This window comes from Cellulomonas olei (assembly GCF_039548315.1).
Lineage (GTDB): Bacteria > Actinomycetota > Actinomycetes > Actinomycetales > Cellulomonadaceae > Cellulomonas.
Window position 1 is genome coordinate 1 of sequence record NZ_JBCLVN010000049.1, and the last position, 53,674, is coordinate 53,674.

The 53,674-nt window shown below is 76.0% G+C and carries 52 protein-coding genes and 1 tRNA gene; 20 read left to right on the plus strand and 33 right to left on the minus strand.

The window, feature by feature from the left end; all coding sequences use genetic code 11:
- From AAHH18_RS14250 to AAHH18_RS14300, 11 genes are all read right to left on the minus strand, one after another.
- A partial coding sequence (locus AAHH18_RS14250) for a hypothetical protein (protein ID WP_343302067.1) occupies positions 1-192 on the minus strand: 192 nt, incomplete at its 3' end.
- Complete coding sequence (gene fliG / locus AAHH18_RS14255; protein ID WP_343302068.1) at positions 182-1,186, minus strand: flagellar motor switch protein FliG; 1,005 nt, start codon at positions 1,184-1,186, stop codon at positions 182-184. The genes fliG and AAHH18_RS14250, both read right to left, overlap by 11 nt.
- Positions 1,186-2,781: a flagellar basal-body MS-ring/collar protein FliF gene (gene fliF, locus AAHH18_RS14260; RefSeq protein ID WP_343302069.1), complete on the minus strand. Its 1,596-nt coding sequence runs from the start codon at positions 2,779-2,781 to the stop codon at positions 1,186-1,188. Before fliF ends, fliG begins: the two co-directional genes overlap by 1 nt.
- Positions 2,781-3,116 carry a flagellar hook-basal body complex protein FliE gene (locus AAHH18_RS14265; protein ID WP_459349144.1) on the minus strand — a complete coding sequence of 112 codons (336 nt, stop codon included), beginning with the start codon at positions 3,114-3,116 and terminating at the stop codon, positions 2,781-2,783. Before AAHH18_RS14265 ends, fliF begins: the two co-directional genes overlap by 1 nt.
- Positions 3,117-3,118: 2 nt before the next feature.
- Positions 3,119-3,523 (minus strand): flagellar basal body rod protein FlgC, encoded by a 405-nt coding sequence (locus tag AAHH18_RS14270; RefSeq protein WP_283321525.1) that lies wholly within the window; start codon positions 3,521-3,523, stop codon positions 3,119-3,121.
- Positions 3,523-3,864, minus strand: coding sequence for a flagellar basal body rod protein FlgB (locus AAHH18_RS14275; RefSeq protein ID WP_343302093.1), 342 nt, complete (start codon positions 3,862-3,864; stop codon positions 3,523-3,525). Before AAHH18_RS14275 ends, AAHH18_RS14270 begins: the two co-directional genes overlap by 1 nt.
- 242 nt (positions 3,865-4,106) lie before the next feature.
- A complete protein-coding gene (locus AAHH18_RS14280; protein ID WP_283321526.1) occupies positions 4,107-4,514 on the minus strand; it encodes a hypothetical protein in 408 nt (135 codons plus the stop codon).
- A gap of 19 nt (positions 4,515-4,533) precedes the next feature.
- The gene (locus AAHH18_RS14285) at positions 4,534-4,986 is read right to left on the minus strand and encodes a flagellar export chaperone FliS (RefSeq protein WP_343302070.1); all 453 of its coding nucleotides are present in this window, start codon (positions 4,984-4,986) and stop codon (positions 4,534-4,536) included.
- 28 nt (positions 4,987-5,014) lie between these two features.
- A complete protein-coding gene (fliD, locus tag AAHH18_RS14290) occupies positions 5,015-6,373 on the minus strand; it encodes a flagellar filament capping protein FliD (RefSeq protein ID WP_283321529.1) in 1,359 nt (452 codons plus the stop codon).
- A gap of 129 nt (positions 6,374-6,502) precedes the next feature.
- Positions 6,503-7,696: a flagellin N-terminal helical domain-containing protein gene (locus AAHH18_RS14295; RefSeq protein WP_343302071.1), complete on the minus strand. Its 1,194-nt coding sequence runs from the start codon at positions 7,694-7,696 to the stop codon at positions 6,503-6,505.
- A 243-nt stretch (positions 7,697-7,939) separates the two neighbouring features.
- Positions 7,940-8,812 (minus strand): sigma-70 family RNA polymerase sigma factor, encoded by an 873-nt coding sequence (locus AAHH18_RS14300; RefSeq protein ID WP_343302072.1) that lies wholly within the window; start codon positions 8,810-8,812, stop codon positions 7,940-7,942.
- A gap of 368 nt (positions 8,813-9,180) precedes the next feature.
- On the opposite strand from AAHH18_RS14300, the gene flgN reads away from it, so the two are divergent.
- Genes flgN through AAHH18_RS14330 form a run of 6 tightly spaced genes read left to right on the plus strand, consistent with a single transcriptional unit; the run spans position 9,181 to position 14,022 of the window.
- Complete coding sequence (flgN, locus tag AAHH18_RS14305) at positions 9,181-9,666, plus strand: flagellar export chaperone FlgN (RefSeq protein ID WP_283321532.1); 486 nt, start codon at positions 9,181-9,183, stop codon at positions 9,664-9,666.
- A 46-nt stretch (positions 9,667-9,712) separates the two neighbouring features.
- Positions 9,713-11,131 (plus strand): flagellar hook-associated protein FlgK, encoded by a 1,419-nt coding sequence (gene flgK / locus AAHH18_RS14310; protein ID WP_283321533.1) that lies wholly within the window; start codon positions 9,713-9,715, stop codon positions 11,129-11,131.
- A complete protein-coding gene (gene flgL, locus AAHH18_RS14315; protein WP_283321534.1) occupies positions 11,128-12,030 on the plus strand; it encodes a flagellar hook-associated protein FlgL in 903 nt (300 codons plus the stop codon). The genes flgK and flgL overlap by 4 nt, the downstream gene beginning before the upstream one ends.
- Positions 12,027-12,452, plus strand: coding sequence for a flagellar assembly protein FliW (locus AAHH18_RS14320; RefSeq protein ID WP_283321535.1), 426 nt, complete (start codon positions 12,027-12,029; stop codon positions 12,450-12,452). The genes flgL and AAHH18_RS14320 overlap by 4 nt, the downstream gene beginning before the upstream one ends.
- A 24-nt stretch (positions 12,453-12,476) precedes the next feature.
- On the plus strand, positions 12,477-13,721 hold the full coding sequence (locus tag AAHH18_RS14325; RefSeq protein ID WP_343302073.1) for an EAL and HDOD domain-containing protein: 1,245 nt from the start codon (positions 12,477-12,479) through the stop codon (positions 13,719-13,721).
- A 58-nt stretch (positions 13,722-13,779) separates the two neighbouring features.
- Positions 13,780-14,022 (plus strand): DUF2530 domain-containing protein, encoded by a 243-nt coding sequence (locus AAHH18_RS14330; RefSeq protein WP_283321537.1) that lies wholly within the window; start codon positions 13,780-13,782, stop codon positions 14,020-14,022.
- Between the two features lie 31 nt (positions 14,023-14,053).
- Here AAHH18_RS14330 and AAHH18_RS14335 read toward each other — a convergent pair whose 3' ends face one another.
- From AAHH18_RS14335 to AAHH18_RS14365, 7 genes are all read right to left on the minus strand, one after another.
- Positions 14,054-15,286 carry an MFS transporter gene (locus AAHH18_RS14335; RefSeq protein ID WP_343302074.1) on the minus strand — a complete coding sequence of 411 codons (1,233 nt, stop codon included), beginning with the start codon at positions 15,284-15,286 and terminating at the stop codon, positions 14,054-14,056.
- Complete coding sequence (locus AAHH18_RS14340) at positions 15,283-18,732, minus strand: ATP-binding protein (RefSeq protein WP_343302075.1); 3,450 nt, start codon at positions 18,730-18,732, stop codon at positions 15,283-15,285. The genes AAHH18_RS14335 and AAHH18_RS14340 overlap by 4 nt, the downstream gene beginning before the upstream one ends.
- Entirely contained in the window at positions 18,729-19,613 is an 885-nt protein-coding gene (locus AAHH18_RS14345) for a DUF3027 domain-containing protein (protein WP_343302076.1), read from the minus strand. Before AAHH18_RS14345 ends, AAHH18_RS14340 begins: the two co-directional genes overlap by 4 nt.
- Position 19,614: 1 nt before the next feature.
- On the minus strand, positions 19,615-19,998 hold the full coding sequence (locus AAHH18_RS14350) for a cold-shock protein (protein WP_222171326.1): 384 nt from the start codon (positions 19,996-19,998) through the stop codon (positions 19,615-19,617).
- A gap of 128 nt (positions 19,999-20,126) precedes the next feature.
- Positions 20,127-21,410, minus strand: coding sequence for an EAL and HDOD domain-containing protein (locus AAHH18_RS14355; RefSeq protein ID WP_283321541.1), 1,284 nt, complete (start codon positions 21,408-21,410; stop codon positions 20,127-20,129).
- A 124-nt stretch (positions 21,411-21,534) separates the two neighbouring features.
- Positions 21,535-22,749, minus strand: a complete 1,215-nt coding sequence (locus AAHH18_RS14360; protein WP_283321542.1) for a M20 metallopeptidase family protein — start codon at positions 22,747-22,749, stop codon at positions 21,535-21,537.
- Positions 22,749-24,023, minus strand: coding sequence for an MFS transporter (locus tag AAHH18_RS14365; RefSeq protein ID WP_283321543.1), 1,275 nt, complete (start codon positions 24,021-24,023; stop codon positions 22,749-22,751). The genes AAHH18_RS14360 and AAHH18_RS14365 overlap by 1 nt, the downstream gene beginning before the upstream one ends.
- 131 nt (positions 24,024-24,154) lie before the next feature.
- Here AAHH18_RS14365 and AAHH18_RS14370 point away from each other — a divergent pair, with 131 nt between their 5' ends.
- The 4 genes from AAHH18_RS14370 (at position 24,155) to AAHH18_RS14385 (ending at position 31,568) form a co-directional block, all read left to right on the plus strand.
- On the plus strand, positions 24,155-26,542 hold the full coding sequence (locus tag AAHH18_RS14370) for a helicase-associated domain-containing protein (RefSeq protein WP_343302077.1): 2,388 nt from the start codon (positions 24,155-24,157) through the stop codon (positions 26,540-26,542).
- Complete coding sequence (locus tag AAHH18_RS14375) at positions 26,539-28,221, plus strand: DNA repair helicase XPB (protein ID WP_283321545.1); 1,683 nt, start codon at positions 26,539-26,541, stop codon at positions 28,219-28,221. The genes AAHH18_RS14370 and AAHH18_RS14375 overlap by 4 nt, the downstream gene beginning before the upstream one ends.
- A 459-nt stretch (positions 28,222-28,680) precedes the next feature.
- Positions 28,681-30,762 carry a TPM domain-containing protein gene (locus AAHH18_RS14380; RefSeq protein WP_343302078.1) on the plus strand — a complete coding sequence of 694 codons (2,082 nt, stop codon included), beginning with the start codon at positions 28,681-28,683 and terminating at the stop codon, positions 30,760-30,762.
- A gap of 41 nt (positions 30,763-30,803) precedes the next feature.
- On the plus strand, positions 30,804-31,568 hold the full coding sequence (locus AAHH18_RS14385) for a PspA/IM30 family protein (RefSeq protein WP_283321547.1): 765 nt from the start codon (positions 30,804-30,806) through the stop codon (positions 31,566-31,568).
- A 74-nt stretch (positions 31,569-31,642) separates the two neighbouring features.
- Here AAHH18_RS14385 and AAHH18_RS14390 read toward each other — a convergent pair whose 3' ends face one another.
- On the minus strand, positions 31,643-32,374 hold the full coding sequence (locus AAHH18_RS14390) for a type 1 glutamine amidotransferase (RefSeq protein ID WP_343302079.1): 732 nt from the start codon (positions 32,372-32,374) through the stop codon (positions 31,643-31,645).
- 79 nt (positions 32,375-32,453) lie between these two features.
- On the opposite strand from AAHH18_RS14390, the gene AAHH18_RS14395 reads away from it, so the two are divergent.
- The 4 genes from AAHH18_RS14395 to AAHH18_RS14410 all read left to right on the plus strand — a co-directional run bounded on the left by AAHH18_RS14395 (position 32,454) and on the right by AAHH18_RS14410 (position 36,035).
- Positions 32,454-33,188, plus strand: a complete 735-nt coding sequence (locus AAHH18_RS14395; RefSeq protein ID WP_283321549.1) for a response regulator transcription factor — start codon at positions 32,454-32,456, stop codon at positions 33,186-33,188.
- Positions 33,185-34,861: a sensor histidine kinase gene (locus AAHH18_RS14400; protein WP_343302080.1), complete on the plus strand. Its 1,677-nt coding sequence runs from the start codon at positions 33,185-33,187 to the stop codon at positions 34,859-34,861. The genes AAHH18_RS14395 and AAHH18_RS14400 overlap by 4 nt, the downstream gene beginning before the upstream one ends.
- Before the next feature lie 83 nt (positions 34,862-34,944).
- Positions 34,945-35,763 carry an HD domain-containing protein gene (locus AAHH18_RS14405; RefSeq protein ID WP_343302081.1) on the plus strand — a complete coding sequence of 273 codons (819 nt, stop codon included), beginning with the start codon at positions 34,945-34,947 and terminating at the stop codon, positions 35,761-35,763.
- A complete protein-coding gene (locus AAHH18_RS14410; protein WP_343302082.1) occupies positions 35,760-36,035 on the plus strand; it encodes a DUF4031 domain-containing protein in 276 nt (91 codons plus the stop codon). Before AAHH18_RS14405 ends, AAHH18_RS14410 begins: the two co-directional genes overlap by 4 nt.
- A gap of 274 nt (positions 36,036-36,309) precedes the next feature.
- Here the strand turns inward: AAHH18_RS14410 and groL are convergent, their stop codons facing one another.
- The gene (gene groL, locus AAHH18_RS14415) at positions 36,310-37,935 is read right to left on the minus strand and encodes a chaperonin GroEL (protein ID WP_283321553.1); all 1,626 of its coding nucleotides are present in this window, start codon (positions 37,933-37,935) and stop codon (positions 36,310-36,312) included.
- A 238-nt stretch (positions 37,936-38,173) separates the two neighbouring features.
- Here groL and AAHH18_RS14420 point away from each other — a divergent pair, with 238 nt between their 5' ends.
- Positions 38,174-39,466, plus strand: coding sequence for a glycoside hydrolase family 15 protein (locus AAHH18_RS14420; protein WP_343302083.1), 1,293 nt, complete (start codon positions 38,174-38,176; stop codon positions 39,464-39,466).
- A 25-nt stretch (positions 39,467-39,491) separates the two neighbouring features.
- Here the strand turns inward: AAHH18_RS14420 and AAHH18_RS14425 are convergent, their stop codons facing one another.
- From AAHH18_RS14425 to AAHH18_RS14435, 3 genes are all read right to left on the minus strand, one after another.
- Complete coding sequence (locus tag AAHH18_RS14425) at positions 39,492-39,695, minus strand: cold-shock protein (RefSeq protein ID WP_222171312.1); 204 nt, start codon at positions 39,693-39,695, stop codon at positions 39,492-39,494.
- 127 nt (positions 39,696-39,822) lie between these two features.
- On the minus strand, positions 39,823-40,440 hold the full coding sequence (locus tag AAHH18_RS14430) for a LytR C-terminal domain-containing protein (protein WP_343302084.1): 618 nt from the start codon (positions 40,438-40,440) through the stop codon (positions 39,823-39,825).
- A gap of 53 nt (positions 40,441-40,493) precedes the next feature.
- Entirely contained in the window at positions 40,494-40,823 is a 330-nt protein-coding gene (locus AAHH18_RS14435; protein ID WP_283321556.1) for a DUF3263 domain-containing protein, read from the minus strand.
- Positions 40,824-40,935: 112 nt separating this feature from the next.
- On the opposite strand from AAHH18_RS14435, the gene AAHH18_RS14440 reads away from it, so the two are divergent.
- Together AAHH18_RS14440 and AAHH18_RS14445 are read left to right on the plus strand one after the other, a co-directional pair.
- Positions 40,936-41,616, plus strand: coding sequence for a uracil-DNA glycosylase (locus AAHH18_RS14440; RefSeq protein WP_283321557.1), 681 nt, complete (start codon positions 40,936-40,938; stop codon positions 41,614-41,616).
- A gap of 73 nt (positions 41,617-41,689) precedes the next feature.
- Complete coding sequence (locus tag AAHH18_RS14445) at positions 41,690-42,556, plus strand: SGNH/GDSL hydrolase family protein (protein WP_459349143.1); 867 nt, start codon at positions 41,690-41,692, stop codon at positions 42,554-42,556.
- A 10-nt stretch (positions 42,557-42,566) separates the two neighbouring features.
- On the opposite strand, the gene AAHH18_RS14450 is transcribed toward AAHH18_RS14445, so the two are convergent.
- The 5 genes from AAHH18_RS14450 to AAHH18_RS14470 all read right to left on the minus strand — a co-directional run bounded on the left by AAHH18_RS14450 (position 42,567) and on the right by AAHH18_RS14470 (position 46,716).
- Positions 42,567-42,980: a hypothetical protein gene (locus AAHH18_RS14450; RefSeq protein WP_343302085.1), complete on the minus strand. Its 414-nt coding sequence runs from the start codon at positions 42,978-42,980 to the stop codon at positions 42,567-42,569.
- A 118-nt stretch (positions 42,981-43,098) separates the two neighbouring features.
- The gene (locus AAHH18_RS14455; RefSeq protein ID WP_343302086.1) at positions 43,099-44,196 is read right to left on the minus strand and encodes a hypothetical protein; all 1,098 of its coding nucleotides are present in this window, start codon (positions 44,194-44,196) and stop codon (positions 43,099-43,101) included.
- The gene (locus AAHH18_RS14460; RefSeq protein ID WP_343302087.1) at positions 44,193-44,849 is read right to left on the minus strand and encodes a signal peptidase I; all 657 of its coding nucleotides are present in this window, start codon (positions 44,847-44,849) and stop codon (positions 44,193-44,195) included. The genes AAHH18_RS14455 and AAHH18_RS14460 overlap by 4 nt, the downstream gene beginning before the upstream one ends.
- Positions 44,850-44,862: 13 nt before the next feature.
- Positions 44,863-45,315: a hypothetical protein gene (locus tag AAHH18_RS14465; protein ID WP_283321561.1), complete on the minus strand. Its 453-nt coding sequence runs from the start codon at positions 45,313-45,315 to the stop codon at positions 44,863-44,865.
- A gap of 252 nt (positions 45,316-45,567) precedes the next feature.
- A complete protein-coding gene (locus tag AAHH18_RS14470; RefSeq protein WP_343302088.1) occupies positions 45,568-46,716 on the minus strand; it encodes a sensor histidine kinase in 1,149 nt (382 codons plus the stop codon).
- 75 nt (positions 46,717-46,791) lie between these two features.
- Here AAHH18_RS14470 and AAHH18_RS14475 point away from each other — a divergent pair, with 75 nt between their 5' ends.
- Entirely contained in the window at positions 46,792-47,463 is a 672-nt protein-coding gene (locus AAHH18_RS14475) for a response regulator transcription factor (RefSeq protein WP_283321563.1), read from the plus strand.
- A 202-nt stretch (positions 47,464-47,665) separates the two neighbouring features.
- Here AAHH18_RS14475 and AAHH18_RS14480 read toward each other — a convergent pair whose 3' ends face one another.
- Together AAHH18_RS14480 and AAHH18_RS14485 are read right to left on the minus strand one after the other, a co-directional pair.
- Complete coding sequence (locus AAHH18_RS14480; protein ID WP_343302089.1) at positions 47,666-48,202, minus strand: RBBP9/YdeN family alpha/beta hydrolase; 537 nt, start codon at positions 48,200-48,202, stop codon at positions 47,666-47,668.
- Positions 48,203-48,207: 5 nt separating this feature from the next.
- A complete protein-coding gene (locus AAHH18_RS14485) occupies positions 48,208-49,155 on the minus strand; it encodes a LysR family transcriptional regulator (protein WP_283321565.1) in 948 nt (315 codons plus the stop codon).
- A gap of 97 nt (positions 49,156-49,252) precedes the next feature.
- Between AAHH18_RS14485 and AAHH18_RS14490 the strand changes: the two genes are divergently transcribed.
- Together AAHH18_RS14490 and AAHH18_RS14495 are read left to right on the plus strand one after the other, a co-directional pair.
- Positions 49,253-50,110 carry an aldo/keto reductase gene (locus AAHH18_RS14490; RefSeq protein WP_343302090.1) on the plus strand — a complete coding sequence of 286 codons (858 nt, stop codon included), beginning with the start codon at positions 49,253-49,255 and terminating at the stop codon, positions 50,108-50,110.
- Between the two features lie 31 nt (positions 50,111-50,141).
- Positions 50,142-51,077 (plus strand): aldo/keto reductase, encoded by a 936-nt coding sequence (locus AAHH18_RS14495; protein ID WP_283321567.1) that lies wholly within the window; start codon positions 50,142-50,144, stop codon positions 51,075-51,077.
- Positions 51,078-51,185: 108 nt separating this feature from the next.
- On the opposite strand, the gene AAHH18_RS14500 is transcribed toward AAHH18_RS14495, so the two are convergent.
- The 3 genes from AAHH18_RS14500 to AAHH18_RS14510 form a co-directional block, all read right to left on the minus strand.
- Positions 51,186-52,037, minus strand: a complete 852-nt coding sequence (locus AAHH18_RS14500; RefSeq protein WP_343302091.1) for a class I SAM-dependent methyltransferase — start codon at positions 52,035-52,037, stop codon at positions 51,186-51,188.
- Positions 52,038-52,111: 74 nt separating this feature from the next.
- A tRNA-Thr gene (locus tag AAHH18_RS14505) sits at positions 52,112-52,185 on the minus strand.
- Between the two features lie 43 nt (positions 52,186-52,228).
- Positions 52,229-53,512 carry an MFS transporter gene (locus AAHH18_RS14510; protein WP_343302092.1) on the minus strand — a complete coding sequence of 428 codons (1,284 nt, stop codon included), beginning with the start codon at positions 53,510-53,512 and terminating at the stop codon, positions 52,229-52,231.
- Between the last annotated feature and the right edge of the window lie 162 nt (positions 53,513-53,674).

The window sequence follows — 53,674 nt, forward strand, 5'->3', positions numbered from 1 at the left end:
GGCGCGGCGGGCGTCGGCCTCGGCGCGCTCGCGCTGCACGCGGGCGGCCTCGACCTCGGCGGCGCGGGCGGCCTCGCGGGCGCCCGCGGCGTAGCCGGCCGCGTACCCCGCGGCGTAGCCCTCCGCGCGGGACGACGGCTCGGCGACGGCGGCGCCGCCGAACACCTGGGTGAACCGGTGCTCAGGAGACATACTCGTCCTCCCCCTCGCGCCGGATCACGATCTGGCCGGACTCCTCGAGGCGGCGGATCACCTGGACGATGCCGGCGCGGGCCTCCTCGACCTGCGAGAGGCGGACCGGGCCGAGCAGCTCGATCTCCTCCTCGAGGTTCTCCCGGGCGCGCTCGGACAGGTTGCGCAGCGTCTTGTCGCGCACCTCGGGCGTCGCGCCCTTGAGGGCCACGGACAGCTCGTTGGTCTCGACCTGGCGCAGGACGAGCTGCATCGCGCGGTCCTCGAGCAGCACGATGTCGCCGAACACGAACATCCGGCTGCGCACCTCGTCGGCCAGGGCCTCGTCGCGGCTCTGCAGGCCCTCGAGGATGAGCTTCTCGGTGGTCGGGTCGGCCCGGTTGATGATCTCGACCAGCGGCTGCACGCCGCCGACGGCGGACAGCTCGTTGGGCGTCAGGACCGTCGAGGCCTTGCGCTGCATCGACTCGGCGATCACCTGCACGACGTCCGGCGAGGCCCGCTCCATGAGCGCGATGCGGTGCGCGACCTCGGACTGCTGCTCCGGGGGCAGGCCAGCCATGATCGCGGAGGCGTGCTCGGGGCGCAGGTGCGCGAGCACGAGCGCCACGGCCTGCGGGTGCTCGCCGTTCAGCAGGGACAGCACCTGCCGGGCGTCGGCGTTCTGGAGGAACTCGAACGGCTGCCCCGCCATGGAGGTCTGCAGCCGCTCGATGACGCCGGCCGCCTGGTCGCGCCCGAGGGCGCCCTCGAGGAGCTGGGTCGCCAGCCCGAGGCCGCCGTTGACGCCGGGGCCGATCATCGACGCGGAGTAGAACTCCTCGACCACCTCGTCGGCCATCGTCTGGTCGACGCGCTCCAGCCGCATGATCTCGGCCGTGAGCTCCTCGATCTCGGCGACGTCGAGCTGCGCCATCACCCGGGCGGCGCGCTCGCGGCCGAGCTGCAGCAGCAGCATGGCGGCCTTCTGCGTGCCGGTGAGCGTCGTGGCCATCAGCGCCGTCCGGCCGGGGTCAGCCAGCCGCGCAGGAGGTCCGCGACCTCGTCGGGCTGCTCGTCCGCGAGCGCCGCGATCTCGGCGCGCTTGACTGCGAGCGACGCGGCGACGGGGTCCACCTCGGCGGGGCCGGGCAGCGCCGGCGGGATGTCCGCCGGGGCCTCGAGCTCGGCGGCCTCAGACGGCCCGTCGACGAGCGGCAGCTCGCCGATGTCGAGCGCCTCGCGCCGGCTGCGCCGCGACCGGCGGGCCAGCACGATCGCGATCACGACCACCAGCAGCAGCAGCGCGCCGGCGACGACGGCCTGCCGGAGCAGGCTCGCCCGCTGGTCGGCGGCGGCCTGCGCGTCGGCCGCGGCGAGCGCGTCGGCGGCGGCGTCCGCGCTCGTCGTGTCGAAGGCCATGGCCTGGACCGCGATGGTGTCGCCCCGCTCGGTGTCGATGCCGGCGGCGGCGGTCAGCGTCGCCGTGAGCTGGTTGAGGTCGATCCCGGCGGCGGCCGTCTGGTCCACCAGGACGGCGAGCGACTGGCGCTGGACCGTGCCGGGGGCGACGCTCGTCACCTCGGTGACCTTGTTGACGGCGTTGCTGACGTCCTCGGTGGTCTTGGAGTACTCGCCGGTGCTGTCGGAGCCGTTCGGCACCGCGATGTTGTCGGGGCCGAGCACGCCCGTGGCGTTGCCGGACCCGGCGCCGGTGTAGGTCTCCTCGGTGGTGGACGACACCAGCGGCGGGACGTCCTCCGCGATGGAGAACTCCTCCGACGTGCGCTGCGTCTGGTCCTGGTTCAGCTCGGCCGTGACGGTCACGGCCGACTTGCCGGCGCCGACCACCTGGTCGAGCAGCGCCTGCACCGCTCCGGTGACGCGCTGCTCGTAGGCCGACGTCGCCTCGTCGCCGGAGCCGGCGGTGATGCCCGTGCCGACCTCGGAGAGCACCTTGCCCGTGGAGTCGACGACCGCGACGTCCGTGGCCTTCATGCCCTCGATGCCGGCGGACACCAGGTGCACGATCGCCTCGACCTGGTCGGTGGTCAGCTCGGTGCCGGTGCGGGTGCGCACGAACACCGACGCCGTCGGGTCCTGCTTCTCGGAGACGAACACGGTCTCCTGCGGGAGCGCGAGCTTGACGGAGGCCGCCTCGACGCCGGACATCGCGCCGATGGTCTTGGCGAGCTCGCCCTCCAGCGCGCGCTGGTAGGTGGTCTGCTGCTGGAACTCGCTGGACGTCATGGACATGCCGTCGAGCAGCGAGTAGCCGTCGCCCTCCGCGTTGGCCGGCAGCCCGGCGGCGGCGAGCTTGAGCCGCATCGCGTACAGCTTGTCCTGCGGGACCATGACGGTGCTGCCGCCGTCGGTGAGCTCGTAGGACACGCCCTCCGCGGAGAGCTGGTCGACCACGGCCGAGGCGTCGGTGGCGGACAGGCCGGAGAACAGCGGCGCGAGCGTCGGCTTGCTGGCCCACGAGTACACGGCGAACCCGCCGAGCAGGATCGCGGCGACCGCGATGACCGCGAACGTCTTCTGGGGCAGCGAGAACTGCTTGACGGCCCCGCTCATGCGGCCGAACAGGGACTTCACCTGGGCGGGCATCAGGCCTGCATCCTCATGATCTCGGTGAACGCGTCGACGGCCTTGTTGCGCACGGCGGCGGTGAGCTCGAGCGCGAGCTTCGCCTCGGACGACGCCACCGTGTAGTCGTGGACGTCGTCGAGGTCGCCGGTGACGGCCTGGACCGCGAGCGCCTGGCTGGTGGACTGGAGCTGCTGGACCTGGTCGACCGCGCCGAGGGCGGCGGCGAACCCGCCGTCGAGCCCGGCGGCGCCGGTGGCGGACGCCCCCGGCGTGGCGGAGGCGCCCGACAGGTCGGACAGCGCCGACAGGTAGGTGGTGGGGCTGACGCCGGAGACGCCGCCGACGGGCTGGATGCTCACGAGGTCCGTCCGATCTGCAGCGCGGCCTCGTAGGACGCCCGCGCGCGGTCCACGACCGCCGCGTTCGCCTGGTAGCCGCGCTGCGCCATGATGAGCTGGGTCATCTGGCTGGCCATGTCGACGTCGGGGTAGCGCACGTACCCGTCCTCGTCGGCCAGCGGGTTGGTGGGCTCGTACACGACGCGGCCCTCGGCGGACCCCAGCGCGATGCCGGAGACCTGCGCACCGCCGCCGTTCTCCGTGGGGATCTCGCTCGCCACGACGTACTTGGCCTGGTACGCGGCCTCCGTGGTGGAGGTCGCGTTGTTCATGTTCGCGAGGTTGTCGCTGACCGCGTCGATCCACTTGCGGTAGACGGTCATGCCGGTGCTGGCGACCCCGATCGCCCCGAAGGTCGTCATCAGGAGGTCCGCATCGCGGCGCGCACGCTGGAGAACGTGCCGTCGACGGCCTGGGTCGCGAGCTGGTAGCGCAGGTTCGTGTCGACGTTGAGCAGCGTCTCCTCGTCGAGGTTGACGTTGTTGCCGTCGGTGCGGGTGGGCTCGAGCGACCGGGCGACGGTGGCGGAGGCCGCCCCGGAACCGCCCTCGACCGCGCGGGCCAGGGCGTCCTCGAACTGGACCTTCTTGGCCTGGTAGCCGGGCGTCTGGATGTTCGCCACGTTCTCGGCGATCGCGCGCTGGCGCAGGGCCAGCCCGTCCAGCGCGCTGTTCAGCGCGACGTAGCTCACGGAGTCGAACATGCCCATGGCAGGGTCACCCTCACCGAGGTTGGTCCTGATCGGCCTGTCCGTGGCCTGCTGCGCGAGCGATCCCTGCTCACTGCCCCCATCGGCGGCGACGGGACCGCGCTGAGGCTCCGGAGCGGACTTCTTGCCACGTCACCCGCGCGAGGGAGCCGATACGCGCGGTCTGTCCGCTTCGCCCGCTCCCGTCCCCAGCCGCGCGGGGTGCGAGGGGGTGCCGGGGGTCGCCCGACCGGCGGTCAGGCCTCGGCGTCGAGGTAGACCGGGACCGCGGCGGGGCGGGTGCGCATCGACTCCGCGAGGCGCAGGCTGCGGCGGTGCTCGCCGAGCTGCTCGGCGGTGCGGCGCACCAGGTCGCGCTGCCGCTCCACCAGGGCGGCGGCACGGGGGGCGAGGTCCAGCGGCAGGGGGCCGAGCCCGCGGGGCGTGCGCCACGGCTCCGTCACCGCGACGTCCAGCCCGGCGGCGACCTCGGGCGACCGGGCGGCGCGCAGCAGCGCCTCGGCCCGGTCCGCGACCGACTCCATCTCGGCCAGCGCGCGCGCCCAGGCCGCCTCCCGCTCGTCCTGCCCGCGGTGGCCGCCACCGGCGCCCGTGCCGGGGTCGGCGTACCCGTCGACGGCGGAGCCCTCGGTCAGCGCCGTCACGGCACCGACCGCGGGCGCCTCAGCCGACACCGAGCACCCCGGAGCCGGCCGGGCCGCCGGGGGCGGTGTCGAACGGGGACGCCGGCCGCGGGGCGGGCACGTCCTGCGCGACCACCGCGGCGGCCTCCCGCCACGTCTCGGCGAGCGGCGCGACGACGCCGCGGCAGGCCGCGACCCGGTCGGCGTCGCCCGAGGTGGCGGCGCCGATCAGCTCCGACAGCAGGAACGTGTACACCGAGAGCAGGCGCTCCGCGCCGTCCCACGCGTCGACGTCGAGGTTCGCCATCAGCTCCGCGACGATCTCCTGCGCGTGGCCGAGCTGGGACGTGCCGCCGACGCGGTCGCCCGCGCGGAACCGCTCCTCGGCGCGGTCCATGTCGAGCAGCAGCCGGTCGTAGAGCATGGTGAGGAGCTTCGCGGGGCCCGCGGTGGCGACCGCGTCGGCGAGGTACCGGGTCCGGACGTCGTACACGACGGCCCTCCGTTCGGGATCGGGCGGCTCAGCTCGCCGAGTTGTTCGCGTTGAGCTGCGCGAGCTGCTGGGTCAGGAAGTTCGAGGTCGACTGCATCTGCGACATGGCGACCTCCATGGCGGCGTAGGTCTTGACCAGCGCGGCGCGGCGCGTGGCCAGCCGGTCGTCCCAGCTCGCGATCCGGTCGGTGAGGTCCTTGACCTCGTCCTCGCGGACCTTGATGGAGGTCGTCAGCGTGCCGTCCGTCGCGTCGGAGGCGTCCTTCGCGGCCGTCTCGAGCGAGGCGGCGATCTTCTGGACGACGTCCTGCACCGCCGTGGGGTCGGCGGTGTACGCCGCGGCGAACTTCTCCGCGTCGAAGCTGAACGTGCCGTCCTTGCCGAGCACGATGCCGGTGCTGGCCACGTCGGTGCCGTCGGCCGCGGTCGAACCCGCGGCGAGCAGCTGCTGCTGCAGGAGCCGGATGGTGGTGTCGCCGGACAGCAGGCCGGCGGTGATGATCGAGCTGCCGTCGGCGGCGGTGCCGGTGCCCGAGGTGGTGCGGCTGGTGATCTCGCTGAGCACCAGGTTGAGGTTGGTCACGAGGTTCTGCGCCAGCGTGCTCATCGCCTTGGCGTCCCGGGCCACCGTGAGCGTGACCGGCTCCTCGGTGGTGGCCGAGACGGTGACGTCGACGCCGGTGAGCAGCCCCTCGAACGTGTTGCTCGCGGAGGTGACCGTCGTCGCGCCGGCGGTGTCGGGCCAGAGCGTGATGGACGCGTCCGACGCCGCGCGCAGCTGCTGCGACGTGAGGGTCTGGCCCGCCGCCGGGTTCCCGACGGCGACGGTGAACCCGTTGGCGGTGCCCGTCTCGGTGCCCGTGAGCTGCAGCTTGTAGACGGGGGCGGCCGCGGTGCCCACGTTGACCGCGGTCGCGGTGACGCCGGTGCCCTCCGCGTTGAAGGCGGCGACGACGTCCCCGATGTTCGAGCTCAGGGCCGTGATGGTCGTGGTCTCGCCGCCGCGCGTCAGCGTGAACGACGGCTGCAGGTCCGTGTACTGCGCGGGCAGCGTGTAGAGCGTGGACTGCGAGGCCGCGACCGCGTCGACGGTGAACGCGAGCGACGACGGCTGCGCACCGGTCGAGGTGACGGCGGTGACGGCGGTCGACGAGGAGGTCGCCTTCGCCGCCTGCCAGGACTCGGTCTTCGCGGCGGCGCCGGCGGCCGTGCCGAGCGAGGACACCTTGGTGTTCAGCGACTGCAGCGCGGAGACCACCGACTGCAGGCCGGACTTCTTGCTCGCCAGCAGCTTCTGCTGGTTCGCCTCGACCGCCATGAGCTTGTCGATGATCGCGGTGGTGTCCAGGCCGGAGATCAGGCCGTCGATCCCGATGCTGCTCGCCATCGTCTGCAGTCCCTCGCTGTGCTGGTCGGCGGTCGTGGTGATGCGGCCAGGCGGTGGGCGGACGGTCGTCCACCCACCGCCTGGCCGGTCGTGCGGTGCCACCCGTCACGGGGACGGGCGGCGGTCAGGTCACTGCAGGAGCTGGAGCACGCTCTGCGGCAGCGACTTGGCCTGGGCGAGCATCGCGGTGCCGGCCTGCGACAGGATCGACGCCCGCGTGTACGACACCATCTCCGAGGCCATGTCCGTGTCACGGATCCGGCTGTCCGACGCGGAGAGGTTCTCCACCGCGACGTTCAGGTTGTTGATGGTGTGGTCGAAGCGGTTCTGGACCGCACCGAGCTGCGAGCGGACCTTCGACACGGACTGGATGGCCGCGTCGATGGCGTCGATCGCCGAGGTCGCACCCGCGTTGGACGCGACGTTCGCGAAGGTGGCGGTGTCGGCACCGGCGGCGCCGTCCACGTCCGCGACCAGGTCACCGGTGACGACGGCCGCACCCGCGGCGGTCTTCTCCGGGCCCTGGACCGTGACGTCGCCGTAGGCGCCGAACTTCACCGACAGGCCGGAGCCCGACAGCGCGGAGTCGACGGCGGACTGCAGCGCGTTGCGGTTGGCCTCCGCCTGGCTGGCGTTGGCGGTACCGCCACCGGCCCAGGTGATCGACGCGGCGTCGACCGTGTAGGTCTTGCCGCCGAAGGCGAACGACAGGTCGGCGGCCGGGGCCGCACCCGCGTAGTCCACCGTGCCCGGGCCGAAGGTCCAGGTCGAGCCACCGGAGGTGACGTCGATGTTGTCGACGCCGAGGCCGGCCGCGCTCATGGACTTCGCGGTCAGGTCGACCGTGATCGAGTCGGCGCTCGAGGTGTTGGCGCCGACCTGGAACACGCCCTCGTAGGAGCCGTTCAGCAGCGTCTTGCCGTTGAACTGCGTGGTGTCCGAGATGCGGGTGAGCTCCTTCTTGAGCTCGCCGATCTCGTCCTGGATGTTGCCCTTGGCGGTGGAGGACAGACCACCGTCGTTGGACGCCTGGACGGACAGGGTCCGCATGCGCTGCAGGATCGAGTGCGTCTCGGTGAGCGCACCTTCAGCGGTCTGGACGACCGAGATGCCGTCCTGGGCGTTGCGCACGGCCTGGGTGGTGCCGCCGATCTGGGCGCGCAGACCCTCGGAGATCGCCAGACCAGCAGCGTCGTCCGCAGCCCGGTTGATGCGCAGGCCGCTCGAGAGCTTCTCGAGGGACTTGCTCAGGTCGTTCTGGGTGCTGGACAGGTTGCGGTACGCGTTCAGCGCCGCGATGTTGGTGTTGACGGAGAGACCCATGGTTCTCTTCCTCCTTGATTCGGGTCGAAGTGGCCCATCCGTGGGCTCACCCCTGACCTTCGACCGCCGGCGGGGCGGCCTGAGGGATTCGCGCCGGTTCACCCGTCCGGGTGGGCACCCGTCAGCCGCCGTCCCGCACCCGTCCGCCGCAGCCCCGCGCGCGTGCGCCGGGGACGACGCAGGGCGCCGGCCGCGGGTGTGCGGCCGGCGCCCTGCGCCGTGCGTGAGCTGCTCCGGTGCGCGTCAGACCGCCGCGATCCGGCGGGCGTCGTCCTCGTACGGCGTGGGGACGGCCCGCACGACGTCCGCCTGGTGGCTGGCGGCGGTCATCGCGGCGCGGGACGCCACGGCGGCGAAGTACGTCCGGCGGCGGCGCTCCGCCACGCCGTCGGGGCGCTCGGCCGCGGGCACCAGGTCGGGGTCGAGGCTCGCGTTGAGGCCGTCCCGCATGAGCGCGAGGCCCTCGGTGCGCAGCTGGCTGATGCGGGACTGCGTGACGCCGAGCTCGTCGGCCAGCTCCGCGACGGACCGGTCCTGCAGGAACAGGCCCTCGATCACGGTGCGCAGCCGGTCGGGCAGCGTCTCGACCGCGGCGCGCAGGTAGCGCAGCCGCTCCCCGGTCAGCACGTTCTCCTCCGGGCCGGGCGCCTCGTCGCGGACGAGCTCGGCCACCGGGTGCACGGTCGCGTCGATGGACAGCACGCGCCGCTCGGCGTCCTGCCGGGCCTGGTCGACCGCGGCGAGGTCGGTGCCGAGCGCCGACGCGAGCTCCTCGCGCGAGGGCGTGCGGCCGAGCGCGGCGGTGAGCCGGTCGCTCGCGGCGGACAGCTCGCGGGCACGGTGCCGGGCGCCGCGCGACGCCCAGTCCATCGAGCGCAGCTCGTCGATGAGGGCGCCGCGGATGCGCAGCGCGGCGTACCGGGCGAACGGCACCCCGGTCTCCGGGTCGTACGCGCGGGCGGCGAGCACGAGGGCGAGGTGGCCGGCGGACACGAGGTCCTCGCGGCTGACCGTGGCGGGGACCCGGGCCAGGACCTCGCTGACGTGGTAGCCGACGATCGGCATGTGCGCGACGACGAGGTCGTCGGCGGCGGGGGCGGCTGCGGAGCTGTTCACGGACCGGTTCTCGGCCCCGCTGAATCCGGGCTTGAGCGATTCCCAGAAAGTTCCTGGGTATCCGATTTATCCGACTTGGGCGGCCATTTCGGACGTTCCGGACCGACAAACCGGACATGGACCCCCATAGCTCCGCGACGTTGGTCCCAGGTGTGACACAGATCACATCGAACGCACCCTCTGCGGCGCCGACAACCTGTATGGCGCACGTTCCGCACGCGCTGACCTGGGGCCTCACGCGGGCCGGCACACGCCTGTCCGATTTCGCTCAGGTCCTCACCCGCCGTCCCGATAGGAGGGAGGTGCCGCCCGGCGACCGCCGCGGCGACCGGCGACGCACCACCACACGGAAAGGGGGGCTCACGGCCATGGCCCTGAGCGAGCTGTCCGACGTCCTGTGGACCGAGCGCCGACTGCTCGAGCTGCTGCTGTTCAAGCTCGAGGAGGAGCAGCTGGTGCTGACCAGCGGCCGCACCCGCTGGCTCGCGCACGCCACCCGCGAGGTCGAGACCGTCCTCGACGAGATCCGCGACGCCGAGCTCGGCCGGTCCGTCGAGGCCGACGCGGTCGCGATCGAGCTGGGCCTGGAGCCCGGCAGCACCCTGCAGACGCTCGCCCAGCACGCGCCGGCGCCGTGGGACGACCTGCTGCAGGCGCACCGCGACGCCTTCGTCCAGCTCACCACCGAGATCGCCCAGCTCGCCGACGGCAACCGCGAGCTGCTGGCCCTGTCGCACCGGGCCACGCAGGAGACCCTGATGTCCCTGCAGGAGTCGGTGCAGACCTACGACCCGACGGGCCACACGACCGCCGGGGCCGACCGCAGCGCGCAGCTGCTGGACCGCTCGTTCTGACGCGGCCGCGCCCGACGACCCCGACGAACCCGAGGAAGAGGACCCGTTGAGCACCTTCTCCGGACTGGGCACCGCCCTCAGCTCCCTGATCGCGCAGCGCCAGGCGCTCGAGGTGTCGGGCCAGAACGTGGCCAACGCCAACACGGTCGGCTACACGCGGCAGCGCGCCGCGATGAGCTCGCTGCCCGCCGCGACCGTGCCGTCGATGTTCTCCACGACGGACGGCGTCGGCATCGGCACCGCGGTGACCGGCATCGAGCGGCTCGGCGACGTGTTCCTCGACGCCCGCGTGCGCAACGAGACCTCCGGCTCGTCGCGGCTGTCCGCCGTGGCGACCGAGTACAAGACGCTCGAGACCACCATCGGCGAGCCGTCCGCGACCGGGTTCTCGAAGGACCTCACGGCGTTCTGGACCTCCTGGTCGGACGTCGCCAACTCCTCCGGGACCGTCGCCAACCGCTCCGTGCTGCTCGAGCGCGGCAAGGCCGTCGCCGACCGGATCGGCACGATGTACCGCGACATCGACACCCAGTGGCAGCAGGCGCTGACGACCACCACGTCGCTCGTCACGCAGGTGAACACCACCGCCGCGAACGTCGCCGACCTCAACACCCGCATCCTCGCGATCAGCAACGCGGGCGGGTCGGCCAACGAGCTGATGGACCAGCGCGACCTGCTCGTCACGCAGCTGTCGTCCCTCGTCGGCGCGTCCACCCGCGCCAACGCGGACGGCACGCTCGACGTCATGGTCGCCGGCAACGCCCTGGTCTCCGGGGGCAGCGCCAACGCGCTCGAGGTCGCCCCCACCAGCCCCGTGTCGTTCCAGGGCGCCGTCGACGGCGACGCGGTCACGATCCGGTGGGCGAAGACCGGCCACGCCGCGGGCATCGACGGCGGCACCGTCGCCGGCCTGCTCACCGTCCTGGCCCCCGCGGGCAGCGGCGGCGTCCTCACCGGGGCGGCCGCGCAGCTCGACGGGCTCGCCACGCAGATCGCCGAGCAGGTCAACGCGATCCACGACGACGGCTACACCGTCGACGGGCGCACCGGCATCGACTTCTTCACCTACGACCCCGGCAACCCGGCCAAGAGCCTCGCGGTCGCGATCACGGACCCCGACGACATCGCGGTGTCCGCCAGCGCCGCGGAGGCGTTCGACGGCACCGTCGGGGAGAAGATCGCCGGGCTCGCGAAGACCGCCGGCGGGCCCGACTCGCTGTGGTCCGCGTTCGTCGTCGACCTCGGCGTGAAGTCCGCGAGCGCGTCCTCCCGCGCCACCGTCGCCGAGGCCGCGCGCGCCACCGCCGCGTCCGCCCAGCTCGCGCAGACCTCCGTCGACACCGACGAGGAGACCGTCAACATGCTCGCGTTCCAGCGGGCGTACGAGGGGGCAGCCCGCGTGCTGACCGCGGTGGACGAGATGCTCGACACGCTGATCAACCGGACGGGGGTGGTGGGCCGATGAGCACCATCGGGCGCGTCACGCACTTCACGGTGCGGGCCTCGACGCTGGGCAACCTGCAGACCAACCTGCAGAAGATGTCCGACCTGCAGGCGCAGATGTCGTCGGGCACGAAGATCACCGTCGCCTCCGACGACCCCGCCGGCACCGCCGACGTGCTGCGCATCCAGGGCGACCAGCGGCTGCTCGACCAGTACAGCCGGAACGCCGCCGACGGCGAGGCCTGGCTGCTCACGGTCGACAGCGCGCTCACCACGTCGCTCTCCTCGCTCCGCAAGGCCCGCAACCTCACGGTCCAGGGCGGCAGCGGAGCGCTCGGCACCACCTCCCGGGCGGCGCTCGCCCAGGAGATCGAGGGCATCCGGGAGTCGCTGCTGGCCCAGGCGAACACCACCTACCTGGGGCGGTCCGTCTTCGCGGGCACCGTCTCCGGGGAGGCGTTCAGCGACGCCGCCGGCGGCTACACGTTCAACGGCGTCGCGACCGCGCGCGTCGAGCGCACCGTCGCGAGCGACACCACGGTGCGCGTCGACAGCACCGGCTCGGCCGTCTTCGGCGAGGGCACCGACTCGGTGTTCGCGGTGCTCGACCGCATCACGGCGGCGCTCAACGACACGACCACGGACTTCGACCCCTCGGCGTTCCTCGACGAGATCGACGGGCACCTCGACAACATGCTCACGGAGCTGTCGTCGAACGGTGCGCGCCAGAACCAGGTCGACTCCGCGCAGGACCTCATCTCCGCCAACCAGATCACCGCCAAGACGCGCCTCGGAGCCATCCAGGACGTCGACCTCGCGCAGATCATCCTCGACATCCAGTCGCAGGAGGTCGCGTACCAGGGCGCCCTGGGCGCCGCCGCCAAGGTGCTTCAGCCGACCCTCCTGGACTTCCTGCGATGACCGCTGACCTCGTCGACGCCGCGCGTCGCACCCACCTGCCCGAGCACCTCCACCTGCAGGCCCCCATGCCGGGGCTCGCGGGCTACGAGGACTTCACGCTCACCCCGCTGGACGACGCCGGCGTGCTCTACGCGCTGCGCTCGGAGCCCGAGGGCGCCCGCCCGGTGCGGCTCTTCGTCGTCGACCCGGCCGTGTTCTTCCCGGAGTACGCGCCCGTCCTCGACGCGGACGTGCTCACGGCCCTCGGCACCGACCGCGCCCACGCGGTGCGCCTCGTCGTGGTCCGCCCCGCGGAGGGCGGCGAGCCGCCGACCGCGAACCTCCTCGCCCCCCTGGTCCTGGACCCCGTGAGCGGGACGGCCGTGCAGACCGTCCTCACCGAGGACTGGCCGCTGCGCGCGCCGCTCGCCCCGGCCGCCTGACCTCCCCTCCCGCAGGAGCCCGCCATGACCTCCCCCCTCGGTGACGACGTCGCGCCGGCGGGTCCGCGCGCCGCCGGGCCCATCGGCGGCGGCGAGACCACCGTGCTGCGCCAGCCGGTCGTCCACCCCGACCGGAGCGTCTTCGGCTACGCCGTGCACGTGCGCGTCGGCGGACCGTCCGGCGTCCCGCTGCCGGAGGACGTCACCGAGCCCGCCGTCGAGACCGCGTACCGGCGCCTGGACCTCACGGGCCTCGCCGACGACCGGCCCGTGCTGCTGCGCGCCACCACCGGGCTCCTGTCCGGCTCGGTGGCCGTCTGGTACGACGCCGCGCGCCTCGTCCTGGAGGTCACGCCCGCCCTGACGCGGCACCCCGAGGCCGACGCGCTGGTCGCCGCCACGACCGCCCGCGGCTCGCGCGTCGCCCTGGCCGACTACGACGGCTCCCTGCCCCAGGACCGCCTGCTCCCGCGGGCGTCGCTGGTCAAGGTCGACCTGCGCCGGGGACCCGACCAGCTGGCCGACCTCGTCTCCCGCGCGCACGCCGCCGGCGCCACCGTGGTCGGCGAGCACGCGGACGACGCCGAGCGGGTCGCGCTGGCAATGTCCCTCGGCGCCGACCTGCTGCAGGGCCCGATGTTCCAGCGCGACACCCCGCCGGTGCGCCGGACGTTCTCCGCCGGCGAGCTGCAGTGCCTGGAACTCGTGCGCGTCCTCGGGCAGGACCCCGTCGACCAGCACGCCGTCGTGCGGACCGTCGCCGCCGACCCCGAGCTGTCCATGCGGGTTCTCCACCTGGTCAACTCCTCGGCGTTCGGCCTGCGCCGGGAGATCGACTCCGTGCAGCAGGCCGTCGTGCTCGTCGGGCCGCGGCAGCTGCACGCCCTGGCCATCGCGTCCCTCATCCAGGCGCGGCCGACGTCCGTGGCGTCGCTGTGGTCCGTCCTGACGCGCGCCACGGCGTGCCACGCGCTCGCCGGCGACGACGCCGGGTACACCGTCGGGCTGCTGTCCGCCGTGGCGGCGCAGCAGTCCCTGGACCTCGGCGAGCTCGTCGAGCGCACCGGCGTCTCCGGCGCCCTCGCGGGCGCGCTGCTGCGGCACGAGGGCCGGCTCGGGAAGGTCCTGGCCGCGGTCCTGGCGCACGAGGAGAACGACACCGAGGGCGTGCTGGCCACCGGGCTCGAGCCGTGGGACGTCGCCCACGCCTACCTGGCGGCGGTCCCCCAGGCGCTCGGCACGGCCACGGCGCTGGCGTTCGGCGACTGACCACGCGGTCCCGGGCGGCACGGGCAGGGCGCCGTCCCGCACGGCCTAGGGTGGTCCCGTGCCGTCGTTCATCCGCCTCGCCCTGCGCCCCGAGCAGCGCAAGCCCGCACCCGACCCCGTGCCCGTCAGCCTGCGGCCGGTGTTCCTCGTCGGGATCGCGGTCTGGCTGACGGCGCTGGTGGTCGCGCTGGTGCTGTGGCTCACCGGGGCCGCCGGGCCGCTCGGCGTGTGGACGTGCGCGGTCGGCGCGGTGCTGGGGGTCCTGGGGCTCGGCTGGAGCCGCCGCCGGCCCGGGCGCTGACGGCCTCGCCGGCACAGCCCTGACGGCACCGTCAGGCGTCGTCCGTGCGGGCGGCCTCGCGCGCGGCCCGGGCCTCCGCCGCTCGCGCGCGCGTCCGGCCGGTCGCGTGCTCCGACCACCGGGGCACGAACGCCGCGAGCGCGGCCGCCGACAGCACGCCCGCGGCCCCCATCGTCACGATGCCCGCGGCGAGGCTGCCGGCCGCCGCCACCGCGGAGACGACCAGCGGGCCGGCCGCCGCGCCGGAGTCCTGGAACACCCGCCACACCCCGAGGAACTGCGCCCGGGCGTCCGGTGGTGCGACGTCCGCGCCGAGCGTCATGAGGATGCCCGAGCCGATGCCGTTCCCGAACCCCATGACCATCGCCACCACGGTGAGCCCCGCGAGGGAGTCCGTCAGCGGCAGCGCCGCGATCGCACCGCCCAGCACCAGCATCGACGGCACCGCCACCCACAGCCGGCCGCGGCGGTCCATCACCCTGCCCGCCGGGTAGAACAGCAGCATGTCGACCGCGCCGGAGATCCCGAACACCAGGCTGGTGGTCGCGGGCGACAGGCCCAGGTGCTCCGACCACAGCGGCAGCACGACCTGACGCGTGGAGCGCACGGCGCCGACCAGGACGACCGCCACGCCGAGCGTCGCCAGCAGCCGCGCGTGCCGCCGCACCAGCGTGGCGGTCGACACGGTGGCGCGGGGGCGCGGGGCGCCGTGCGGGTCGTCCGGGTCGCCCGCGAGGCCGACGACGAGCGCCGCCGCCACGCTCGTGACGACGGCGAGCCAGAACACGGACCGCAGGCCGCCGAGGTGCAGCACCCCGGCGCCGAGGAACGGCCCGAGGAACACGCCGATCCGCGCGACCCCGCCCAGCGTCGACAGCGCGCGAGCCCGGTTCACGACCGGCACGGCCTCCGTGAGGTACGCCTGCCGGGCCAGGTGGAACACCGCGGAGGCGGCCCCCATCACCAGCACCCCCGCGCCGAGCACCGGGAGCGTGGGCGCGAGCGCGCACGTCACCAGCGCGACGCAGGCGACCCCCGCGGCCACGATCATCGCGCGGCGGTCGCCCACGCGGGCGGCGAGCGCCCCGGCCGGGACGTCCCCGAGGATCTGGCCGACGCCGACGAGCGCGACGACCAGCGCGGCGCGGTCGAGGCCCGCACCGAGCTCCGCGGCGACCAGGGCGACCACCGGGGTGACGGCGCCGAGCCCCGTCTCGTAGAGCAGGGCGGGCAGGTACGCGGAGGTCAGGAGGGAGCGGGTCATCGCCCCGTCATCATGCCGCGACCGTCGCCCGCCTGCTCCACGGCGAGCTCGGCCGCCCGCTCCGGCTCGAGCAGCACCAGCTCGACGGCGTGCCGCAGGGACCACGCCCCGGCGGCCTGGGCGAGCCCGCGCGCCAGGCCCGCGAGGTGCGTCGCGTGCACGACCGCCTCCGGGCCCTCCCCCTCGACCCACCAGTCGACCGGCACGCCGTCCACCCGCAGCGACTCGTGCTCCACCCAGGTGGGCGGGGCGCCCGGCAGCAGCGTCCGCACGGCGGGCGGCGTGGTGCTCAGCGCGCCGGCGTCGTCGCCGTCCTCCTGCGCGACCGCGCCGTCGGCGAGCTCGTCCGCGGTCGGCACCCCCAGCGCCTCCGCGAGGTCGTCCGGGTCGACCGGCCCCGCCGGCGGCACCATCGCGGCCACGTCGGTGCGCTGCCACCACATCGGCTCGGGCGCCACCGCGACGTCCTCGGCGTGCACCAGGGCCACCCGGTCCGGGGCGACGAGCGCGGGGAGCACGTCCAGCCCGGGCCGCGCGGCGTCGTCGTCCGCCCACGCCCGGGCGCGTCCCGCCCACGCCGCCCAGACAGCCCCGGCCAGCGCGAGGTCGACGGGGGCACCCACCGGAGCCGCCGCCCGCAGCAGCCGGTTCCAGTCGGGGGCCGGCACGTCGGCCACCCGCCCGACGCCGCCCAGCGCGGCGAGCACCGCGTCGTCCAGCCCGGCGACCTCCTCCGGGGCCGGCGGCAGCAGCCGCGTGGCGGCCGGCTCGGCACCCGCGACGGCGAACGGCCCGCCCGGCACGAGGCCCGACCGGTGCCGCAGCCACCACGCCGTGTACGACGGGGCGGTCCCCGTGCCCTCCTCCGGGCGCACCGGGTCGAGCAGCGCCCGGCGCAGCGGCCCGGGCTCCGCGAACCGGGCGAGCACCCGCGGCCACGCCCCGGGGTCGACGGCGTCGAGGTCCGCCACCGCGACGACCTCCGGCAGCGACTCCCCCTCCCCGAGCAGCCGGGCGACCTCGGCCAGGTAGTCGTCCCACCCGTCGAGCCCGTCCGCGACGAGCCCGGAGTCGTCGTCGAGGTCGGGCCCGGACGTGGCGACGTCGGCGAGCCGCAGCACCACCAGGTCGGCGCGCACCCCCACCGCGACGAGCGCCGCGGGACCCCAGCGCTCCACCGCCGCCGGGTCGACCGGCGCCAGCACCCGGTCGTCCAGCAGCGCCGCGGCGGGGGACCCCGGGAGCAGCAGCCCGTGCGCCGGCGCCGGTTCCCCGTCGGCGTCGCGCAGCGTGAGCAGGCCCAGCACCGCGCGCCCCGCCGGCACCGGCGCGCCGGGGTCGAGACCGGCGTCCGTGCCCTCGGCGAGCGCGGCGCGCACCAGCGTCAGCACCGCCTCGGTGACCTGCCCGGCGAGCTCGAGGTCGTCCTCGTCGGCCTGGTCCAGCACGGCCTGCCGCACGCCCGGGTGCGCCAGCAGCGCCGCCGGGTCGGCGGGGGCCGCCCCGAGCCGCTCCAGCACGGGGTGCGCGGCCTCGGGGTGCACGAGCCGGACGCCCCAGCGGCCGAGGACGCCGAGCGCGTCCGCCACCGCGCCCGCCCCGCCGTTCGCGTCGTGCGCGCCGTGCGCGCCGTGCGCGTCGTGCGCGTCGTGCGAGCCGAGCGGCTCGTGGTCGTCCGGGCCCTCGACGGGCAGCAGCAGGCCCCGCGCGCCGCGCACCACGCGCCCGTCCGCGAGCGGCACCGGCAGCCCGGCGAGCGCCTCCCGCACCAGGGGGTCCCCCACCGCGGCGTCCAGGGCGCCGTACAGCGCACGCCAGCGCGCCGGCGGCAGGTTCGCCGCGGCCGGCAGCTCGTCCACGACGTCGGCAGCCTCCCGCACCTCGACGCCCAGTGACCGCGCAGCCGGCAGGGCGCCCTCGGGCAGCACCACCATCCCGCCGAACCACGGCGCCAGCGCCCGCGTCAGCTCCGCCGCGGCCGGCCCCGCGAGCGCGACGGCCCGCCCCGGCTCGACCAGCTCCGCGGTGGCGCCGCTGCCGCCCGCGCCGTCCGCCGAGAGGCCAGGACCCGGGGCGTCGCCGCCGGCACCACGCCCGCCTGCCGGCCTCTCGGGGGCGGCCGCCGGCAGGAGCGGGGTGCGGGACAGGGCGTCGAGCAGCCGCGGGCGCAGGGCCGCATCGACCTCACCCGCCGGCAGACCGAGCGGGACCAGCCGCAGGGCGTCCCCGCCGTCGGACGCCACGTCGGACGCCAGCAGCGCGTACAGGTCGCCCGCGACGTCGAGCAGCGCGTCCGTCGCCCGGCCGCGCGCCGCACGCCGGCGGGTCGGGTCCAGCGGCAGCGTCGCGACGAGCAGGGCCGGCAGGTCGAGGGGGTCGTCGGTCGGCGTCGGCGCGTGCAGCACGGCCGGGGCACGCCCGGCCCCCGGCGCCGGCGCCCGCCCGTCCCGCGGCAGCGCCCACGTGACGCGCCACCCGCGGCGGCCGCGCTCCTCCACGGGCCGGTCGGCGACGAGGGCCGGGTCGAGCTCACCCTCCGCCGTGCGCCGCCGCCACCGCCGGTCCAGGTCGGCCACGCGCCGCCGCGTCCCGGCCAGGTCGTCCTCGACGACGACCTCCGTGAGCGCCGGCAGGGCGAGCAGCAGCGTGTCGCCGACCTCGGCCAGCATCCGCCGCACGGCGTCGACGGCCTCCTCGTCGCGCAGCGCCAGGACGACCGCCGTGTCGTACCCGCCGGGCGGGCGGCCCGCGTGCTCCCGGGGCAGCCGCAGCGCGGGCAGCGAGCCTTCGCGCCGGGCCACCTCCTCGGCCAGCCGGGGCTCGCCGGCCGCGGCGAGCGCGAGGTCCCGGCGTGTCTCCGCGAGCGAGAACCGCACCGCCCCGGAGGTGGAGAGCACCGCGAGCTCGTCGGACACCGCGCGCACCGCGGCGAACCCCACGCCGAAGCGCCCGACCAGCCCGCCCCCCGTCGCCGGCCCGCCCCAGTCGCGCGACGAGGACGCGCGCATCGACGCGAGCGACGCCACGCCCGCCGCGTCCAGCGGCGCGCCCGTGTTCGCCGCGACGAGGACCGCCGCGCCCCCGCCCGGCACCGCGTCCCCAGCGGGCACCGCGCCCCGGGCCGGCGCCGCGTCCCCACCAGGCACCGCGTCCCCGTCGGGCCCGGACCCCTCGCCGGGTCCGCGACCGTCCCCGTCCCCGTCCTGCGCGGACGGGGCGTCGGCGTCCGCCGCGGTCAGCCGCAGCAGCAGCCGCCCGGGCACACCGGCGCGGACGGCGGCGTCGGCCGCGTTCTGCGCCAGCTCCACCACCACGCGGTCGCGGTAGTAGCCGCGGGCGTGGTCCTCCTCGGTGTTCGCGTCCTCGCGCAGCCGCGCCGGGTCCGTGCGCCACGTCCTGAGCACCCGCTCGCGCAGCGCGCGCGTGCCGAGGACGTCGGCGGTCACGGCCCCGGCTGCGTGGCGGGGGCCTCGTCGGCCCCGGCGTCCGGGGTGGTCCCGGTGGCGTCGTCCCCGGTCGCGGCCGTGTCGTCGGCCCCGGGCGCGACCCCGTCGGCGGTCGTCCCCGCCCCGGCGTCCCCGGTGCCCGAGGTCGGCTCCAGCACGAGGTCACGGGTCACGGGCACGTCCGGCCACTCCGAGGGCCGCGGCTCGACGTCGGTCTCCGAGTGGGCGCCGCAGCCGTGCTCGAGCGCGACGACCTTGCCGTCGTCGGGCGACCACTCGTTGACGCAGACGCCGAACACCGTGCCGAGCGGACCCTGCAGCGGCACCAGGAACCCGCACGTCATGCAGGGCTCGGCGGACGCGACGGACCCGGCGGTCGCCGGGCCCTGCCGGCCGCGGTACCAGCGCTCGGCGGCCTCCGCGATGCCGACGGGCGACAGCACCCGGTTGCGGGCCAGCGCGAGCTCGCCGATCGCGACCTCGTCCACCTCCGGGTCGCCGGTCGGCGTGAAGCCGGGCTCCAGGCGGGGGTCGTCGGCGCGGAACGGCAGCACGTCGCCGGGGCCGATGTCACCGGGGCGCAGGCGCTCCTCCCACGGCACCCACGCCGGCGCCAGGACGGCGTCGTCGCCGGGCAGCAGGACCGCCTCGCACACGGTGGCCTTGCGGGCGCGCGGCACGCGCGACAGCGTGACCGTCCACACCCAGCCGCGGTAGCCCTTCGCGGTGCAGGCGAAGCGGTGCGAGACGAGGCGGTCGGCCTCGACCGTGTACCCGAGGTGCTCGCCGACGTCCTCGGGGTGCTCCGCGAGGTCGAGGGCCGCCTCGCGGGCGAGGTCGACGGCGCCGCCGAGCACCGCGTCCTGGGTCGCCGTCGCCATCTCAGGCCTCGAGGTCGTCGGCGACGGCGCGCAGCAGGGCGGAGACCTGGCCGGCGCGGGACTTCTCGGGGTAGCGGCCGCGGCGCAGGTCGTTGCCGACGCGGTCGAGCACCTTGATGAGGTCCTCGACGATGACCGCCATGTCGTCGGCGGGCTTGCGCGCGGCCTTCACGACCGACGGCACCGGGTCGAGCAGCTTGACGGACAGCGCCTGCGGGCCGCGGCGGCCGTCCGCGACGCCGAAGTCGACGCGGGTGCCGGGCTTCGGCGAGCCGATGCCGGCGGGCAGGGCGGACGCGTGCAGGAACACCTCGGTGCCGTCGTCGGCGGCGATGAAGCCGAACCCGCGATCGGTGTCGAACCACTTGACCTTGCCGGTGGGCACTGCGATCCCCTGGTGTGTCGTCGGAAGCGCGCGGACCGCCCGCACGTCACCAGGCTACCGGTCGCGCCACCCGCCCACGCCCGCTCCGCCGCGGGCGCGACGCCCGGGGCCGCGGGGGGCGTCCCGGGTCAGGCGAACGCCACGCCGTCGTCCGGCTCGCCGTCCAGGGCCTGCAGCCGCGGCACCGGCTGGTACACGGTGGCGAGCAGCGCCCGGGCCTCGCGCAGCGCGGTCAGGTACACCAGCGACACGTGCAGCGCGGAGTACGGGGAGCGGATGCTCGGCGAGTGCTCCTCGGCGATGGCGTCGAGGTACGCGTCGAGCACGTCGCAGGCCGCGACCACGCGGGCGCTGGGCTGCGAGCGGTGCAGCTCCGGGTCCAGGTCCGCCACGGGGACGTCGAGCAGCTCGGAGACGATGCGCACCAGGGCCTCGGTCGACGCCTCGAGCGGGTCCTGCGGGGCGAGGATCTCGGCGGCGCGCGTGCGGGCCAGCGCCATCAGGGGGATCTCGTCGTCGTGGTGGCCGGCGGTGGCGAGCACCTCCAGCACGAGCATCGCCCGGAACCGCTCCCGCCCCAGCAGCACGAGCGCCTGGTGCAGGTTGCGGACGGTCCGCCCCGCGCCCGAGACGCTGTTCACGACCCGGAACACCTTGAGCGCGATCGCCGGGTCGGCCGCGGTGAGCCGGGCCAGCCGGCGGTAGGACACCTGCGGGTCGCCGAGCTGGACGAGCAGCCGGCCGGCGACCATCGCGTGGTGGGCGAGCGCGGGCCGGGTCAGCACCGTCGGGCGCCGGAAGTGGTAGCCCTGGAACAGGTCGAACCCGGCGTCCTGGGCGGCGAGGAAGTCGTCCTCGTCCTCCACGTGCTCCGCGACCAGGGCGGCGGTCGGCGCCTCCTCGCGCAGCTGCGCGGCGAACTCCGCGAGCCGGTCGCCCACGTCCGACATGTCGACCTTGACGTAGTCGCACAGCGGCAGCAGCGGCCAGCGCGCGTCGCCGGGCACGAAGTCGTCCAGCGCGATGCCGAAGCCGAGCCGGCGCAGCCGCTCGACGCCCGCGACCACCTCCTCGTCCGCGGGCACCTGCTCGAGCACCTCGAGGACGACGCGGTGCGGGTCGAGCGCCACCGGCAGCTCGTCCACGATGAAGGACCGGGGCACGTTGACGAACAGGTCGCCGCTGCCCGCGAGGTCCTCGACGCCGAACTCGGTGAGCGTCGCGACGATGACCGTCGCGGTCGCGCGGTTGTCGTCGATGCCGGGGCGGACGCCGGACTCGACGGCGTCGGAGCTCGCGCGGAACAGCAGCTCGTGGCCGATCGGGCGGCTGAGCACGTCGTAGATGCCCTGGCGCGCGACGCACACCTCGTGCGTCGCCCCGGGCAGGTGCCCGGCGGTGATCGGGGCCATGGGGTCCCTTCCGGTCGGCGCGCGCGCTCCCAGGGCCGCGCGAGGGCGTTGACACCCTGCTGATCGGCACCGACGCCCGGGACCTGAGCACCCGGACGGGTGGCGCCGCTGCTCAGCCCACCGCTCAGCCCTCCGCGAGGCGGTCCAGCGCGAGCGCGGCGAGCACCGCCGGGCCGACCGCGAGCGCCTCGTCGGCGAACCGGGCCTGGGCCGCGTGGTTGTACGCGGCCGTCGCGGGGTCCAGCCCCGCGGGGGTCGCCCCGAGGCCCAGGTACGTGCCGGGCACCTGCTGCAGGACGTACGAGAAGTCCTCCGCCCCGGGAAGCGGCTGCGGCGCCGGGTAGTAGGCCGCCTCGCCGAACAGCGCGCGGGTGAGGCCCGCGGCGCGCTCGACCTCGCCGGGGGTGTTCGACGTGACCGGGTACCCCGGCCGGTAGTCGACCGTGACGGACAGGCCGTGCGCGGCGGCGACGCCCTCGCACACCCGCGTCAGCCGCTCGGCGACGACCCCGTGGGTGGCCTCGGAGAACGTGCGGACCGTCGCCTCGAGCCGGGCCTCGGCGGGGATGACGTTGTCGGTGGTGCCGGCCTCGATCCGCCCGACGGTGACGACCACCGGGTCGAAGACGTCGAACTGCCGGGTGACCGCGGCCTGCAGGGCCAGGACGATCTCGGCCGCGACGGGCACGGGGTCCTGCGCGAGGTGCGGCATGGAGCCGTGGCCGCCCCGGCCGTGGACCGTGACGTGCACCGTGTCGGCGGCCGCGAGCATCGTGCCGGGCCGGGAGGTGACCAGACCGGCGGGCAGCAGGGCCGACAGCACGTGCAGCCCGTACGCGGCGACCACCCGCTCGCCGGCCGCGTCGAGCACGCCCTCGTCGATCATGTGCCGGGCGCCGTGGTCGCCCTCCTCACCCGGCTGGAACATCAGCACGACCGAGCCGGGCAGCGTGTCGCGCCGCGCCGCGAGCAGCCGCGCCGCGCCGACCAGCCCTGCGACGTGCAGGTCGTGCCCGCACGCGTGCATGACGCCGGGGTTCTCGGAGGCGAACGGCTCGCCGGAGTCCTCGGTGACCGGCAGCGCGTCCATGTCGCCGCGCAGCAGCACCGCGGGGCCGGGGCGCCCGCCGCGCAGCACCGCGACGACGGACGTCAGCCCGGTGCCGGTCGCGACCTCCAGGTCGAGCGGCGCGAGCGCCTCGAGCACGAGCGCCTGCGTGCGCGGCAGGTCCAGGCCGAGCTCCGGGGTGCGGTGCAGCGCGTGCCGCAGGGCGACGACCTCCGGGAGCTGGGCGGCGGCCTCCTCGCGCAGCGCGGTCAGGACGGCGGGGTCGAGCATCAGACCTCCAGGGCAGCGGGCTCCGCCGGGGTGTCGGCGGGGTACATGAGGCGCTCGGACACCAGCCACGACCCGACGGCGGAGACCGTGAGGCCGACGGCGGCGTAGACGGGCACGAGGCGCAGCGCGTCCTGCGCGATCAACCACTCGGCCACGAACAGGAACGTACCGCCGAACAGGGCGATGGCGGCCCCGGCGGGCACGCCCAGCCCCACGGCGCGGATCGGCACCGGGAACAGCCGCGCACCGGCGACGGGGGTGACGCCGAGCTGCAGCCCGACGCAGGTCGTGAGCAGCGGCGCGGCGACCACGTACGGCAGCACCCCGGACGCCAGCCCCAGCATCAGCGGCACGACGAGCACCGCCGCGGCCGTGAACCCGGTGCGGATCAGCGCGAGCGGCCCGAACCGGTCGGCGAGGAACCCGGAGGCGATCATCGCGACCAGCAGGCAGACGAGCGCGACCGTGTGCTGCGACGTGGCCTGGGCCTCGGTGTAGCGGCCGGTGTGGCCGGCGAACTCCGGCAGGTACACGGACCCGAAGTACACGCCCATGGTGGAGCCGATGGTGAGCATGAACGCGAGCGCCATCCGCCCGGCGTGGGCGCGCAGCAGCGGCCCGGGCGCCTGCAGGCCGGCCGCGCGGGACCGCTCGAACACCTCCGACTCGGGCACGCCGCGCCGGATCCACAGCGCGAGCAGCCCGCAGAGCGCGGCGACGACGAACGCGACCCGCCAGCCGCCGTCCCGCACGGCGTCCGCCCCGAGCACGCCCAGCAGCACGGCGAGCACGACCGTCGCGCCGAGCGTCCCGAGGGCGTCCCCGGAGTACGCGAACGCCCCGTACCGGTGCCGCCGGTCCGCGGGCGCGACCTCGACCACGTACGTCGCGGCCGTCGCGACCTCGCCGCCCATCGCGATGCCCTGCAGCACCCGGGCGGCGACCACGACGACCGCGGCCCACCACCCCGCGACGGCGTAGGTCGGTGCCGCGGCGATCAGGGCCGAGCCGACGGCGATCAGCGAGACGGACACCAGCAGCCCGGTCCGGCGGCCGCGGGTGTCGGTGACCCGCCCCATGAGGTACGACCCGACCGGCCGGGCCACGAACCCGATCGCGAACACCGCGTACGCGCCGAGCACCTTCGTCACCGGGTCGTCCCCGGGGAACACCTGCCCGGCGAAGTACGGCGCCAGCAGGCCGTACATCGTCCAGTCCAGCGACTCGACGAAGATCCCCGCCGTGCTCGCGACCACCACGCGCGTCCGGCGCACACCCGCCACCGCTGCCTCCCGTCGCACCGGCGCACCGGGTCGGCGCGCGGTGCACCGCATCGTGCACCCGCCGGTTCCCGGCCGTCGGCCGACGCGCCGGGTGCCGCGGCCCGCGCCGTATCGTGGTGCGGATGGCCACGTTCAGCGAGCACCTGCGGGGCAGGTCCGACGACGACCTGGTGCGCCTGCTGCTGCGTCGGCCCGACCTCGCGCACCCCTCCCCCGCGACCCTGGCGTCCCTCGCCGCGCGGGCGACCAGCCGCCCCAGCCTGGAGCGGGCGCTCGCCGGCGTCGACGCGGCGGTGCTGCAGGCCGTGGAGTCGGTGGTCGTGCTGCTCGCCGGCCCCGACGCGGTCGCCGACCCCGGCGCGGGGGTGCGTGCCCGTGACGTCGTGGCGGCCGTCGGCGCCGACCGGGCGGCGGCCCCGGGCGTGCGCGAGGCCCTCCGCGACGCGACCGACCTCGCGCTGCTGCACCCCGTCGGCGGTCGCGCCGCCGACCCCGTGCTGCGCCCCGCGCCGGGCGTCGCCGAGCTGCTCGGTCCCGGTGCCGCCGGGCTCGCGTCCGCGCGCGCGGACGACCCGGACGAGGCCGCCGTGCGGGAGGCGCTGGCGTCCGCGCCCGCCGCGGGCAGGGCGGTGCTCGACGCGCTCACCTGGGGTCCCCCGGTCGGCGTCCGCCCGGCGTCCGGGCCCGCCGCCGACGCCGTGACCGAGCTGCTGCGGCTCGGGCTGCTCGTGCGCGCGGACGACCGGCACGTGCTGCTCCCCCGGTCCGTCGCCCTCGTGCTGCGCGACGGCCGGACGCACCGGGCGCCGGCCACCCCGCCCGGCGACGCGGACCTCCCGCACCGCGACGCCGCCCTGGTCGAGGCCGAGCACGCCGCGGCGGCCGAGCGGGCCGTGCGCCTCGTGGCCGGGCTGGTCCGGCTGTGGGAGCAGGCACCGCCGCCGGTGCTGCGGGCCGGAGGGCTCGGGGTCCGCGACCTGCGCCGCACGGCCGCGGCGCTCGAGGTCGCCGAGCCGGAGGCGGCGCTCGTCGTCGAGCTCGCCGGCGCCGGCGGCCTGGTGCGCGACGACGGGGAGGAGACGCCGCACTGGGTCCCCACCACCGCCGCCGACGAGTGGCTCGCCCAGGACCTGCCCGGGCGCTGGGCCCGGCTCGCGGCGTGGTGGGCGACGACCACGCGCACGCCGGCCCTGGTCGGCACCCGGGACGACCGCGGCGGGGTGCGCGCGGCGCTCGGCCCGGACGGCGCCCGGCCGTGGGCGCCGCGCCTGCGCCGGCAGGTGCTCGACGTCCTCGAGGCCCTCGCGCCGGGCGCCGCCCCGGCGGCGGAGCAGGTGCGCGCCGTGCTCGCGTGGCGCACGCCCCGGGCCGTGCCGCCGGCGGACGCGGTGGGGGCCGTGCTGCGCGAGGCCGGCTGGCTGGGGGTGCTCGGCGCGGGCGCCCTGCCCGCCGCCGCCCGCGCGCTGCGGGACGACGACCCCCTGCCGGCCCTGGCGCGTGCGCTGGACGCGGCCCTGCCCGCCGCCGTCGACGACCTGCTGCTGCAGGCCGATCTCACGGGCATCGTCCCCGGGCGCCCGGGCGCCGCCCTGGAGGCGCTGCTGGACGCGAGCGCCCGGGTCGAGTCCCGCGGCGGCGCCCTGACCGTGCGGTTCACGCCGGAGTCGGTGCGCGCGGCCCTCGACGCGGGCCGGTCCGCCGACGACCTGCTCGGGGAGCTCGCCGCGCACGCCCGGGGCCGCGTGCCGCAGCCGCTGGAGTACCTGGTCCGCGACGCCGCCCGGCGGCACGGCCGGCTGCGCGTGGGCAGCGCCTCGTCGTACGTCCGCGTCGAGGACCCGGCCCTGCTCGCGGGCCTCGCGGAGGACCCGCGCCACGCCGCGCTCGGCCTGGTGCGGCTCGCGCCCACCGTGCTCGCCGCGCAGGCGCCGGTGCACGAGCTGCTCGCCGCGCTGCGCGCGCACGGCCTCGCCCCCGTGGCCGAGACGCCCGACGGGCAGGTGCTGCACGCCGCGCCGACGGTCCGCCGCGTCGCCGCCCCCCGTCCGCGCGCCGACGAGCCGGCACGCGGCGGGGTGCCGCCGGCCGAGCGGGCGGCGGCGCTGGTCGGCGTGCTGCGGCGTGCCGGGTCGGAGCACGGGGCCGCGTCGCACCGCGGCGCCGCACCCGGGGCGGGCGCCGCACCCGGGACGCCCGGCGCCGCCGGCGCCCGCCCCGCCGGCGCGGGCCGCGCGGGGGGAACAGCCGACGTCGCCGAGGCGTTGGGGCTGCTGCGCGAGGCGGCCGCCGGGCACGCCGAGGTGTGGCTGGACGTGGTCGGCTCGCGCGGCGCCCTGGAGCGGCGGCGCGTCCGTCCCGTCCGCGTGGACGGCGGACGGGTGCGCGTCGTCGACACGACCCGGGACGCCGAGATCGTCGTCGCCGCGCACCGCGTGGCCGCGGTCACCCCGGTCGCCGGCCCCGACGCCGCCGACCACGCCCCCGACCCGTGGAGGACGGACCCCGCATGACCGACGGACCCCTGATCGTCCAGAGCGACAAGACCCTCCTGCTCGAGGTCGACCACGACCAGGCGGAGGCCTGCCGCCGCGCGATCGCCCCGTTCGCCGAGCTGGAGCGCGCCCCCGAGCACGTCCACACCTACCGGCTGACGCCGCTGGGCCTGTGGAACGCCCGGGCCGCGGGCCACGACGCCGAGCAGGTCGTCGACACGCTGCTCGAGTACTCGCGCTACCCGGTGCCCCACGCGCTGCTGGTCGACGTCGCCGAGACCATGTCCCGGTACGGGCGGCTGCAGCTCGTCGCGCACCCCGTGCACGGGCTGGTGCTGCACGCGCTGGACGCCGCCGTACTGGCCGAGGTGCTGCGGTCCAGGCGCACCGCCGGTCTGGTCGGCGAGCGGCTCGACGACACCGACGTGGTCGTCCACGCCTCCGAGCGCGGCACCCTCAAGCAGGCGCTGCTCAAGCTCGGCTGGCCGGCGGAGGACCTCGCGGGCTACGTCGACGGCGAGGCGCACCCCATCGACCTCGACACCTCCGGCGAGTCCGACCCGACGCCCGACGGCACGCCCCGCCCGTGGCAGCTGCGGCCGTACCAGGCCGAGGCGGCGGACGGCTTCTGGCACGGCGGCTCCGGCGTCGTCGTGCTGCCCTGCGGCGCCGGCAAGACGCTGGTCGGCGCCGCGGCGATGGCCCGCTCGAAGACCACGACGCTGATCCTCGTCACCAACACCGTCTCCGCCCGGCAGTGGCGGGACGAGCTGGTCCGCCGCACCTCGCTGACGCCCGACGAGATCGGCGAGTACTCGGGCTCCCGCAAGGAGATCCGCCCCGTCACGATCGCGACGTACCAGGTGCTCACGCTGAGGCGGAAGGGCGTCTACCCCCACCTGGAGCTGCTCGACGCCCGCGACTGGGGCCTCATCGTCTACGACGAGGTGCACCTGCTGCCGGCCCCGATCTTCCGGATGACCGCCGACCTCCAGGCCCGCCGGCGCCTCGGGCTCACCGCCACGCTCGTGCGCGAAGACGGCCGGGAGGACGAGGTGTTCAGCCTCATCGGCCCCAAGCGGTACGACGCCCCGTGGAAGGACATCGAGGCGCAGGGCTACATCGCGCCCGCCGACTGCGTCGAGGTCCGCCTCACGCTGCCCGACCGGGACCGCATGCTCTACGCGACCGCCGAGCCGGAGGACAAGTACCGCCTCGCCGCCAGCGCCCCGGGCAAGACGCAGGTCGTCAAGCAGCTCGTCGCCCGGCACGCCGGGGAGCCGCTGCTCGTCATCGGCCAGTACATCGACCAGCTCGAGGAGCTCGCGGACGACATCGGCGCGCCCGTGATCACCGGGTCGACCACCGTGAACGAGCGGCAGCGGCTGTTCGACGCGTTCCGGGCCGGGGAGATCACGACGCTCGTGGTGTCGAAGGTCGCGAACTTCTCGATCGACCTGCCCGAGGCGTCCGTCGCGATCCAGGTCTCCGGCTCGTTCGGGTCCCGCCAGGAGGAGGCCCAGCGCCTCGGCCGGCTGCTGCGCCCGAAGGGCGACGGACGCACCGCGCACTTCTACGCGGTCGTCGCGCGGGACACCGTCGACCAGGACTTCGCGGCGCACCGGCAGCGGTTCCTCGCGGAGCAGGGCTACGCCTACCGCATCGTCGACGCGGAGGACCTCGAGCAGCCGGCCTGACGCCCCCGCCCCCGCGCGCACTGCCCCGTCCCCCGCGCGCCTCGCACCCCGCGCACCCCGCACCTCGCGCGCACTGCCCCGTCCCCCGCGCGCCTCGCACCCCGCGCACCCCGCACCTCGCGCGCACTGCCCCGTCCCCCGCGCCCACCCCGTACCCCCGCGCGCACCCCGCACCCCCTGCGCACCCCGCACCCCCGCACCCCCGCGCGGCCCGCGACCGGGCTCCCGTGTGGTCGCCGAGAGTCCAGGACACGCCGGCGTACCAGCCGCGCCCCCGGGCGTGTCCTGGACTCTCGGTGCACGGGTACCCGGGCGGAGCGGGCGAGGGAGCGGAACGGGAGCGCGCGGGAGCGGGAGCGGGAGCGGAGCGGGAGCGGGAGCGGGAGCGGGAGCGGAGCGGGAACCGCGGCGCGTGTTCCTCCGTTGCGACGGGTGCACGCCCTGAGAAAGGATCGTCGGGTGCCGTCGTCGTCCCGTGGCTGGTCCGCCGCCCTCCCGCTCGTCCCCGTGCTGCTCGCGGCACCGCTCCTGGTGGGGGCCGCCCCGGCGGCGCCCGTCCCGCTGACCCCGGCCGTGGCCGCGTCGTCCGCGCCCGCCGGCCCGGTCGTGCCGGCGAGCGACCCGCTGGCGCTCGCCGGCGAGATCACCGACCAGGCGGGCGTCCTGGGCGGTGACGAGGGCACGGTGCAGGCCGCGCTGGACGAGCTCGCGGAGGCCACCCCGTACCAGCTGTACGTCGTGTACGTGGACGACTTCGGCGACCTCGACCGTCTGGACTGGGTGCAGCAGACGGCGCAGCAGACCGGCCTCGGCTCGCAGGACATGGTGCTGGCCGTCGCCGTCGACCAGCGCTCGTACGTGCTGGCGCCGGAGTCGGTGGACGGGCTGTCGGGCAGCGCGCTCGACGGCGTGGCCGCCGACGTCGAGGACCGGCTGCGTCAGGACGACTGGTCGGGCGCCGCCGTGACCGCCGCCGACGGCATCCGCGAGGCCGCGACCGGGGGCGGCGGCGGGTCGGCGCTGGGCTGGCTGTTCGTCGGCGGGCTCGTGGTGATCGCGGTGCTCACCGCGGTCGGCTGGGCGAGCGCCCGCCGCCGCTCCCGCCTCACGACGCCCGCCGGCGCCGGGGGTCCCCAGGTGCCGGGCCGCCCCGCCGACCCGTACGCCGAGCTGCCGACCGCGGAGCTCGACCGCCGCTCGTCGTCGGCGCTCGTGGGCGCGGACGACGCCCTGCGGTCCTCCGAGCAGGAGCTCGGCTTCGCCCAGGCGCAGTTCGGCCCGGACGCGACCCGCGAGTTCGAGCAGGTCCTGGCCCAGGCGAAGGCCCAGGTCACCGAGGCGTTCCGGCTCCGTCAGACGCTCGACGACGACGTCCCGGACACCGAGCCGCAGGTGCGGCAGACGGCCGGGCGCATCCTGGCGATCGTCGACCAGGTCTCGGACGCGCTCGACGCGCAGAAGGAGGCGTTCGACCGCCTGCGGGACGTGGAGTCGCGTGCCGGCGAGGCGCTGGACGCGCACGAGCGTGTCGCCGCTGCCCTGCGCGCCCGCGTCGAGGCCGCGCGCGGCACGCTCGCCACGCTCGCCGCGACCTACCCGGCCACCTCGCTCGCCTCCGTGACCGGCAACCCGGACCAGGCGCTGCGGCTGCTCGACGAGGTGGGCACGGCGATCGGGCAGGGGCGCCAGGCCGTCGCCGCGGGTGACCGCGGCATCGCCGTGCGGTACGCCCGCGCCGCCGAGGAGGCGCTCGGGCAGGTCACGACGCTGCTGGACGCCGTCGACCGCGCGGGCACGGACCTCGCCACCATCGGCGCGCGGCTGGACGCGGCCGTCGCGTCGATCGGCTCGGACCTCGAGGACGCCGACCGGCTCGCGCCCCGGCACCCGGAGGTGTCGGCCCGCGCCGAGGCCGCCCGCGCCGCGATCGCCACCGCGCGCGCCGCCCGCGACGGGCAGGGCGACCCGCTCGCCGCGCTCGCGACCATCACGGACGCCGAGGCCGCGATCGACCAGGCGCTCGCGCCGATGCGCGAGGCGCAGGACCGCGCCGCGCGCTCCCGGCAGCTGCTCGAGCAGACGCTCGGCCGCGTGGACTCCGCCCTGCGCGGCACCACCGACTACGTGGAGACCCGCCGCGGCGCCGTCGGCCCGGAGGCCCGCACCCGCCTCGCGGAGGCCCACCGGCTGTTCCGCGCCGCGGTGGACCAGCGGGAGACCGACCCGGAGCAAGGCCTGGTGGCGGCGCAGCAGGCGGAGCGGCTCGTCCGCGAGGCGCAGTCGCTCGCCCAGCGCGACGTCGACTGGTACGACGAGCAGCGACGCGGCGGCCCCCGCGGCGGGGGCGGCGGCGGTCTCGGCGACATCGGCGGGATGGTGCTGGGCGGCATCATCATCGACTCGATCCTGCGCGGCGGGGGCGGCGGCTGGGGCGGCGGCGGCGCGCACGGCGGCGGCGGGGGCTTCGGGGGCGGCGGCCACGGCGGCGGCTTCGGCGGGGGCGGCGGCTTCGGCGGCGGCGGCCGGGGCGGCGGGTTCTGATCATGTTCGGCAGGCGCACCACACGAGAGAGGCACCAGGCGATGACGGAGAAGCAGAGCATCTTCGGGCGGATCACCCAGCTCGCTCGGGCGAACATCAACGCCCTGATCGACCAGGCCGAGGACCCCCAGAAGATGCTGGACCAGCTGGTCCGGGACTACACGAACTCGATCGCGGAGGCCGAGAAGGCGATCGCGCAGACGATCGGCAACCTGCGCCTGGCGGAGCAGGACTACAACGAGGACGTCGCCGCGGCACGCGAGTGGGGTGCCAAGGCGCTGGCCGCGTCGTCGCGCGCCGATCAGTACCGCCAGGCGGGCGACGCGGCGAACGCCGACAAGTTCGACAACCTGGCCAAGGTCGCGCTCGGCAAGCAGATCGCCGCCGAGGGCGAGGTCCGCGACTCCGAGCCGATCATCGCGTCGCAGCGCGAGACGGTCGAGAAGCTCAAGTCCGGCCTGGCGCAGATGAAGGACAAGCTGGGCCAGCTCAAGCAGCGCCGGGACACCCTGGTGGCGCGGCAGAAGTCGGCGCAGGCGCAGCAGACCGTGCAGACGGCGATCTCCTCGATCAACGTGCTCGACCCGACGAGCGAGCTCGCCCGCTTCGAGGAGAAGGTGCGCCGCGAGGAGGCCCTCGCGATGGGCCAGGCGGAGATCGCGGCGTCGTCGCTCGACGCGCAGTTCGCCGAGCTCGAGGCCTCGGGCGAGGAGATCGAGATCGAGGCGCGCCTCGCCGCGCTGAAGTCCGGCGGCCGGCCGCAGCAGCTCGGGACGACGCCGGTCACGCCGCAGATCGAGGCCTGACCCGGGTCCCACCCCGGACGCTCGACGGCCCGGTCACCCCGCGAGGGGCGGCCGGGCCGTGGCGCGTGCGGGGCTCAGGCGGCGGCGGTCTCCGACGCCCGGGCGACGACGAGCCGGGCGAAGGTCTCCGCGATGCGCCGGCCGTCCACGAGCACCTGGGCGTCGGCGGCCGCCACCGCGGCGTCGATCGCCGCGACGTCCGCGTCGCCGGCGAGCTCCGCCCAGCGGTGCATCGTCGCGGGCGACGCCTCCGGGTGGAACTGCAGACCCCACGCGCGCTCGCCCACGCGGAAGGCCTGGTACGGGTAGGTGCGGGACGCGGCGAGCCAGGTCGCGCCCCGGGGCAGGTCGACGATGGCGTCGCCGTGCATCGTCGGCATGGGGGTGCTCCGCCCGGCGTCGGCGGCCAGCGCGCCGAGCAGCGGGTCCGCCGCGGCCTCCGGGCGCCAGCGCACGTCGACCACGCCGGCCTCGCGCCCCGGGGGCGCGTCGACGTGCACCCGGCCGCCGGCGGCCACAGCGAGCAGCTGCGCGCCGAGGCAGATGCCGAGCACGGGCACGCCGGCCGCCACCGCATCCGCCAGCAGCGCGCGCGTGGTCGCGACCGCCGGCGCGTCGTCGTAGGCGTTGGTCTCCCCGCCGAGCACCAGCAGGCCGTCGCGCACGCCGGAGGGGACCTCGTCCGCGTGCGCGCGCACCAGGCGCACCTGCACCCCGGGCAGCGCGTCGGCGAACCGGTCCAGCGGCGCGGTCTCGTCGAGCTGGACGACGGTGAGGACGGGGGTCGTGGGGGAGTCGGCACTCACGAGGCAGCACCGTACCGCGCCGCGGTCACGACCAGCGCGCTCCCAGGCAGCATCCAGGAACCGGGCGCACACTGAGACGGTGACCGCCGCACCGCACACCCCCGAGGCACGGCTCCTCGTCGTCGACGACGAGCCGAACATCCGCGAGCTGCTCGCCACCTCCCTGCGCTTCGCCGGGTTCGAGGTGCACGCCGCCGCCGACGGGGGCACCGCGCTGCGCCTCGCCAAGCAGGTGCAGCCCGACCTGCTGGTGCTCGACGTGATGCTGCCGGACATGGACGGCTTCACCGTGACCCGGCGGCTGCGGGAGAAGGGCCAGCACGTGCCCGTCGTCTTCCTCACCGCGCGCGACGAGACCGCCGACAAGATCACCGGCCTCACCGTCGGCGGCGACGACTACGTCACCAAGCCGTTCAGCCTCGAGGAGGTCGTGGCCCGCATCCGCGCCGTGCTGCGCCGCACCGCCGTGGGCGAGGTCGTCGCCGCGAGCGTGCTGAGCTACGAGGACCTGGAGCTCGACGAGGACAGCCACGAGGTCCGCCGCGCCGGGCAGGTCGTGGACCTGTCCCCCACCGAGTTCAAGCTCCTGCGCTACCTGCTGCTCAACCCGGGCCGCGTGCTGTCGAAGGCGCAGATCCTCGACCACGTCTGGCAGTACGACTGGGGCGGCGACGCGAACATCGTCGAGTCGTACATCTCGTACCTGCGCCGCAAGGTCGACCAGGTGACGCTCCCCGACGGCACCAAGGTCGCGCCCCTGATCCAGACCAAGCGCGGCGTGGGGTACATGCTGCGCAAGCCGAGCGGGTCGTGACGGCCGGGCCCGAGCAGGACCGCCGCCCGCCGGCGGCCGGGGCGCAGGCGGGCGCGGCGCCGGCCGGCCCGGCAGCCGCGGGCGCACCCCCCGGGAGCGGGACCGCCCCCGCCGACGCGCAGGACGCGCAGACCGCCACCGACCGGCTGGTGGCCCCGCTGCGCGCGGCCTGGGCGCGCACCCCCCTGCTCGCCCGCCTCGTCGGGATCACCACCGTGCTGCTCGCCACCGGGCTCGGGATCGCCGGCGCCGTGACGACCACGCTCCTGTCGGACTACCTGGTCAAGCAGGTCGACACCAAGCTCGACGCCAACAACCGCGTCTACGGGAACTCGATCGCGCAGATCTACCACCAGTACGGCACGCTCTCCGTGCTGGACGACGAGACCGGCTGGGGCGCGATCGACTACGCCCTGCGCGCCGAGATCTTCGGCGAGGCCGGCGACGTGACCCCGACGGAGGACACCCGCGAGGACTTCGGCACGCCGCGGCTGCCGTCCGTCGACGCCTCCCGGCTGACCGGCGGCACCACGTTCTTCACGGTCGGCAGCGACCTGCGCGGGTCGTCGTGGCGGGTCGCGCTGTCGCCGATCACCGCCTCCACGGGCGACGAGGGGAAGACGGTCGTCGGGTACGTGATGCTCGCGCAGCCGCTCGGCGAGGTGCAGGACATCGTGCGCCGCGCCGCGCTGCTGCTGTGGTCGAGCGCCCTGTCGATCCTCGTCATCGGCGTCGTCGTCGGCGGCTGGGCCGTGCGGCGGTCGCTGCGCGGGCTGCGGGAGATCGAGACCACGGCCGCGCGCATCGCCGCCGGGGACCTGTCCGAGCGCGTGCCGCCCGCCCCGGAGACCACGGAGGTCGGCCGGCTCGGCGCCGCGCTCAACACCATGCTCAGCCAGATCGAGGCGGCGTTCGACGACCGGACCCGCTCGGAGGAGCGGATGCGCCGGTTCGTCGCGGACGCGTCGCACGAGCTGCGGACCCCGCTCGCGGCGATCCGCGGCTACGGCGAGCTGTACCGGATGGGCGCGCTCACCGAGAAGGAGCAGGTGGACGACACGATGCGCCGCATCGAGCAGTCGGCCACCCGCATGGGCGGGCTCGTCGAGGACCTGCTCGCCCTGGCGCGCCTGGACGCGAACCGGCCCGGGCGCACCGACACGGTCGACCTCGCCGTCCTCACGACCGACGCCGCCCACGACCTGCGCGCGCTCGACCCGACCCGCGAGGTGCGCGTCGGCTCGCTCGCCGGCGCGTCGGCGGGACCGTCGGTCGTGGTCGGCGACGAGCCCCGGCTGCGGCAGGTGCTGGCGAACCTCATCGGCAACGTCGCGCGACACACCCCGGCCGGCTCGCCGGCGGAGCTGTCGGTCGGGCGGCTCGGGGACCGCGTGGTCGTCGAGGTGCGCGACCACGGACCCGGCATCGCCCCCGAGCACGCCCACCGCGTGTTCGAGCGGTTCTACCGGGTCGACGCGTCCCGCACCCGCGAGGGCAACGGCACCGGCGGCGGCGCCGGGCTCGGCATGGCGATCGTCGCGGCGATCGTCGAGGCGCACCACGGCGAGGTCGCGATCACCGCGACGCCCGGCGGCGGTGCGACCGTCCGCGTGGCGCTCCCCGCGGGCGAGTCCGGGAGCTCGCGCACGTCACAGGATCACCCGGGCGACTGACCGGACCCGCGTGCGCGGCCGTCCGGGCTTGGGGCTACGATGGCGCGTCCGAGCAGGGTCGTCTGGTGCAGTGAGGCTTGTCCATGGGCGTCTACGACGCGCCACAGTGGCTGTTGTCCGCGTTCGTCCGCAGCGCGCAGGGTGCGGGGGCGACCGCACCGCCGGACGAGATCCGGGAGGTCGGGGCGGACCTCGTCGGCCGCTGGACCGGACCCGGGCGGACGTACCACAACCTCCGGCACCTGACCGACGTGCTCGCCCGCGTCGACGAGCTCGCCGAGGAGACGCACGAGCCCGACCTGGTCCGGCTCGCGGCCTGGTACCACGGCGCCGTGTTCGACGCGGCGCACGTCGCGGCGTACGCCAACCGCGGCGGCGAGGACGAGGTCGCCTCGGGCGTCCTCGCCCGCGAGCAGCTCACCGGGCTGGGAGTCCCCGCCGACCGGGTCGAGCGCGTCCACCAGCTCGTGATCGCCCTCGTCCGGCACAGCGCCGACCCCGCCGACTTCGACTGCGCCGTGCTCTGCGACGCCGACCTCGCGATGCTGGCCGCCGAGCCGCAGCGCTACAAGGCGTACCTGCACGACGTCCGTGAGGAGTACGCCGACATCCCCATGGCGGACTACATCCGCGCACGGCAGCGCATCGTCCGCAAGCTCCTCGGCCGGCCCAGCCTGTTCGTCAGCCCCCTGGGCGCCGCGTGGGAGGAGCCCGCCCGGCAGAACCTCGGCGCGGAGCTCCACAAGCTCGACAAGGTGCTCGCGGAGCTCGAGGGCGGCGCCACCGGCCAGGGCGCCGCTGCCGAGGGCGTCGCGGGGCCGGACGCCGCGGGTTCGGCCGGCCCGGCCGGGTCCGCCGAGGCCACGCCCGCCGACCGGCACCCGGTGCGGCCCGGGGCGTGACGGTCCTCGTCGACCCGCCGCTCTGGCCGCGGCACGGCCGCACCTGGTCGCACCTCGTGAGCGACACGTCGCTGGACGAGCTGCACGCGTTCGCCGCGCGCGCCGGGCTGCCCCGGCGGGCGTTCGACCTCGACCACTACGACGTGCCCGACGACCGGCACGCCGCCCTCGTCGCGCTCGGCGCCGAACCGGTCTCCGCGGGCGAGCTCATCCGCCGCCTGCGCGCCTCGGGCCTGCGCGTCCCGGCCCGCGACCGCCGCCGCCCGACCTGACCCACCCCCCACGCCGCCCGCCCCGCCCGGCCCCGCCCCACCCGGCCCCGCCCCGCGAGTTCGGCAGTACGCGTGCGAGTTCGGCAGCTGCAGCTGCCGAACTCGACTCGGAGTGCCGAACTCGCGCCCGGGGGCGGGCACACGCCCGGGGCTGGCACACGCCCGGGGCGGGTACGCGCCCGGGGCGGGTACGCGGCGGGCCGGCCACCCCCGGAGGGGTGACCGGCCCGTCGTGCGTGCGGTGCGGACGCTCAGCGCCCGCGTGCGGCGTGGCTCAGAAGTCCATGCCGCCCATGCCACCGGCGTCCGGAGCGGCCGGTGCGGCCTTCTCCGGCTTGTCGGCGACGACCGCCTCCGTGGTGAGGAACAGCGCCGCGATGGACGCCGCGTTCTGCAGCGCGGAGCGGGTGACCTTGACCGGGTCGTTGACGCCCGCGGCCAGCAGGTCCTCGTAGACGCCGGTCGCGGCGTTCAGGCCCTGGCCGGACGGGAGGTTGCGCACCTTCTCCGCCACGACGCCGCCCTCGAGGCCCGCGTTGACCGCGATCTGCTTGAGCGGGGCGTCGATCGCGACCTTCACGATGTTCGCGCCGGTCGCCTCGTCACCGGTGAGCTCGAGCTTCTCGAACGCGACGGCACCGGCCTGGATGAGCGCCACGCCACCACCGGCGACGATGCCCTCCTCGACGGCCGCCTTGGCGTTGCGCACGGCGTCCTCGATGCGGTGCTTGCGCTCCTTGAGCTCGACCTCGGTCGCCGCACCGGCCTTGATGACGGCCACGCCGCCGGCCAGCTTGGCGAGGCGCTCCTGGAGCTTCTCGCGGTCGTAGTCCGAGTCGGAGTTGTCGATCTCCGCGCGGATCTGGTTCACGCGACCGGCGATCTGCGCGGCGTCGCCGGCACCCTCGACGATCGTGGTCTCGTCCTTGGTCACGACGATCTTGCGCGCGGTGCCGAGGACCTCGAGGCCCACGGTGTCGAGCTTGAGGCCGACGGTCTCGGACACGACCTGGCCGCCCGTGAGGATGGCCATGTCCTGCAGCATCGCCTTGCGGCGGTCGCCGAAGCCCGGGGCCTTGACGGCGACGGACTTGAAGGTGCCGCGGATCTTGTTGACGACGAGCGTGGCCAGGGCCTCGCCCTCGACGTCCTCGGCGACGATGAACAGCGGCTTGCCGGACTGGATGACCTTCTCCAGCAGCGGCAGCAGGTCCTTGACGTTCGAGATCTTCGACTCGACGAGCAGCACGTAGGCGTCCTCGAGGACGGCCTCCTGGCGCTCCGGGTCGGTCACGAAGTACGCCGACAGGAAGCCCTTGTCGAAGCGCATGCCCTCCGTGAGCTCGAGCTCCAGGCCGAGGGCGTTGGACTCCTCGACCGTGATGACGCCCTCCTTGCCGACCTTGTCGAGCGCCTCGGCGATGAGCTCGCCGATCGCGCTGTCGCCGGCCGAGATGGACGCCGTGGCGGCGATCTCGTCCTTGGTCTCGATCTCCTTCGCCTGCTCCAGCAGGGCGGCGGTGACGGCCTCGACGGCCTGCTCGATGCCGCGCTTGAGGGCGATGGGGTTCGCGCCGGCCGCGACGTTGCGCAGGCCCTCGCGCACCAGCGCCTGGGCGAGCACGGTGGCGGTGGTGGTGCCGTCACCCGCGACGTCGTCGGTCTTCTTGGCGACCTCCTTGACGAGCTCCGCGCCGATCTTCTCGAACGGGTCCTCGAGCTCGATCTCCTTGGCGATGGAGACACCGTCGTTGGTGATCGTGGGGGCGCCCCACTTCTTGTCCAGGACGACGTTGCGGCCCTTGGGGCCGAGGGTGACCTTGACGGTGTCGGCGAGGGTGTTCAGACCCCGCTCGATGCCGCGACGGGCCTCCTCGTTGAAGGCAATGATCTTGGCCATGGGGCTATCGATCCTTCACTCTGGCTCGTGGTTCGGCCGGTCGGTGCCCGCGACGGACGGTCGCTCCGGCCCGTCGGTCATGTCCCGTCGGGCGGTGCGACCTCACCGGGTCGGCCTGGGTTGTCATTCTGTCACTCTCGACCCGAGAGTGCTAACACCAATGGTTAGCACTCGACCCTGGTGAGTGCAAGGCGCTCCGCCCTCGGCGGACGCGGTCCGGGCCGGTAGCCTGCCGCGCATGCCCGCTCGCCGCACCACCGCCGTCGTGCTGCTGGCCGCGCTGGGCACGGCACTCGTGGCGTGGGGCGCGTCGGGGCCGCGGGACGCGTCGCTGCCGCTCTACGCCCAGGGCGTGGCCCTCGACGCCACCGGCGCCGTGGTGGACGTCCCGGTCGGGTCACCGGCGGCGCTGCACGACGGCACCCGCGTGCTGGACGTCCCGGGCACGCGCGCGGACGACGCGCTCGCGGAGGAGCAGCGGGCGTGGCTCGCCGCCGGCACGCTGCCCGGCGGGGCGGACGGGCCGTACGCGGACATGGTCGCCGACGCGCTGCTCGACCTGCACACCCTGCTGCTGCCGGACGGGGCGGCGGTGGCAGCGTGGACCGACCGGTGGCGCTACGTGTGGCCCCGCGACGCCGCGTTCGTCGCGGTCGCGCTGGCCCGGACGGGGCACGGCGACGACGCGCTCGACGTGCTGGGCTTCCTCGACCGGGTGCAGGCGCCCGACGGCTCGTTCGAGGCGCGGTACCTGCCGGACGGGTCGGGGCCGCCGGACGCCCGGACCCCGCAGACCGACGGCACGGGCTGGGCGCTGTGGGCGGCCGGCGAGGTGGTCGACGCCCAGCCCGCGGACCGGCGCCGGGCGGTGGCCGAGCGGCTCCGCGGGCTCGTGACGCGGTCCGCCGCCGGCGCGGTCGCGCTCACCGCCGACGACGGCCTGCCGCCCGCCTCCCCGGACTACTGGGAGGTCGCGGAGGACGAGCTGACCCTCGGGACGGTCGCACCGCTGCTCGCGGGCCTCGAGTCGGCGCCGGCGCTCCTGGAGCTGCTCGGCGAGGACGGGGCTGCGGCCGCTGCCCGGGAGGCCGCCGGGCGCACCCGGGACGCCGTCGAGCGGGAGTTCGGCGACGACACCGCGTACGGCCGGTACGCCGGGGGCAGCGTCCCGGACGCCGCGAGCGCGTTCGTCCTGCCGCCGTTCCAGCCGGAGCCGCTGACCGGGGCGCTCGACGCGTGGCAGGCCTCGGCGGAGGCGATGGCACGTCCCGCGGGCGGCCTCGCGCCCGGGGCGGCGTGGAAGCGCGACGGCATCTCCTGGACGCCGCAGACCTCGCTCTACGCCCTGGTGGCCGCGGAGAACGGCCGGCCGGACGAGGCGCGGGCCCGGCTGGACTGGCTCGACGCCCACCGGACGATGCTCGGCGCGCTGCCGGAGAAGGTGCTCGCGGACGGCTCACCCGCGGCGGTCGCCCCGCTGGCGTGGACCGCGGCGTGCGTGGTGCTGGCCGTCGGCGCGCTGGACGGCTGACCCGGCGCGCCGACGGCCGGGGCTCTCAGAGCGGGCGCACCTGCTCGGCCTGGGGGCCCTTGGTGCCCTGGCCGACCTCGAAGTCCACCGACTGACCCTCCTCGAGGGTCCGGTAGCCGTTCGTCTGGATGGCGCTGAAGTGGACGAACAGGTCCTGGCCGCCGTCGGCCGGGGTGATGAACCCGTAGCCCTTCTCGGCGTTGAACCACTTGACGGTTCCCTGCGGCATGCGGTGCTCCTGATGACGACGTGACCGGTCGCCGACGGCCCCCGTCCCCCGGCGGGCCGGCGGGCAGGCACCGCGACGCGCCGAGCGTAGCCGCGCCCCCTCACGGGCGGAAGAGGCGGCCGGACCTTCAGCCCGCGAAGTCGGCCAGCAGGAGCACGACGACGCCCTGGTCCGCGACCTCGGCCGACTCGACCACGCTCGTCAGGCCGAGCGTGGCCGCGACCTGCTGCGCGGTGACCGCGAGGTCGGCGTTCGCGTAGAACACCGTGGAGGCGGTGCTGCCGCCGGCGTTGCCGTTCCCGGCCGTGACGTCGGTGAAGCCGGCGCCCTGCAGCTGCTCCGCGGCACCGCCGGCGAGCCCGCTGATGTTCGCGGCGTTGAGCACGCGGACCGGCACGGACAGGTCGGGGGCGGGCGGCGGGACCTCCTCGACCGGGGCGTCCCCGGTCTCCTCCGGCGCCGGGGCGCCGCCCGTGTCGTCCGGGCTCGCGGCGGGGCCGGACGACGAGGGGGGCGCCGAGGCGTTCGTGTCGTCGCCCCCGCCGATCACGGGCAGCTTGCCGTCCCAGGACGCGGCCCACAGCACGGCCGACACCGTCAGGGCCGGCACGACCACGACCACCGCGACGAACGGCCACCACCGGCTCCACCAGCTCCGGGGTGCACGGTGCACGCCGATCGGTGCGTCCTGCGCCGGACCGGCGTCGAACTCGTCCTCCGGGAAGCGGGAGCTGGCCTTGGTCACGGCGGACAGGCTAACGGCTCAGCCTGGCGGGACGGTCCAGCACGCCGCGCGGGTCAGGCGTCGGCGCCGAGGCGGCGGGCGGACCGCGCCCGCTGCCGGGTGGACCGCATGCGCCGGAGCCGCTTGACGAGCATCGGGTCGTGCGCGAGGGCGGCCGGCGAGTCGATCAGCGCGTTGAGCACCTGGTAGTACCGGGTGGCCGACATGTCGAACAGCTCGCGGATGGCCTGCTCCTTGGCGCCGGCGTACTTCCACCACTGCCGCTCGAACGCCAGCACCTGCTGGTCGCGCTCGCTGAGCCCGTCGGCGTCGGCGCCGCCGTCGACCGCGACGAGGGCGGGCCGGGCGGCCGTGCCGAGGTCGAGCCCCGCCGTCGCGTCCATCCGTGCCCTCCCGTGCCTGCCGCCATCCGGTCCGCCGCCCATCGTACGGCCGGAATGACACGACTGTCATTCGTCGCGGGGGCCACGGGGCGGTCCGCTAGCGTGGGTCGCCGTGAGCCCCGCCGCACCGCTGTCCGAGCTCGTCGCCGCCGACTGGGCCGCCGCGCTCGCCCCGGTCGAGGACCGGGTGCACGCCGCCGGGGAGTTCCTGCGGGCCGAGGTCGCCGCCGGACGGGGCTACCTGCCCGCCGGGCCGGACGTGCTGCGCGCCTTCACCCGGCCGCTCGCGGACGTGCGCGTGCTGGTGGTCGGCCAGGACCCCTACCCGACCCCCGGCCACCCGATGGGGCTGTCGTTCTCCGTGCAGCCGCACGTCCGGCCGCTGCCGCGCTCGCTCGCCAACATCTTCACCGAGCTGCAGGCCGACCTCGGGGTCCCCGCGCCCACCACCGGGGACCTGTCCCCGTGGGCGGACCGCGGCGTCATGATGCTGAACCGGGTGCTGACGGTGCGCCCCGGCGAGCCCGCCTCGCACCGCGGCAGGGGCTGGGAGGCCGTGACCGACCGTGCGATCGCGGCGCTCGTCGAGCGGGGCGGCCCGCTGGTCGCCGTGCTGTGGGGCCGCGACGCGCAGTCGCTGCGACCCGCGCTCGGGGACGTGCCCGTCGTGGCCAGCGCCCACCCGAGCCCCCTGTCCGCGAGCCGCGGGTTCTTCGGCTCCCGGCCGTTCTCCCGCGTGAACGCGCTGCTCGCCGAGTTGGGGGCGGACCCCGTCGACTGGTCGCTGCCCTGAGACGACCGGCCCGCGGCCGCGGCCGGCGTCGGAACCTCTGACACACCCGGGCCGCCGGGGGCACACTGCGGGGGTGAGGACGCACGACAGCAGGGGACCCGCACGCACCACCGGCCAGCAGCCCGCGGCCGGCGCCGACCCGGCCCACGACGGCGCACCGCCGCGCTGGGAGCGCTACGTCGCGATCGGCGACTCGTTCACCGAGGGCCTGTGGGACACGCCCGAGGGCGAGGACGGCCCCGTGCGCGGCTGGGCCGACGTGCTCGCCGGCCTGCTGTCCGACCGGCGTCGCGCGGCCGGGCTCCCGGCGCTGCGCTACGCCAACCTCGCGGTGCGCGGCCGGCTGCTGCGCCCGATCGTCGCCGAGCAGCTGCCACGGGCGCTGGAGCTCGGCCCGGACCTGGTCAGCCTCGTCGGCGGGGGGAACGACATCCTGCGCCCGGGCGCCGACCCGGACCGCCTGGCGCGGGACCTGGAGCGGGCGGTCGCGCTCGTCCGGAGCACCGGCGCGGACGTCCTGCTCGCCACCGGCTTCGACTCCTCGGGGTCCCCGCTGGTCTCCACGACGCGTCCGCGGGTCGGCGTGTTCAACGCCCACCTGTGGTCGATCGCGCGCCGCCACGGGGCGCACGTGCTGGACCTGTGGGGCATGCGGCACCTGCGCGACCTGCGGATGTGGGCGCCGGACCGGATCCACCTGACCACGGAGTCCCACGCCCGGGTCGCCCAGGGCGCGCTCGCCGCCCTGGGCATCGAGCCGGACGACCCGGCGTGGGACGAGCCGCTGGCCCCGCTGCCGCGCCTCCCCCGCGCGCAGCAGGCGCGCCTCGACGCCCGGTGGGTGCGGCTGTACGCCTACCCGTGGGCGACCCGGCGGCTGCGCGGCCGGTCGTCGGGCGACACCCGCGCCGCGAAGCTCCCGGCGCTCACGGAGCTCTGAGCGCCGCCCCTCAGCCGACGGCCGGGGTGTCCGTCACGAGGGCCAGCGACACGCCGGCGACGTCCTCGGCGGGCACCACGGCGCCGTCGAGCGCCACGACCGTGCTCGGGGCGGTCACCGGCGTGCGTGCCTCGGCGAGCGCCCGGTCGCCGGTGCCCCGCAGCGTGAGCGCGACCTCCCGGCCCGCGCAGCCGTCCGGGACGCCCGACAGCGAGGCCCGCGTCACGGCGTAGCCACCGAGCGCCGCGTCGTAGTCGACGTCGTACCCGACGCTGATCCGGCTCACGACGCACGCCCCCGGCGGGGCGGCCTCCCCGCCGTCCCACGTCATCGCGCGCGCCATCGAGACCGCCAGCCCGGCGCACCCGAGCCACGCCAGGGTGACCCCTGCCGCGCGACGTGCGCGGACGTGCTCGTGCGCCATGGGCGCCCCCTCCGTGGACCCTGCCCGGTCGATCCGTCGACCTGACGGGCCCATCGTCCGCCCGGCGCCGCCGTTGAGCACGCCGGGGCACGGTCCACCCCATCGGGGGACGCCGGGGTCAGCGGCTGCCGGCGCAGATGCCGAAGGTCTGGGGCACGTCGTCGCGGATGCCGAGGGCGCTCCAACCCTGCCGGGGCGTGACGCGGTAGACGGTCCCGCCGAGCGGCGCCACCGACAGCTCGCCCGTGCTGGTGCGGATCCTCGAGGTGTCGAGCGACCGCCCGGACGCCGCGAAGAACGTCTGCAGCGGCTCGAGGTCCACGTCGGCGCGCCAGCCCGCGAAGAACTGCGGCGTGCCCGTCACCCGGACGGTCGTGGTGAAGCAGGCGTCGTAGGCGCTGCCGGTCACCGCGGTGGAGGTCTGGCTGTACGTCAGCGCGGGGTCGTACGCCGGGGCGGGCAGGCGGTAGTGGCAGATCTCCACCTCGAACGACTGCCCCGCCTGCAGCACGGCCGCGCCGGGCATGCCGCCGGAGGCCACGCCCCCCACCTGCACCACGCCGTCGACGGGGCGCGGGTCGAGCACCTTCGCCCAGTAGGGGGTGTGCACCTCGAAGCCCGAGCCGTCGGCGACGCCGTTGAACGGACGCTGGTCCAGGTGCAGGTCGATCCGCCAGGTCGTGCCCGCGTCCCCCGAGACCGGCACCACGACGCACGCCTGCGTGCCGGACTGCGGCAGCACCGTCCAGCGCAGCGGGCCGAACACCGTCCCGGGGCCGGGCGTGACGGGGGCGGACGGGCCCGCCTGCGGCGCGGCCCAGGTGACGGGGACGCCCCACGTGCCGACCGTGAGCGCGACGCCCGCGACCCGCGAGGCGGCGTACGCGGGGACCGTCACGGTGGTGGTGTCGGCGGCGGCCAGGGTCACGGAGGCGTCGGACGCGGCGAGCGGGGTGCCGTCCGCCGTGTGCAGCCGCAGCGTGGCCTGCTGGCCGCGGCAGGCCGCGGGGACGCCCGACAGCACCACGGTGGTGAGCGTGCCCGACGCGCCGCCCGTGCCCGCCGCGAGCGCCGCGGTGGTGCAGGGCGCCGCGGCGGCGGTGGTCAGCCCGCCGGAGGACAGCAGCAGGCGGGCGGCGCTGGCCGGCGTGAGGAGCAGCAGCACGAGCAGGCCGGCGGTCGCGGCGACGACGGCGGCGGCCCGGCGACGGGTCACGGGGCGCGCTCCGGCGCGGCGCCCGGCACCGGCGCGGCATCCGGCACCGGCGCGGCATCCGGCACCGGCGCGGCATCCGGCACCGGCGCGGCATCCGGCCCCGGCGCGGCATCGGCATCGGCCTGCGCCTCGGGGCGTCCCGGCCACAGCAGCACGCCCGCGGCCACCACGAGCAGCGACGCCCACGCCCAGGGGTCCAGGAGCAGGGACGCGACGCGGCCGACCCCGGGCAGGTGGAGGCGGGCGATGCCCAGCACGTCCTCCTGGTGCGGCCGCCACGGGTCGGTGAAGCCGTTGTTGTCGCCCTGGATCGACCAGCCGGCGTCCGCGTCGCCGCCGACGACCCGGTGGATGATCCGCCCGTCGACGCCGGGCGGGGTGTAGACGACGACGTCCCCGGGCTCCGGGACCCCGCACCGGGACACGACGAGGTCGCCGGTGCGGTACGTGGGCTCCATCGAGTGGCCGGAGACGATGGTCAGCGTGGTGCAGCCGCCGAGCGTGCTCGGCCAGCCGAACCAGAGCAGCAGCCCCACGACGCCGGCGGTGAGCAGCCAGCCGGCGGCGGAGCGGGCGCGCCCGGGCACGCCGGAGGGCCGGCGCGGGGCAGACGTGCTGCCCGCGCCGGCCCGGTCGGCGTGCTCGCCGGGCACGACGGGTCCGGCGTCAGCCCGCGATGACGGCCGCGACGCCCTTGACGTCGGCAGCCTTCGGGGAGCCGGTGACCGTCAGGGTGACGGTGCCGCCGCCCGTGGGCACCGTGGCCTGGGCCCGGCCGAGGGACGTGCCCGCGGTCGTGGCGGCCGGGTCGGCGTCGAGCAGCTCGACGCTGACGGTCTGGCCCGCGCAGGTGTCGGCGACGTCGGTCAGCGTCACGCCGCTGACGGTGTAGCCCTTGGCGGCCACCGAGAAGGTGTTGGTGAAGCCGACCTTGACGCCGTTCGTGTCGCAGGACGCGACGACGGTGGTGCCGGCGCCCAGGGAGCCGGCGTTGAGGGTGAGCTGGGCGGCGGACGCCAGGCCGAGCCCGGCGACGCCGAGCGCGACGACGGTGACGGCGACGACCTTGCGGCGGCCGGTGCGGCGGACGGGGGTGGGACCGGCGGTGCGGCGGGACATGGGACTCCTCGCGGACGACGGCTCGCCAGGGCGAGGCGCGGCCGTGGAGCCGGGGGACGGACGCGCCTTCCGGCGCACCGAGGTCCCCCTGGCCCGCGCGCGCCGGCTGCCGAACGGTAGGGCCTGCGGCTGCGTGGTCGTGCACCCGTTTGGGTGGCAGCACCCCCGCCGTGGTACGTCAATTGCGAATTTGCACCAGATAGCCCCACAAACCGGACATATCGGGCGGGTGAACTTCGGTCGCGACGCTGGTCAGCGCGCCGCGGTGCGCAGAGATTCCACCGGAAGGCGGGCGACCACCTGGGTGCCGTTCCCCGGGACGGATGTCACCCGGAGGTCGCCCCCGGCCAGACGCAGGCGGTCGCCGAGCCGAGCCGTCCCGGAGGCGGGCACGGACCCCGGCACGAAGCCGACGCCGTCGTCCGCCACGCGCACCTCCAGGGCGTCCCCGACCACCGCGACCCGCACGTCGACCACCGCCGCGTGCCCGTGCCGCAGCGCGTTCGTGACGCCCTCCTCGACCACGCGCACCGCGAGCAGCCGCTCGGACCGGGTCAGACGTGGGTCCGCCGGGTCGTCGAGCACCCGCACCTCGTCCGCGACCCCGAACCGGGTGTTGACCGTCGTCGGGATCCGCCCGAGCAGGGCGCGGACCGCCGGGACCATGCCGACCTCGAGCTGGTCCGGGTAGAGCATGCGCGAGGTCGAGCGCACGTCCGTCTCCCGCACCAGCTCGATCTGCTCGCGCACCTCCCCCAGCAGCTCGAGGTCCTCCGGCTCCGCGCGGCCGGACAGCCGGTCGCGCAGCCGGTCGAGCCGCGCGACCACGAGCACGAGGCGCTGCTGCATGCTGCCGTGCAGCCCCTCCGCCACCTCCCGGCGGACACGCACCTCCTCGTACTGCAGGGCCTGGAGCGCGAGCTCGATCTGCAGGCGGCTCTCCGCCGCGGCCGCGACCTGGGTCCGCAGCCGGCGCTGCGACAGCATGGCGGCCAGGCCCATGAACCCCGCGATCCACGCCACGACCGCCCCGCTGACGACCTCCGCGAGCACGACCGAGCGCGCGGGGTGGGGGTAGATGCCCAGCGTGACCTGCACGCCGAACCGGACGCCCGCAGCGGCCACCCCGGCGGCGAGCACCCCGAGCACCACCAGGGTCATGGGACGGCGCGGACGCGCCACCCCCACCACGACCAGCAGGACGAGCATGCCGACCACCGCCGTCAGGTTCGCCGCGATCCGCAGCAGCACCGGCACGGACCCGCCCTGGTTGCCGTAGACCCACGCGGTCTGCGCCGCGGCACCGACCGCGAACACCGACATGACGGTGCCGGCGGCCAGCAGCAGCGTCCGCCGGTCGGCCCGCGCCGCTGCCGGGTCGTCCGCCGTCGCTGCGGGCATGTGCACTCCCCCATCCGTGGGACCGTTCGCGCGCCGACCCGGCGTCCGCGGGTCACATTGACCATACTGTCCGAGATGTCCGATCCCACATCCACCCAGGTCCGCGTGGTCGTCGTGGAGGACCAGCCGCTGTTCCGGTCGATGCTGGAGCTCACGCTGGGAGCCGCCGACGACGTGCGCGTGGTGGCCTCCGTCGGCACGGTCAGCGAGGGAGCCGCGGCCCTGCGGCCCGGTGCCGCCGACGTGGCCGTGCTCGACATCGACCTGCCCGACGGCAACGGCATCGCGCTCGGCGTCACGCTGCGGCGCCGGCAGCCGGACCTCGGCATCCTGCTGCTGTCGGCGCACGACGCCATGGACCTGCTGCTCGACCTGCCCCCGGACGTCGCCAGCGGGTGGTCCTACCTGTCCAAGACGTCCTCCACGAGCGCGCAGACCCTGGTCGCGGCCATCCGGGCCACCGCGGCGGGCCGCACCACGCTGGACCCGGCGCTGCTCGACCGGATGGCGCCGCGCGCCGGGTCGACGGTCGCCCGGCTGACCGACCGGCAGTACGCCGTGCTGCGGCTGCTGGCGCAGGGGCTGTCCAACGCCGGGATCGGCGAGGCGCTGCGCATCACCGAGAAGTCGGTCCAGAACCACATCAACGGCATCTACGGGACCCTCGGGATCGACGTGGACCCCGGCCGCAACCCCCGCGTCACGGCGGCCCTCCGGCTCCTGGAGGAGACCGGCCGCGCGTCCTGACGCGCCCGCACGACCACGGGTGGCCCCGGCGCCCCGAGATGCCTGGCATCCGTTCGGGTGAGAGTTCCCCACCGCGCCGCGGCGTGGGTTACAGTAGGCACGCCCTCGGTCGCCTGCCCCCTGCGCGGCCGAGGGCTTCTTCATGCCCGGGCCCTGCCCGCGCCGTGCCCGCGCCCGACCCCGGCGGCCGGCCCCGCCGCCCTCAGAGCACCAGCCGCTCCAGCAGCGGGAACTCGTCGTACGGCTGGTCCCAGTCCCCGAAGTGGCCGTCGTCCCGCACCACGAGCGTGCCGCCGAGCCGGTCCAGCAGCGCCCGACCCTGCGTCGCGTCGCAGCCGTACGGGTCCCGCACGGAGTTCACGAACACCAGGTCGCCCGCGTGCGCGCGGATGCGGTCCCAGTCGTAGGTGTCCTGCAGGACGGGCTCGTCGGCGTCGTTCGGCGGCGTCGCGTACCCGGCGACCAGGACGGCCTGCGCCACGCGGGCGGGGGCATGCTCGAGCACGGCGAGCAGCAGCGCGGCCCCGCCGGAGTGACCGACCAGCACGGTGTCCCCGTCCAGCGGGTACGCGGCCAGGAACCGGGGCAGCGTCTCGGCGACGGGCTCGACGTTGAGGCGCGGCAGGTGCGGGCGCTCCACGGCGTACCCGCGCGCGGTGAGCCGGTCCGCCAGCCACGGGTACCAGACGTTGTCCGGGTGGCCGCCGGTGCCGTGGACGACGATCGCGCGGCGCGCCACGGCGCTCAGCCCCGCCCCGGCGCGGCGGCGACGGCGCGCCCGGGTCCCTGGGCGGCCCCGCGCTGCGCGACCGCGGCGGCCACGTCCTCGTCCGCGTCGAGCAGCTCGAGCAGGCGCGGCGCGAGGCCGGGTGCGGAGCCGACGACGGCCGACACGACCCACCACGCCTGCTGCGGCAGCCGGACCGGCACCAGCCCGGCGGCCTGCGGCTTGGCGGCCACGTGCTGCGGCACGAGCGCGATCCCGAGCCCGCGGTCGACGAGGTCCAGCAGCGTGTGGATGTCGTTGACCGTGCAGCGCACGTGCCGGGCGACCCCGCGGGCCGCGCACACCGCGTCGTTGAGCGACCGCACGCCCCAGCTCGGCTGGAAGTCGATGAAGTCGTGCCCGGACAGCGCCTCCCAGTCCGCCTTCGAGGCGGCGCTCAGCGGGTGCCCGGGCGGGCACAGCAGCACGACCTCCCGGCGCCCGAGCTCCACGGGCCGCACGCCGGCGAGGTGCTCCTGCGTGGCGACGAACGCGACGTCGAGCTCGCCCGCGCGCACCGCGGCGACCAGCTCGTGCGAGCCGGCCTGCGTGAACGCGATGTCCACCTGCGGGTAGCGCCGGCGGAACCGCTCGAGCAGCGGCGGCACGTCCACCACGCCGAGGCACTGCTCGGCGCCGAGCCGCAGCGTGCCGCTCAGCTCGTGGGTGGCGCGGACGACGGCGTCCCGCCCGGCCGCCGCCTGGTCCAGGACCGCCCGCGCGTACGGCAGCAGCGCGAGGCCCGCCTCGGTCGGCGCGACCCGGCGCGTGGTGCGCGCGAACAGCCGGGTGCCCAGCTCGTCCTCGAGCGCCCGGATCGCGGCGGACAGCCCGGACTGCGAGACTCCGCAGAGCGCGGCGGCGCGCGTGAACTGCTCCTCCTCCGCCAGCGCGACGACGTACTCCATCTGCCGCAGGTCCATCATCGGCCTCGCTTCTGAATCCCATGAGTCCCAGTCGTTGGACTTGTGGAGCCAGCGTACCTACGGTCGAGGCACGACCCCGACGACGTGAGGTGGACGAGTGCAGCAGCGCACCCTCGGCAACCGCACCGTGAGCGCGATCGGACTCGGCGGCATGCCGATGTCGATCGAAGGACGACCCGACCGCTCCCGGTCCCTGGCCACCATCCACGCGGCGCTCGACGCCGGCGTGACCCTGATCGACACGGCCGACTCGTACCACCTGCACGCCGGGGAGGTGGGCCACAACGAGGAGCTCATCGCCGAGGCGCTGCGCACCTACGGCGGCAGCACCGAGGACGTGCTGGTCGCCACGAAGGCCGGGCACCTGCGCCCCGGTGACGGCACCTGGACGCAGGACGGCCGGCCCGAGCACGTCAAGGCCGGGGCGAAGGCGTCCGCGCGGCGCCTGGGCGTCGAGGCCATCGGGCTGTTCCAGTTCCACCGGCCCGACCCGCAGGTGCCGTACGCCGACTCCGTGGGCGCGCTCGCCGAGCTGCTCGACGAGGGCGTGATCCTGCAGGCCGGCATCTCCAACGCCACGGTCGCGCAGATCGACGAGGCGCAGCAGGTGCTCGGCGGCCGGCTCGTGTCGGTGCAGAACCAGTTCTCGCCGGCGTTCCGGTCCAGCCTGGACGAGCTGCGGCACTGCGCCGACCTCGGCATCGCGTTCCTGCCGTGGTCCCCGCTCGGCGGCATCACGCGGTCCGGCGAGCTCGGCGAGCGCCACGCGGCGTTCCGCGAGGTCGCCGACGCCCACGGCGTCAGCCCGCAGCAGGTCGCCCTGGCGTGGGAGCTCGCGCTCGCGCCGGTCGTCATCCCGATCCCCGGGGCCTCCCGGCCCGAGAGCATCACCGACTCGGTGCGCGCCGCCGACCTGGTGCTCGACGCCGACGAGCTCGCGCGGCTCTCCGCCTGACCCCCCGCACCACCGTCCCGAGAGGCACCCCGTGAAGACCTTCACCCTGCCCGGCACCGACATCGAGGCACCCAACGTCGTGCTCGGCCTCATGCGGATCGCCGAGAAGTCCGACGACGAGATCCGCGAGCTCGTGCGCACCGGCCGCGACGCCGGCACCACGTTCCTCGACCACGCCGACGTCTACGGCCGCGAGCTGCACGAGTGCGAGGCGCGGTTCGCCCAGGCGCTCGCGCTCACGCCGTCCGAGCGCGACGAGTACACGATCCAGACCAAGTGCGGCATCGTCCGCGAGGGCCCGTACTTCGACTTCTCGTACGAGCACATCCTCGAGTCCGTCGAGGGCTCGCTGCGCGCCCTGCGCACCGACCACATCGACGTGCTGCTGCTGCACCGCCCCGACGCGCTCGTCGAGCCCGACGAGGTCGCCCGTGCGTTCGACGAGCTCGAGGCCGCCGGCAAGGTGCGGGCGTTCGGCGTCTCCAACCACACGCCCCGGCAGATCGACCTGCTGCGCCGCTCCGTCCGGCAGCCGATCGTCGCCAACCAGCTGCAGCTGTCGATCACCCACGCGGCGATCGTCACGCAGGGCCTCGCGGCCAACATGGTCGGCGCCGAGCAGTCCGTCACCCGCGACGCCGGCGGCATCCTCGACTACTGCCGCCTGAACGACATCACCGTGCAGGCGTGGTCGCCGTTCCAGGCCGGGTTCTTCACCGGCACGTTCCTGGACAACCCCGAGTTCGCCGAGCTGAACCAGGTGATCGGCGAGCTGGCCGCCGCCTACGACGTGCCGCCGATCGCGATCGCCACCGCGTGGATCACCCGGCACCCGGCCCGCATGCAGGTCGTGCTCGGCACCACGACGCCCGAGCGCGTCGCCGGCGCCGCCCAGGGCTCGGACCTGCCCCTGACCCGCGCGCAGTGGTACGCCCTGACCCGCGCGGCGGGCCACATCGTCCCCTGACGCCGGCCCCGCCCGGCTCGACCCCCGCGAGGTCGTCACCTCGGCACGAAGTCGTCAGGTCCGCCTGACGACCTCGTCCGCACGTGACGACCTCGCGGCACGTCGGGGTCAGCGCTCGGCGTGCACGAGCCGCACGAGGCGCTGCCGCCGCAGGCCGTCCGGCCGGGTGCCCCCGCCCTCCGGCCAGAACCCGGGCGGGACCGCGTCGCCCTCGTCGACGGCCTCGACGGCTCCCCAGCCGGCGGCCCCGAGCAGCGCGGCGACCTCGTCCGCGGTCGCCGAGGAGCGCCACGGCTCCCCCGACCCGCCCGCGACGGCCGCCAGCGCCGCGGCGTACGCCCGGCCGGCGTCGTCCCGCTCGCCGGGCGGCAGCACGTGGTCCAGCACCACGTGCGAGCCGGGCGCCCACAGGCCCGGCCGGTCCAGCACCCGCCGGACCACCTCGCGCGGCAGGTACATGGTCGTCCCCAGCCACACGACGCTCGCCGGACGCCCGGGGTCGAACCCCGCTCCGACGAGCGCGTCGGCCAGGCCGTCCCCCGCGAGGTCCGCGCCGACGGGCCGGCCGACGTCGGGGATCCCCGCGGCCGCCAGCAGCGTCGCCCGCCACGCGAGGACACCCGGCAGGTCGACCAGCCACGCGGTGCGATCCGGCCCGAGGCGGTGCGCCGCGGTGTCCAGGCCGGCGCCGAGCACGACGACCTGCGCGGTGCCCGCGGCGCGGACGTGGTCCTCGGCGAACCGGCTGCGCACCACCGCCGAGAGCCGGGCGGCGGCGAGAACGGGTTCGCGCGGGGCGCCTCGCTGGTAGTCGAGCGGCCCGGGCGAGCCGGCGGCGGCGCACAGCAGGGGCGCCTGCTCGTCGACGAGCAGCGGAGGGCCGTCGTCCACGAGGGGGTGCGCCGCGCGGGCGGCGGCGGACATGAGGGCGGTGGGGCTGGGAGCGAGAGGTGCTGTCACTTCCACCAGCTACCACGGCCGGCTGCCCGGGGCGAGGAGGCGCGCCGTGGGCCGGCCTCATCGCACCGGATCGGAGCCCCCTGTCGGATTCGAACCGACGACCTGCTGTTTACAAGACAGCTGCTCTGGCCAGCTGAGCTAAGGAGGCGGGCGCGCGCCGCGGCGTCGCGCGGGGCCAGCCTACCGGCGCGTCAGGGCTGCGGGTCGCGGGCGTCGTAGCGCCAGAACCCGCGCTGCCACCGCACGAGCGCCCACAGCAGCACCACGCACGCGAGCCCGCCGACGAGGGCCGCCCCGCCCTCCCCGAGGCGCTCCGAGACGGCGCCGAGCAGCAGCTCGCCCAGGCGCGGGCCGCCGGCGACGACCACGACGAACACGCCCTGCAGCCGGCCGCGCATGTCGTCGGGGGTGGCGGTCTGCAGGATCGTCTGCCGGAACACCGCGCTGACGGCGTCCGCCGCGCCGGCGGCGGCGAGCGTGAGGACCGCGAGCGCCAGCGACCACCACAGCACGTCGTCCGGGTGGGAGCGCCCCGCGAGCACCAGCACCAGGCCGAAGCCCGCGACCGCGAACCCCCAGACGGTGATGGCGAGCACGATGATGCGGCCCTGCCAGCGCACGCGCGCCAGCCCGCCCGAGAACACCCCCGCGAGCATCGCGCCGGCGGCCACGGCGGCGGTCATGACGCCCGCGGTGGTCTCGCCGCCGCCGAGGTACACCAGCCCGACGGCGGGGAACAGCACGCGCGGGGAGGACGTGATCATCGCGATCAGGTCGACGAGGAACGTCATCCGCACGTTCGGCCGGGTCCCGAGGTAGCGCAGGCCGTCGAGCACCGACGCGAGGCCGGCGCGGGCCCGGCGCGTCCCGGACGGCTCCGGCGGGATGGGCGGCAGCCGCAGCAGCGCGGTGAAGGCGAAGGTGAACAGCAGCGCGTCGGCGGTGTAGACGACGCCGTAGTCGAGCGTGGCCACCAGACCGGCGCCGAGCAGCGGCCCCAGCGTCAGCGCCACGTTCCACCCGACGGTCTGCAGGGCGTTCGCCGCGGGCATCAGCCGGGGCTCCAGCAGCCGCGGGATGATGGCCGACCGCGCCGGGCTGTTCACCGCCCCCGCGCCGGACTGCACCGCCACCAGGGCGTACAGCACGCCGACGTGCTCGTTGCCGGCCCACCCCTGCGCTGCCAGCCCGAGGGTCGCGACCCAGCTCACCGCGGACGCCACCAGCGCGACGGTGCGACGGTCCGCGTGGTCGACGATCGCGCCGCCGTACAGCCCGAAGACGACGAGCGGCACCAGCGCGCAGAGCCCGACCAGGCCGACCGAGAAGGTGGAGCGGGTCAGCTCGTACACCTGCAGCCCGACCGCGACGACCGTCAGCTGCGCGCCGAGGTTCGCCACGGACAGGCCCCACCACAGGCGGCGGAACTCGGGGCTGACGCGCAGCGGCGTCAGGTCCACGAGCAGGGAGGGCACGAGCGCTCAGCCTACGTGCCGCGGCGGCGTGGCCCCGGACGCGGACCGCCCGCCCCCTGCGCCGGGCGCCGGGGGCGGGCGGTCCGCGTCCGGGGTGGTGGCGTCAGCCCGCGACCGCCTGGAGCAGCGCCGAGGGGTCGGTCCAGTTCTCCGTCCAGATGG

What these genes read in the sequence shown, in the direction of transcription:
- fliG (WP_343302068.1), bottom strand. Translation starts at nt 1,186, where the DNA reads ATGGCCACGACGCTCACCGGCACGCAGAAGGCCGCCATGCTGCTGCTG.
- fliF (WP_343302069.1), bottom strand. Translation starts at nt 2,781, where the DNA reads ATGCCCGCCCAGGTGAAGTCCCTGTTCGGCCGCATGAGCGGGGCCGTC.
- AAHH18_RS14270 (WP_283321525.1), bottom strand. Translation starts at nt 3,523, where the DNA reads ATGACGACCTTCGGGGCGATCGGGGTCGCCAGCACCGGCATGACCGTC.
- AAHH18_RS14275 (WP_343302093.1), bottom strand. Translation starts at nt 3,864, where the DNA reads ATGTTCGACTCCGTGAGCTACGTCGCGCTGAACAGCGCGCTGGACGGG.
- fliD (WP_283321529.1), bottom strand. Translation starts at nt 6,373, where the DNA reads ATGGCGAGCAGCATCGGGATCGACGGCCTGATCTCCGGCCTGGACACC.
- AAHH18_RS14295 (WP_343302071.1), bottom strand. Translation starts at nt 7,696, where the DNA reads ATGGGTCTCTCCGTCAACACCAACATCGCGGCGCTGAACGCGTACCGC.
- flgN (WP_283321532.1), top strand. Translation starts at nt 9,181, where the DNA reads ATGGCCCTGAGCGAGCTGTCCGACGTCCTGTGGACCGAGCGCCGACTG.
- flgL (WP_283321534.1), top strand. Translation starts at nt 11,128, where the DNA reads ATGAGCACCATCGGGCGCGTCACGCACTTCACGGTGCGGGCCTCGACG.
- AAHH18_RS14320 (WP_283321535.1), top strand. Translation starts at nt 12,027, where the DNA reads ATGACCGCTGACCTCGTCGACGCCGCGCGTCGCACCCACCTGCCCGAG.
- AAHH18_RS14325 (WP_343302073.1), top strand. Translation starts at nt 12,477, where the DNA reads ATGACCTCCCCCCTCGGTGACGACGTCGCGCCGGCGGGTCCGCGCGCC.
- AAHH18_RS14335 (WP_343302074.1), bottom strand. Translation starts at nt 15,286, where the DNA reads ATGACCCGCTCCCTCCTGACCTCCGCGTACCTGCCCGCCCTGCTCTAC.
- AAHH18_RS14345 (WP_343302076.1), bottom strand. Translation starts at nt 19,613, where the DNA reads ATGGCGACGGCGACCCAGGACGCGGTGCTCGGCGGCGCCGTCGACCTC.
- AAHH18_RS14355 (WP_283321541.1), bottom strand. Translation starts at nt 21,410, where the DNA reads ATGGCCCCGATCACCGCCGGGCACCTGCCCGGGGCGACGCACGAGGTG.
- AAHH18_RS14360 (WP_283321542.1), bottom strand. Translation starts at nt 22,749, where the DNA reads ATGCTCGACCCCGCCGTCCTGACCGCGCTGCGCGAGGAGGCCGCCGCC.
- AAHH18_RS14370 (WP_343302077.1), top strand. Translation starts at nt 24,155, where the DNA reads ATGGCCACGTTCAGCGAGCACCTGCGGGGCAGGTCCGACGACGACCTG.
- AAHH18_RS14375 (WP_283321545.1), top strand. Translation starts at nt 26,539, where the DNA reads ATGACCGACGGACCCCTGATCGTCCAGAGCGACAAGACCCTCCTGCTC.
- AAHH18_RS14385 (WP_283321547.1), top strand. Translation starts at nt 30,804, where the DNA reads ATGACGGAGAAGCAGAGCATCTTCGGGCGGATCACCCAGCTCGCTCGG.
- AAHH18_RS14405 (WP_343302081.1), top strand. Translation starts at nt 34,945, where the DNA reads ATGGGCGTCTACGACGCGCCACAGTGGCTGTTGTCCGCGTTCGTCCGC.
- groL (WP_283321553.1), bottom strand. Translation starts at nt 37,935, where the DNA reads ATGGCCAAGATCATTGCCTTCAACGAGGAGGCCCGTCGCGGCATCGAG.
- AAHH18_RS14420 (WP_343302083.1), top strand. Translation starts at nt 38,174, where the DNA reads ATGCCCGCTCGCCGCACCACCGCCGTCGTGCTGCTGGCCGCGCTGGGC.
- AAHH18_RS14425 (WP_222171312.1), bottom strand. Translation starts at nt 39,695, where the DNA reads ATGCCGCAGGGAACCGTCAAGTGGTTCAACGCCGAGAAGGGCTACGGG.
- AAHH18_RS14435 (WP_283321556.1), bottom strand. Translation starts at nt 40,823, where the DNA reads ATGGACGCGACGGCGGGGCTCGACCTCGGCACGGCCGCCCGGCCCGCC.
- AAHH18_RS14450 (WP_343302085.1), bottom strand. Translation starts at nt 42,980, where the DNA reads ATGGCGCACGAGCACGTCCGCGCACGTCGCGCGGCAGGGGTCACCCTG.
- AAHH18_RS14465 (WP_283321561.1), bottom strand. Translation starts at nt 45,315, where the DNA reads ATGTCCCGCCGCACCGCCGGTCCCACCCCCGTCCGCCGCACCGGCCGC.
- AAHH18_RS14470 (WP_343302088.1), bottom strand. Translation starts at nt 46,716, where the DNA reads ATGCCCGCAGCGACGGCGGACGACCCGGCAGCGGCGCGGGCCGACCGG.
- AAHH18_RS14475 (WP_283321563.1), top strand. Translation starts at nt 46,792, where the DNA reads ATGTCCGATCCCACATCCACCCAGGTCCGCGTGGTCGTCGTGGAGGAC.
- AAHH18_RS14485 (WP_283321565.1), bottom strand. Translation starts at nt 49,155, where the DNA reads ATGATGGACCTGCGGCAGATGGAGTACGTCGTCGCGCTGGCGGAGGAG.